Origin of the sequence: Solwaraspora sp. WMMA2065 (assembly GCF_030345075.1) — a bacterium.
Lineage (GTDB): Bacteria > Actinomycetota > Actinomycetes > Mycobacteriales > Micromonosporaceae > Micromonospora_E.
Map to the genome: position 1 here is coordinate 975836 of NZ_CP128361.1, position 56262 is coordinate 1032097.

Annotated in this window: 57 protein-coding genes (2 of these 57 only partly in view); 35 read left to right on the forward strand and 22 right to left on the reverse strand. The window is 71.5% G+C overall.

Features of this window, described 5'->3' with window-relative positions:
• Positions 1-525, forward strand: the 3' end of a protein-coding gene (locus tag O7610_RS04490) for a RelA/SpoT family protein (protein WP_281555548.1). Its footprint begins 1947 nt before the window's first position; only the last 525 of its 2472 coding nucleotides appear in the window; its start codon lies off the left edge, out of view; its stop codon occupies positions 523-525.
• Between the two features lie 91 nt (positions 526-616).
• Here the strand turns inward: O7610_RS04490 and O7610_RS04495 are convergent, their stop codons facing one another.
• Positions 617-1447 (reverse strand): peptidylprolyl isomerase, encoded by an 831-nt coding sequence (locus O7610_RS04495; protein ID WP_281554488.1) that lies wholly within the window; start codon positions 1445-1447, stop codon positions 617-619.
• A 36-nt stretch (positions 1448-1483) separates the two neighbouring features.
• Complete coding sequence (locus tag O7610_RS04500) at positions 1484-2434, reverse strand: peptidylprolyl isomerase (protein WP_289212707.1); 951 nt, start codon at positions 2432-2434, stop codon at positions 1484-1486.
• A 304-nt stretch (positions 2435-2738) separates the two neighbouring features.
• On the opposite strand from O7610_RS04500, the gene O7610_RS04505 reads away from it, so the two are divergent.
• The 8 genes from O7610_RS04505 (at position 2739) to urtE (ending at position 10871) form a co-directional block, all read left to right on the forward strand.
• Positions 2739-3455: an MBL fold metallo-hydrolase gene (locus tag O7610_RS04505; RefSeq protein WP_281554490.1), complete on the forward strand. Its 717-nt coding sequence runs from the start codon at positions 2739-2741 to the stop codon at positions 3453-3455.
• A gap of 16 nt (positions 3456-3471) precedes the next feature.
• On the forward strand, positions 3472-4803 hold the full coding sequence (hisS, locus tag O7610_RS04510) for a histidine--tRNA ligase (protein WP_281554491.1): 1332 nt from the start codon (positions 3472-3474) through the stop codon (positions 4801-4803).
• A 180-nt stretch (positions 4804-4983) separates the two neighbouring features.
• Entirely contained in the window at positions 4984-5901 is a 918-nt protein-coding gene (locus O7610_RS04515; protein WP_281555549.1) for an acyl-ACP desaturase, read from the forward strand.
• Between the two features lie 281 nt (positions 5902-6182).
• Entirely contained in the window at positions 6183-7358 is a 1176-nt protein-coding gene (urtA, locus tag O7610_RS04520; protein ID WP_281554492.1) for an urea ABC transporter substrate-binding protein, read from the forward strand.
• 33 nt (positions 7359-7391) lie between these two features.
• A complete protein-coding gene (gene urtB / locus O7610_RS04525) occupies positions 7392-8267 on the forward strand; it encodes an urea ABC transporter permease subunit UrtB (protein WP_281554493.1) in 876 nt (291 codons plus the stop codon).
• Entirely contained in the window at positions 8264-9355 is a 1092-nt protein-coding gene (gene urtC, locus O7610_RS04530) for an urea ABC transporter permease subunit UrtC (RefSeq protein WP_281554494.1), read from the forward strand. Before urtB ends, urtC begins: the two co-directional genes overlap by 4 nt.
• Complete coding sequence (gene urtD, locus O7610_RS04535) at positions 9352-10173, forward strand: urea ABC transporter ATP-binding protein UrtD (RefSeq protein ID WP_281554495.1); 822 nt, start codon at positions 9352-9354, stop codon at positions 10171-10173. Before urtC ends, urtD begins: the two co-directional genes overlap by 4 nt.
• 5 nt (positions 10174-10178) lie before the next feature.
• Entirely contained in the window at positions 10179-10871 is a 693-nt protein-coding gene (gene urtE / locus O7610_RS04540) for an urea ABC transporter ATP-binding subunit UrtE (protein WP_281555550.1), read from the forward strand.
• 31 nt (positions 10872-10902) lie between these two features.
• On the opposite strand, the gene O7610_RS04545 is transcribed toward urtE, so the two are convergent.
• The gene (locus O7610_RS04545) at positions 10903-11436 is read right to left on the reverse strand and encodes a PaaI family thioesterase (RefSeq protein WP_281554496.1); all 534 of its coding nucleotides are present in this window, start codon (positions 11434-11436) and stop codon (positions 10903-10905) included.
• A 56-nt stretch (positions 11437-11492) separates the two neighbouring features.
• Here O7610_RS04545 and O7610_RS04550 point away from each other — a divergent pair, with 56 nt between their 5' ends.
• Positions 11493-11975, forward strand: coding sequence for a winged helix-turn-helix transcriptional regulator (locus O7610_RS04550; protein WP_281554497.1), 483 nt, complete (start codon positions 11493-11495; stop codon positions 11973-11975).
• Between the two features lie 17 nt (positions 11976-11992).
• Positions 11993-12385 (forward strand): VOC family protein, encoded by a 393-nt coding sequence (locus tag O7610_RS04555; protein WP_281554498.1) that lies wholly within the window; start codon positions 11993-11995, stop codon positions 12383-12385.
• Between the two features lie 43 nt (positions 12386-12428).
• On the opposite strand, the gene O7610_RS04560 is transcribed toward O7610_RS04555, so the two are convergent.
• The 5 genes from O7610_RS04560 to O7610_RS04580 form a co-directional block, all read right to left on the reverse strand.
• Positions 12429-13289 (reverse strand): ABC transporter ATP-binding protein, encoded by an 861-nt coding sequence (locus O7610_RS04560; protein ID WP_281554499.1) that lies wholly within the window; start codon positions 13287-13289, stop codon positions 12429-12431.
• Complete coding sequence (locus O7610_RS04565) at positions 13286-14197, reverse strand: ABC transporter permease (RefSeq protein WP_281554500.1); 912 nt, start codon at positions 14195-14197, stop codon at positions 13286-13288. The genes O7610_RS04560 and O7610_RS04565 overlap by 4 nt, the downstream gene beginning before the upstream one ends.
• On the reverse strand, positions 14194-15231 hold the full coding sequence (locus O7610_RS04570; RefSeq protein WP_289212708.1) for an ABC transporter substrate-binding protein: 1038 nt from the start codon (positions 15229-15231) through the stop codon (positions 14194-14196). The genes O7610_RS04565 and O7610_RS04570 overlap by 4 nt, the downstream gene beginning before the upstream one ends.
• Positions 15232-15283: 52 nt before the next feature.
• Positions 15284-16465, reverse strand: coding sequence for an agmatinase family protein (locus tag O7610_RS04575; protein WP_289212709.1), 1182 nt, complete (start codon positions 16463-16465; stop codon positions 15284-15286).
• A 230-nt stretch (positions 16466-16695) separates the two neighbouring features.
• Positions 16696-17643 carry a helix-turn-helix domain-containing protein gene (locus tag O7610_RS04580; protein WP_289212710.1) on the reverse strand — a complete coding sequence of 316 codons (948 nt, stop codon included), beginning with the start codon at positions 17641-17643 and terminating at the stop codon, positions 16696-16698.
• A gap of 67 nt (positions 17644-17710) precedes the next feature.
• On the opposite strand from O7610_RS04580, the gene O7610_RS04585 reads away from it, so the two are divergent.
• The 4 genes from O7610_RS04585 to O7610_RS04600 all read left to right on the forward strand — a co-directional run bounded on the left by O7610_RS04585 (position 17711) and on the right by O7610_RS04600 (position 21232).
• The gene (locus O7610_RS04585) at positions 17711-17908 is read left to right on the forward strand and encodes a hypothetical protein (protein ID WP_289212711.1); all 198 of its coding nucleotides are present in this window, start codon (positions 17711-17713) and stop codon (positions 17906-17908) included.
• Positions 17909-17991: 83 nt separating this feature from the next.
• Positions 17992-18792 carry a class I SAM-dependent methyltransferase gene (locus O7610_RS04590; RefSeq protein WP_281554504.1) on the forward strand — a complete coding sequence of 267 codons (801 nt, stop codon included), beginning with the start codon at positions 17992-17994 and terminating at the stop codon, positions 18790-18792.
• Between the two features lie 38 nt (positions 18793-18830).
• Positions 18831-19937 (forward strand): mandelate racemase/muconate lactonizing enzyme family protein, encoded by a 1107-nt coding sequence (locus O7610_RS04595; RefSeq protein ID WP_289212712.1) that lies wholly within the window; start codon positions 18831-18833, stop codon positions 19935-19937.
• Positions 19937-21232 carry an MFS transporter gene (locus O7610_RS04600; RefSeq protein WP_289212713.1) on the forward strand — a complete coding sequence of 432 codons (1296 nt, stop codon included), beginning with the start codon at positions 19937-19939 and terminating at the stop codon, positions 21230-21232. The genes O7610_RS04595 and O7610_RS04600 overlap by 1 nt, the downstream gene beginning before the upstream one ends.
• Here the strand turns inward: O7610_RS04600 and O7610_RS04605 are convergent.
• The gene (locus tag O7610_RS04605) at positions 21174-22295 is read right to left on the reverse strand and encodes a pyridoxal-phosphate dependent enzyme (protein WP_281554507.1); all 1122 of its coding nucleotides are present in this window, start codon (positions 22293-22295) and stop codon (positions 21174-21176) included. The genes O7610_RS04600 and O7610_RS04605 overlap by 59 nt on opposite strands.
• A gap of 297 nt (positions 22296-22592) precedes the next feature.
• On the opposite strand from O7610_RS04605, the gene O7610_RS04610 reads away from it, so the two are divergent.
• Genes O7610_RS04610 through O7610_RS04620 form a run of 3 tightly spaced genes read left to right on the forward strand, consistent with a single transcriptional unit; the run spans position 22593 to position 25370 of the window.
• On the forward strand, positions 22593-23372 hold the full coding sequence (locus O7610_RS04610; RefSeq protein ID WP_281554508.1) for a class I SAM-dependent methyltransferase: 780 nt from the start codon (positions 22593-22595) through the stop codon (positions 23370-23372).
• Entirely contained in the window at positions 23369-24592 is a 1224-nt protein-coding gene (locus O7610_RS04615) for an ATP-grasp domain-containing protein (protein WP_289212714.1), read from the forward strand. The genes O7610_RS04610 and O7610_RS04615 overlap by 4 nt, the downstream gene beginning before the upstream one ends.
• A gap of 19 nt (positions 24593-24611) precedes the next feature.
• Positions 24612-25370 (forward strand): class I SAM-dependent DNA methyltransferase, encoded by a 759-nt coding sequence (locus tag O7610_RS04620; protein WP_282230407.1) that lies wholly within the window; start codon positions 24612-24614, stop codon positions 25368-25370.
• Here O7610_RS04620 and O7610_RS04625 read toward each other — a convergent pair.
• The 5 genes from O7610_RS04625 to O7610_RS04645 all read right to left on the reverse strand — a co-directional run bounded on the left by O7610_RS04625 (position 25340) and on the right by O7610_RS04645 (position 31387).
• Complete coding sequence (locus tag O7610_RS04625; protein WP_289212715.1) at positions 25340-26158, reverse strand: ABC transporter ATP-binding protein; 819 nt, start codon at positions 26156-26158, stop codon at positions 25340-25342. The genes O7610_RS04620 and O7610_RS04625 overlap by 31 nt on opposite strands.
• A gap of 3 nt (positions 26159-26161) precedes the next feature.
• Positions 26162-28120 carry a dipeptide/oligopeptide/nickel ABC transporter permease/ATP-binding protein gene (locus O7610_RS04630; protein WP_289212716.1) on the reverse strand — a complete coding sequence of 653 codons (1959 nt, stop codon included), beginning with the start codon at positions 28118-28120 and terminating at the stop codon, positions 26162-26164.
• A gap of 23 nt (positions 28121-28143) precedes the next feature.
• Positions 28144-29109 carry an ABC transporter permease gene (locus O7610_RS04635; protein WP_289212717.1) on the reverse strand — a complete coding sequence of 322 codons (966 nt, stop codon included), beginning with the start codon at positions 29107-29109 and terminating at the stop codon, positions 28144-28146.
• Positions 29106-30662, reverse strand: coding sequence for an ABC transporter substrate-binding protein (locus tag O7610_RS04640; RefSeq protein ID WP_281554514.1), 1557 nt, complete (start codon positions 30660-30662; stop codon positions 29106-29108). Before O7610_RS04640 ends, O7610_RS04635 begins: the two co-directional genes overlap by 4 nt.
• A gap of 170 nt (positions 30663-30832) precedes the next feature.
• Positions 30833-31387, reverse strand: a complete 555-nt coding sequence (locus tag O7610_RS04645; protein ID WP_281554515.1) for a TetR/AcrR family transcriptional regulator — start codon at positions 31385-31387, stop codon at positions 30833-30835.
• 93 nt (positions 31388-31480) lie between these two features.
• Between O7610_RS04645 and O7610_RS04650 the strand changes: the two genes are divergently transcribed.
• From O7610_RS04650 to O7610_RS04670, 5 genes are read left to right on the forward strand one after another with little or no spacing between them, the layout of a single operon-like run.
• Positions 31481-32359, forward strand: coding sequence for an oxidoreductase (locus tag O7610_RS04650; protein ID WP_281554516.1), 879 nt, complete (start codon positions 31481-31483; stop codon positions 32357-32359).
• Between the two features lie 52 nt (positions 32360-32411).
• Positions 32412-33290, forward strand: a complete 879-nt coding sequence (locus tag O7610_RS04655; RefSeq protein WP_281554517.1) for a maleylpyruvate isomerase N-terminal domain-containing protein — start codon at positions 32412-32414, stop codon at positions 33288-33290.
• A 52-nt stretch (positions 33291-33342) separates the two neighbouring features.
• The gene (locus O7610_RS04660) at positions 33343-33792 is read left to right on the forward strand and encodes a helix-turn-helix transcriptional regulator (RefSeq protein ID WP_289206573.1); all 450 of its coding nucleotides are present in this window, start codon (positions 33343-33345) and stop codon (positions 33790-33792) included.
• A gap of 5 nt (positions 33793-33797) precedes the next feature.
• A complete protein-coding gene (locus O7610_RS04665) occupies positions 33798-34208 on the forward strand; it encodes a VOC family protein (RefSeq protein WP_289206572.1) in 411 nt (136 codons plus the stop codon).
• Positions 34209-34221: 13 nt separating this feature from the next.
• On the forward strand, positions 34222-36609 hold the full coding sequence (locus tag O7610_RS04670; protein WP_289212718.1) for an ATP-binding cassette domain-containing protein: 2388 nt from the start codon (positions 34222-34224) through the stop codon (positions 36607-36609).
• Here O7610_RS04670 and O7610_RS04675 read toward each other — a convergent pair.
• Genes O7610_RS04675 through O7610_RS04700 form a run of 6 tightly spaced genes read right to left on the reverse strand, consistent with a single transcriptional unit; the run spans position 36594 to position 41330 of the window.
• On the reverse strand, positions 36594-37382 hold the full coding sequence (locus O7610_RS04675) for an urease accessory protein UreD (RefSeq protein ID WP_289212719.1): 789 nt from the start codon (positions 37380-37382) through the stop codon (positions 36594-36596). The genes O7610_RS04670 and O7610_RS04675 overlap by 16 nt on opposite strands.
• The gene (gene ureG / locus O7610_RS04680; RefSeq protein WP_289212720.1) at positions 37382-38140 is read right to left on the reverse strand and encodes an urease accessory protein UreG; all 759 of its coding nucleotides are present in this window, start codon (positions 38138-38140) and stop codon (positions 37382-37384) included. The genes O7610_RS04675 and ureG overlap by 1 nt, the downstream gene beginning before the upstream one ends.
• The gene (locus O7610_RS04685) at positions 38130-38837 is read right to left on the reverse strand and encodes an urease accessory protein UreF (protein WP_281554522.1); all 708 of its coding nucleotides are present in this window, start codon (positions 38835-38837) and stop codon (positions 38130-38132) included. Before O7610_RS04685 ends, ureG begins: the two co-directional genes overlap by 11 nt.
• A 20-nt stretch (positions 38838-38857) precedes the next feature.
• Complete coding sequence (locus tag O7610_RS04690; RefSeq protein ID WP_289212721.1) at positions 38858-40594, reverse strand: urease subunit alpha; 1737 nt, start codon at positions 40592-40594, stop codon at positions 38858-38860.
• Positions 40591-41019, reverse strand: a complete 429-nt coding sequence (locus O7610_RS04695; RefSeq protein ID WP_289212722.1) for an urease subunit beta — start codon at positions 41017-41019, stop codon at positions 40591-40593. The genes O7610_RS04690 and O7610_RS04695 overlap by 4 nt, the downstream gene beginning before the upstream one ends.
• 8 nt (positions 41020-41027) lie before the next feature.
• Positions 41028-41330, reverse strand: a complete 303-nt coding sequence (locus O7610_RS04700) for an urease subunit gamma (protein WP_123601150.1) — start codon at positions 41328-41330, stop codon at positions 41028-41030.
• Between the two features lie 251 nt (positions 41331-41581).
• Between O7610_RS04700 and O7610_RS04705 the strand changes: the two genes are divergently transcribed.
• Positions 41582-42193, forward strand: a complete 612-nt coding sequence (locus O7610_RS04705) for a YdeI/OmpD-associated family protein (protein ID WP_281554525.1) — start codon at positions 41582-41584, stop codon at positions 42191-42193.
• A gap of 36 nt (positions 42194-42229) precedes the next feature.
• On the opposite strand, the gene O7610_RS04710 is transcribed toward O7610_RS04705, so the two are convergent.
• Positions 42230-43462 carry a cation:proton antiporter gene (locus tag O7610_RS04710; RefSeq protein WP_289212723.1) on the reverse strand — a complete coding sequence of 411 codons (1233 nt, stop codon included), beginning with the start codon at positions 43460-43462 and terminating at the stop codon, positions 42230-42232.
• Positions 43463-43612: 150 nt separating this feature from the next.
• Here O7610_RS04710 and aspS point away from each other — a divergent pair, with 150 nt between their 5' ends.
• The 5 genes from aspS (at position 43613) to O7610_RS04735 (ending at position 49284) form a co-directional block, all read left to right on the forward strand.
• On the forward strand, positions 43613-45433 hold the full coding sequence (gene aspS, locus O7610_RS04715) for an aspartate--tRNA ligase (protein WP_289212724.1): 1821 nt from the start codon (positions 43613-43615) through the stop codon (positions 45431-45433).
• Between the two features lie 147 nt (positions 45434-45580).
• Positions 45581-46201, forward strand: coding sequence for a winged helix-turn-helix domain-containing protein (locus O7610_RS04720; protein ID WP_281554528.1), 621 nt, complete (start codon positions 45581-45583; stop codon positions 46199-46201).
• Positions 46198-47490, forward strand: coding sequence for an MFS transporter (locus O7610_RS04725; protein ID WP_289212725.1), 1293 nt, complete (start codon positions 46198-46200; stop codon positions 47488-47490). Before O7610_RS04720 ends, O7610_RS04725 begins: the two co-directional genes overlap by 4 nt.
• A complete protein-coding gene (locus O7610_RS04730) occupies positions 47490-47684 on the forward strand; it encodes a hypothetical protein (protein ID WP_281554530.1) in 195 nt (64 codons plus the stop codon). Before O7610_RS04725 ends, O7610_RS04730 begins: the two co-directional genes overlap by 1 nt.
• 70 nt (positions 47685-47754) lie before the next feature.
• Positions 47755-49284 carry a replication-associated recombination protein A gene (locus O7610_RS04735; protein WP_281554531.1) on the forward strand — a complete coding sequence of 510 codons (1530 nt, stop codon included), beginning with the start codon at positions 47755-47757 and terminating at the stop codon, positions 49282-49284.
• Positions 49285-50167: 883 nt separating this feature from the next.
• Here the strand turns inward: O7610_RS04735 and O7610_RS04740 are convergent.
• Entirely contained in the window at positions 50168-50539 is a 372-nt protein-coding gene (locus tag O7610_RS04740) for a hypothetical protein (RefSeq protein WP_281554532.1), read from the reverse strand.
• 568 nt (positions 50540-51107) lie between these two features.
• Here O7610_RS04740 and O7610_RS04745 point away from each other — a divergent pair.
• The 6 genes from O7610_RS04745 to mltG form a co-directional block, all read left to right on the forward strand.
• A complete protein-coding gene (locus O7610_RS04745) occupies positions 51108-51761 on the forward strand; it encodes a hypothetical protein (protein ID WP_281555553.1) in 654 nt (217 codons plus the stop codon).
• 105 nt (positions 51762-51866) lie between these two features.
• Entirely contained in the window at positions 51867-52328 is a 462-nt protein-coding gene (locus O7610_RS04750; protein WP_281554533.1) for a DUF948 domain-containing protein, read from the forward strand.
• 16 nt (positions 52329-52344) lie between these two features.
• Positions 52345-52650, forward strand: coding sequence for a hypothetical protein (locus tag O7610_RS04755; RefSeq protein ID WP_281554534.1), 306 nt, complete (start codon positions 52345-52347; stop codon positions 52648-52650).
• A complete protein-coding gene (gene alaS / locus O7610_RS04760; RefSeq protein ID WP_281554535.1) occupies positions 52647-55331 on the forward strand; it encodes an alanine--tRNA ligase in 2685 nt (894 codons plus the stop codon). The genes O7610_RS04755 and alaS overlap by 4 nt, the downstream gene beginning before the upstream one ends.
• A gap of 15 nt (positions 55332-55346) precedes the next feature.
• A complete protein-coding gene (ruvX, locus tag O7610_RS04765) occupies positions 55347-55817 on the forward strand; it encodes a Holliday junction resolvase RuvX (RefSeq protein WP_281554536.1) in 471 nt (156 codons plus the stop codon).
• Positions 55817-56262: the start of an endolytic transglycosylase MltG gene (gene mltG / locus O7610_RS04770; protein WP_289212726.1), read on the forward strand. It continues 751 nt past the right edge of the window; the window shows 446 of its 1197 coding nt (coding positions 1-446); the start codon lies at positions 55817-55819; its stop codon lies off the right edge, out of view. Before ruvX ends, mltG begins: the two co-directional genes overlap by 1 nt.

Below are 56262 nucleotides of genomic sequence, written 5' to 3' on the forward strand. Positions count from 1 at the left end.
GAAGGGGCCGCCGAGGACCTGGCCGAGTCGGCCGTCGCAACCCGCCCGCCCCGGGCACGGCACAACGGCGCCGACCCCGGCGTGGTGGTACGCGGGGTCACCGACGTCTGGATCAAACTGGCCCGCTGCTGTACCCCGGTCCCGCCGGACACGGTGTTCGGCTTCGTCACCCGGTCCGGCGGCGTCAGCGTGCACCGCGACGACTGCTTCAATGCGGCCGAGCTCAAGGCGCAACAGGAACGGCTGGTCGAGGTCACCTGGAAGTTGACCTCGGCGTCGACGTTCCTCGTCGCCATCCAGGTTGAGGCGCTCGACCGGCACAAGCTGCTGGCTGACGTGACCAGGGTGCTCTCCGAGGAGCGGGTGAACATTCTCTCGGCGACCGTGACCACCACCCGGGACCGGGTGGCGGTCAGCCGCTTCTCGTTCGAGATGGCCGACCCGAAGCACCTTGGCCATCTGCTCAACGCGGTCCGCAAGGTCGACGGCGTCTTCGACGCCTACCGGGTCACCTCCGGCACCTGACAAGAAGGCGCCAGGGCATCGGGTAATGCCCTGGCGCACTGGTACCGGCTCAGCGGGCTCGGCGGCGTTGCCGGCCGCCGAGCCCGGTGGACTACTGCGGCTCGCTCACCGTCAACGAGTTGATCAGAATGTCGTTGTTGGGGTGGCCGCCGCCGGGGGACGGCTCGAACGCACCGTCGTGACCGGCCTCGGTGGCCTCCTGGATGACGTCGAGGCCCTCGACGACCCGGCCGAGCACGGTGTAGTCCGGGCTGAGCTCGACGTCCTGGTAGATGAAGAAGAACTGGCTGCCATTGGTGTCCGGGCCGCTGTTGGCCATCGCCACGACCCCGGCGGGGTAGGCGGGCCGGTCGTCGACCGGCAGGTTCTCGTTGGCGAACTGGTAGCTCGGCCCGCCGGTGCCGTCGGTGTCCCGGTAGCCTTCGCCGCTGGCGCTCGGGTCACCGCACTGCAGCATGCCGGGGAACATCCGGTGGCATTTGGTGTTGTCCCAGAATCCCTGGCCGGCCAGGTGACTGAAGCTGGCCGCCGTGCACGGCACCTCGGCCAGGTCCATCTCCACCTGGATCTCACCGAAGCTGGTGTCCAGGGTCATCACCTGGCTGCCGCTGTCCGGCGGCGTGGTGGTCGGCGGAACGCCGACGTCCACGGTCGTCTCACGGCGCTGCTCGACGGGGATCTCGTTCCACACGCAGGTCACGCCGGCGTCGCCGCCGTCGGCCTGGGGCGTGGTCTCGGTCTCGTCGTCCCCGAGGCTGGCGACCAGCCACACCGTGCCCGCGGCCACGAGCAGCAGGGCGACGCCGGCACCGATGCTGGCCTGCAACTGGCGGCGCTTGCGGGCCGCCTCGGCGCGCTGGGCCATCTCCTTTTCGAGGCGGGCCCGAGCCGCGGCACGCTGCCGCTCCCTGGTCGACGTCACGGTGGATCCTCCTGGATTCGGGTTGTCTGGGTCAGGTCAGGACTGGCCGGCGGTGCCGTCGGTGCCCTCCGCGTCCGGCTCGGTGGCCGACGGGTCGGTGGTGGCCGGTGCCGAGGCACTCGGGTCGGTCGACGGGGTCGCCTCGGTCTCGTCGGCCCCGATCGGCTCGCCGACGGTCAGGCTCTGGATGACCACGTCGGTCTCCGGCTTCACCGGTGCGCCGGCGGCGTTGTTCACCAGTGGGAGAGCGCCGATCGCCTCGACCGTGTCCATCCCCGAGGTCACCTTCCCGATGATCGGGTACGAGGGGAACTCGGTGGTGTAGTCCTCGAAGAAGATCTTGAACTGGCTCCCGTTGGTGCCCTGCGGCACGCCGACCGCAGCGACCGTGCCGGCCGGGTAGAGCGGCGGATGGTCGGCCAGCGCCTCCGTCGGGTCGGCCGACGGGTCCAGCTGCGGCGAGACCGGCACGTTCTCGCTGAAGTACGAGTACGTCGGCCCGCCCTGTCCGGTGCCGCTCGGGTCGCCGCACAGGATCGCGCCCTCGTCGGTGATCTCGTGGCAGGTCGTGTCGTCGAAGAAGTTGCGGCTGGCCAGGTGGGCGAAGTTGGCGGCGGCGCATGGCGCGGCGGCGAGGTCGAGCTCGACGGTGATCGGCTCGCCCTGGTTGGTGATGATCGTCATCGGCTGGACCCCCTGGTTCGGCGGGTCGGTGGTTTCCGGCATGCCGACGTCGGTGAGGTTGCTGTTGGCGGCCGGGTCCTGCGGGGTCCAGGTGCAGATGCCCGCAGCCTCCGGGGTCTCCGGCTCGCCGTCGAAGGCGCCGAGCGCCCAGGCCGAGCCGCCGGCGATGAGCAGCAGCGCGAGGCCGGCGCCCACGCCGGCGCGGATCCGCCGCTTGCGCCGGGCCGCGGCGGCACGCCGGGCCATCTGCCGGTCAAGCTTCGCCCGCGCCAACTTGCGCTGCCGGTCCCTACTGGAGGCCACCCGCGCTCCCCTTTCCTGATCATCCCTGCGCCGTGCGGCGGGTCGGTACGTGTCCTGCGGAGGGCGTGCCGGACCCGGGCGCCTTTGCGGTGCGCCACGCCACACGCCCGCAAGAGTGTACGGGTATCGGCTGGGAAATTGTTGTACGAGGTCCGCTCTGTATCCAATTGGAGATCATCGCTGCCGTCGCGGACTGGGTGGGGCCGGCAGGTGTGCCACGGCGGCCCCGCGTGTCGCGGCGGCTAGGCTCGACCCGGAGACGATTCCGGCGGCCCGCGCGGGCCGGCCGACGGAGAGGAGAGGCGTGCTCATCACCGGCTTCCCGGCGCAGGCGTTCGGCACCAACTGCTACGTGGTGGCCGCCGGGCCGGGCGAGCAGTGCGTCGTCGTCGACCCCGGCATCGGGGTGCTCGACGACCTGGACCAGGTGCTGGCCGAGCACCGGCTGCATCCGGCGGCGGTGCTGCTCACCCACGGCCATCTCGACCACACCTTCTCGGTCGCGCCGGTCTGCGGCACGCGTGGCATCACCGCGTACGTGCATCCGGGTGACCGGGAGATGCTGGCCGACCCGGCGAAAGGCCTGTCGACGGACCTGGCGGCGATGTTCGGCGGCCGGCTGCCGTACAGCGAACCGGACGACGTCGCCGAGCTGACCGACGGCGCCACGCTGACGCTGGCCGGGTTGGAGATCAGCGTCGACCATGCCCCTGGCCACACCGGCGGTTCGGTGCTGTTCCGGCTGCCCGGCGCAGACTCGCCCTGGGAGGCCGAGCAGGTCTGTCTCTCCGGCGACGTGCTGTTCGCCGGTTCGATCGGCCGCACCGACCTGCCCGGTGGCAGCATGGCGACGATGATGACCAGCCTGCGGGACAAGGTGCTGCCGTTGGCCGACGACACCGTGGTGCTGCCCGGCCACGGTCCGGCCACCACCATCGGCCGGGAGCGTGTGAGCAACCCCTATCTGCACGAGGCCGCCGGCAGCGGCAACGCCGTGCCGGCCCGCCGTACCGGACTGTGACGACGAGGATGTACCGATGAGCAAGCCCAGGCCGATCTCCGGCTTCCCGGAGTGGTCGCCCCCGCAGCGGATGATCGAGCAGTACGTCATCGACCGGCTGCGGCACACCTTCGAGCTGTACGGCTTCGCCCCGCTGGAGACCCGCGCGGTGGAGCCGCTGGACCAGCTGCTGCGCAAGGGGGAGACCTCCAAGGAGGTCTACCTGCTGCGCCGGTTGCAGGCCGAGCCGGGTGCCGAGGTCGGTGACGACGCCCTCGGGCTGCACTTCGATCTGACCGTGCCGTTCGCCCGCTACGTGCTGGAGAACGCCGGCAAGCTGCAGTTCCCGTTCCGCCGCTACCAGATCCAGAAGGTGTGGCGGGGGGAGCGGCCGCAGGAGGGCCGCTACCGGGAGTTCCTGCAGGCCGACATCGACATCGTTGACCGCGACGAGCTGGCCCCGCACCACGAGGCGGAGCTGCCGCTGGTCATCGGGGACGCGCTGGCGAGTCTGCCGATCCCGCCGGTGCGGATCCAGGTCAACAACCGCAAGGTCTGCGAAGGCTTCTACCGGGGGATCGGGTTGACCGATCCGGATGCGGCGCTGCGGGCGATCGACAAGCTGGACAAGGTCGGCCCGCAGCGGGTGGCCGAGCTGCTGGCCGAGACGGCCGGTGCCAGCGACAGCCAGGCCAAGGCCTGCCTGTCGCTGGCGGAGATCTCGGCGCCGGACGCCTCGGTCGCCGACGCGGTGCGTGGTCTCGGCGTTGAGCACCCGCTGCTCGACGAAGGGCTCACCGAGCTTGTGGCGGTGCTGGAGACGGCCGCCGCGCACTCGCCCGGCCTGTGCGTGGCAGACCTGCGGATCGCCCGGGGTCTGGACTACTACACCGGTACGGTCTACGAGACCCAGCTACAGGGGTACGAGCGGTTCGGCTCGATCTGCTCGGGTGGCCGCTACGACGATCTCGCCTCGGCCGGCGCGGACCGCTTCCCGGGCGTCGGGATCTCGATCGGGGTGTCCCGGCTGCTGGGGCTGCTGTTCGGCGCCGACGCGTTGGCGATCTCCCGGCCGGTGCCGACCTGCGTGCTGGTGGCGTTGCCGGCCGAGTCTGGCCGGCCGGCTGGCAACCGGGTGGCCGACGCGCTGCGTCGGCGGGGGATCGCCACCGAGGTGTCACCGTCGGCTGCCAAGTTCGGCAAGCAGATCCGGTACGCGCAGCGCCGCGACATCCCGTACGTCTGGTTCCTCGGGGTCGACGGTGAGTCGGACAGTGTCAAGGACATCCGCTCGGGGGATCAGGTGCCGGCGGCCGCGGACGCCTGGTCACCGCCGTCGGCGGACCTCCAGCCGACGGTGACCGGCTGACAGTGACGCGGCCGATGGCGACTTGCCTGGTCGACATAGCGGACATACGGCGGCGATTGCCGCAAAGATCATCCGGGAAAGTGGCGGTGCGGCCCGACATAACCTACGGTTGCGTAAGTTACGCTGTCGTAGGTTACCCCGGTAGGGAGAACGTCGTTGACCGTCGCCGCCACCACCCCGATGTCCCAGACCGCGCTGCTCGTCGAGCTCGAACCGGTGGTCGCCGAGAACCTTGACCGGCACCTCGGCCTGGCCAAGGAGTGGTTCCCGCACGAGTACGTGCCGTGGAGCGACGGGCGGACCTTCGACGGCCTGCTCGGCGGCGAACCGTGGTCGCCGGAGGACTCGCAGATCCCGGACGTCGCCCGTACCGCGCTGATCGTCAACCTGCTCACCGAGGACAACCTGCCCTCGTACCACCGCGAGATCGCCACCCTGTTCGGTCGCGACGGTGCCTGGGGCACCTGGGTGCACCGGTGGACCGCCGAGGAGGGCCGGCACGGCACCGCCATCCGGGACTACCTGACCGTCACCCGGGCGGTCGATCCGGTCGCGCTGGAGCGGGCCCGGATGGTGCACATGTCCAACGGGTACGCCAACCAGCACGACGACGAGGTGCTGCACTCGCTGGCGTACGTGTCGTTCCAGGAGCTGGCTACCCGGATCTCGCACCGCAACACCGGTCGGGCCACCGGTGACCCGCTCTGCGAGCGGTTGCTGGCCCGGGTCGCCGCTGACGAGAACCTGCACATGATGTTCTACCGAAACCTGCTCGGCGCGGCGTTCGAGCTGGCGCCGAGTCAGGCGATGCGGGCGGTGGCCGACGTGGTCGCCGACTTCCAGATGCCGGGCGTGGGCATCGAGGGCTTCGCCCGCAAGTCGGTGGCGATCGCCATGGCCGGCATCTACGACCTGCGTCAGCACCGCGACGAGGTGCTCGCGCCGGTGCTGCGCCAGTGGGACATCTGGAATGTCACCGGGCTGGACGCCGACGGCGAGTCGGCCCGTGACCAGATCGCCGCGCAGATGACTCAACTGGACACCGCCGCGTCCCGGTTCGAGGCCCGGCGGGAGGAGCGGCGCGCCCGCGGCCGGTAAGTGCCGTCGCGGCGCTTCAGGAACGATGAGTGCGGGTCCCGTGGCTGGTCGGCCACGGGACCTTCGTCGTATGTGGTCCGTCCACCGTGTCCGTCCGATCTAGCGACCGCACAGCCGTTCAGGTTCGTTGTGAGACGGGCTTAACGCGTTGGAAATCGATGGGTCGAGATTCGTGAAACCCGGCGTACCTACGTTTCGTGGCACCACGACTTCGGCTGAAGGGGAGTTGGATGCCACGACGCTTCCGGGGCGGCCTCGCCGCACTCTGTATACTGTCGACATTGGTTGCCGCGACCGCCTGTGCGGAGGACCCCACGTCCTCGGCCGGTGGCGGCGGTGACTCCGACACCATCAAGGTCGGTATCCTGCACTCGCTGAGCGGCACCATGGCGATCAGTGAGGTCACCGTACGCGACGCAGAGTTGCTCGCGATCGAGGAGATCAACGCCGCCGGTGGCGTGCTGGGCAAGCAGATCGAACCCGTCGTCGAGGACGGTGCCTCGGACTGGCCCACCTTCGCCGAGAAGGCGCAGAAGCTCATATCCCAGGACAAGGTCGCCACCGTCTTCGGTGGCTGGACGTCGGCCAGCCGCAAGGCGATGCTGCCGGTCTTCGAGCGCAACAAGGCGCTGTTGTGGTACCCGGTGCAGTACGAAGGGCTGGAGAGCTCGGAGTACATCTTCTACACCGGTGCCACCACCAACCAGCAGATCGTCCCGGCCCTGGACTACCTCGCCGAGCAGGGGCACAAGACGGTCTTCCTGGTCGGCAGCGACTACGTCTTCCCGCGTACCGCTAACAAGATCATCACCGCGTACGCCGAGGCCAACGGCATGCAGATCGTCGGCGAGGAGTACACGCCGCTGGGCCACACCGAGTACAGCACCGTGGTCAACAAGCTGCAGCAGGCCCAGCCCGACGCGGTGTTCAACACCCTCAACGGCGACAGCAACGTCGCCTTCTTCAAGCAGTTGACCAGCGTCGGAGTCACCGCCGAGACGATGCCGACCGTGTCGGTCAGCGTCGCCGAGGAGGAGGTCGTCGGCATCGGCCCGGACAACGTCGCCGGCCACCTGGTGGCCTGGAACTACTACCAGACCACCGAAGGCGAGCGGAACACCGCCTTCGTCGAGGCCTTCAAGGCCGAGTACGGGGCGGAGAAGGTCACCTCCGACCCGATGGAGGCCGGCTACAACGCGGTCTACCTGTGGGCGGCGGCGGTCGAAGCGGCCGGCAGCACCGACGTCGAGGCGGTCAAGGAGGCCGCCGGCGGGATCAGCATCGAGGCACCGGAGGGCACGGTCACCATCGACGGCGACAACCAGCACGTCTACAAGACGGCCCGGATCGGCGTGGTGCAGCCCGACGGCCAGATCCAGGAGGTGTGGAACTCCGGCGAACCGATCAAGCCGGACCCGTACCTGACCGGCTACGACTGGGCCGAAGGCCTGTCGTAACAGGCTAGTAACAAGCGGAGGGAGGTGCCCGCCATGGCGGTACTCAACCAACTGGTCATCGGCGCGAGCATCGGAGCGGTGCTGCTCCTGATCGCGCTGGGACTGACGTTCACCTTCGGACAGATGGGCGTCATCAACATGGCCCACGGGGAGTTCATCCTGGCGGGCGCCTACACCGCGTACATGATGCAGGGGCTGGTCGGGGCGCAGGCCGTCCCGGCCGCCCTGCCGGTCGCGTTCCTCATCGCCGGCACCATGGGTCTGATCCTGGAACGCCTGGTGATCCGGCGGTTCTACGGCCGGCCGCTGGACACCCTGCTGCTCACCTTCGGCGTCAGCCTGATCCTGCAGCAACTGGCCCGGGACATCTTCGGCGCGCCCAACGTGCAGGTCACCGCACCCGGCTGGCTCACCGGCGGGCTTGACGTGGCCGGCGTACAGCTGCCGTACAACCGGATCTTCATCATGGCACTCGCGGTCGGCTGCGTGGTGGCGATCTCGCTCTACCTCAGCAAACTGTCGTACGGCCGGCGGATGCGGGCGGTGATGCAGAACCGCGAGCTGGCCGCGGTGACCGGGGTGGCCACCCAGCGGGTCGACCAGCTCACCTTCTTCATCGGCTCCGGCCTGGCCGGTGTCGCCGGGGTGGCGCTGACCCTGATCGGCCCGGTCGGGCCGTCGCTGGGCACCTACTACATCGTGGACGCGTTCCTCGTCGTCGTCGCCGGGGGACTCGGACAGCTGCGCGGGGCGGTGATCGCGGCGGTCGCCCTCGGCGCGATCAACAGCTTCGTCGAATTCTGGACCGATGCGAGCCTGGCCAAGGTGGTGGTCTTCGCAGTGATCGTGGCCTTCCTCCAGTTCCGTCCGCAGGGCATGTTCGTCCTCCGTTCCCGGGCGCTGACATGAACGCCGCCCGGACGACCACCCCCGCCAACGGGGCCCGGCCGGCCACCCGCTGGCCCGGACCGGTCGGTTTCGTCGCCGTCGGAGTGCTGCTGCTGGTGGCACCGCTGGTGCTCAGCCCGTTCCGGCTCGACCTGCTCGCCAAGTACCTCTGCTACGCGATCGTCGCGGTCGGCATCTACCTGGCCTGGGGGCGCGGCGGCATGCTGACCCTCGGCCAGGGCGTGTTCTTCGGCCTCGGCGGCTACGCGATGGGCATGCACCTCAAACTCGCCGACGCCGGCGAGGGCAACCTGCCCGACTTCATGGTGTGGAGCGGGGTGGAGACCCTACCGGCCATCTGGGGGCCGTTCCGCAGCCCGGCGTTCGCCCTGGTCATGGTGGTCGTGCTGCCCACCGTGGTGGCGCTGATCCTGGGCACCCTGGTGTTTCGCCAACGGGTGCGCGGTGCCTACTTCGCCGTACTGTCCCAGGCCCTGGCCGCCGCGTTCGTGATCCTGCTGGTCGGCCAGCAGGGCCTCACCGGCGGCACCAACGGCCTGACCAACGTGCAGTTCTTCTTCGGCCTCGACCTGTACGACCCGACGCAGAAACGGATCGTCTACTACGTCGCGGTCGGCGCGCTCGCCCTGGTCTTCCTCGCCGCCTGGCAGCTCACCCACAGCCGGTTCGGCAAGCTGCTGGTCGCCATCCGCGACGGTGAGGACCGGGTCCGCTTCCTCGGCTACGACCCGGCCGTGGTGAAGACCATCGTGTACGCGCTGTCGGCGGCCATGGCCGGGATCGCCGGCGCGCTGTTCGTGCCGGTGGTCGGCATCCTCGGCCCGGCCGACCTCGGCGTCGTACCGTCCATCGAGATGCTGGTCGCGGTCGCCATCGGCGGGCGGTTCTCGCTGGTCGGTGCGGTCGGCGGGGCGATCCTGTTCAACTACGGCAGTACGGTGCTCAGCGAACAGTGGCCGTCCGGCTGGCTCTACCTGCTCGGCGGCCTGTTCATCGCGGTGATGATGTGGGCGCCGCGCGGCCTCGCCGGGCTGCTCGCCGACGGCTGGGCGGCGGTGCGGCACCGGGTCGGGGGTGCGAAACCATGAGCGGCAAGCTGGAGGTACGCGGCCTCGACGTCGTCTTCGACGGCTTCCGGGCGATCAGCGGCCTCGACCTGACCGTCGAGCCGGGGGAGCTGCGCTTCCTGATCGGCCCCAACGGTGCCGGCAAGACCACCCTGATCGACGTGGTCACCGGCCGGACCCGGCCGGCGTCCGGCTCGGTGCGGTTCAACGGCCAGGAGCTGGTCGGCCGCCGTGAGCACCGGATCGTCCGGCTCGGCATCGGCCGGACCTTCCAGACGTCGGTGGTGTTCGAGCAACTCACCGTGCTGGAGAACCTCGACCTGGCGGCCAGCTTCCGCCGGCGGATGGTCGGCCTGCTGCGCCGCCGGCGCGGTGTCTCCGACCAGGTATCCCGGGCGCTGGACACCACCGGTCTTGCCGACCTGGCGTACCGGCCGGCCGGGGTGCTCTCCCACGGGCAGCGGCAGTGGCTCGAGATCGGCATGCTGATCGTGCAGCAGCCCAGTCTGCTGCTGCTCGACGAGCCGGTGGCCGGGATGAGCCGCAGCGAGCGGGACCGCACCGGTGAGCTGCTGCGCGAGGTCGCCAAGGACCACACGGTGATGGTGATCGAACACGACATGGAGTTCCTGCGCCGGTTCGCCAGCACCGTCACCGTGCTGCACGAGGGCCGACTGCTCTGCGAGGGCACCGTTGCTCAGGTGCAGGCCGACCCGCGCGTGCAGCAGGTCTACCTGGGGCGCTCCGGTGAGGAGGGTGCCGAACCCGCCGTACCGTCGGCTGTTTCCGTCCCGTCGACCGCTGCCGGACCGTCAGCCGCTGAGGAGGCGTCGTCGTGAGTGCCATGTTGACCGTCGAGTCGCTCGACGTCGCGTACGGCCGGGCCCAGGTGCTGTTCGGGGTCGACCTGCAGGCCCCGGCCGGGTCGCTGGTCTGCGTGATGGGCCGCAACGGGGTCGGCAAGACCACCCTGCTGAAGGCGATCACCGGGGTGCTGCCGGTGCGGTCCGGCCGGGTGACCTTCGACGGCCGCGACATCACCAGGCTGCGTACCCACGAACGGGTGCGGCTCGGGCTCGGCTACGTCCCGCAGGGCCACGAGACGTTCCCACAGCTGACCGTCGCCGAGAACCTGCAGGTGGCGGTCGAGGCGGCCCGGACCGACAAGGTCGCGGTCGACGAGGCGCTGGACCTGTTCCCGGCGCTGCGCGGGCTGCTGCGCCGCCGGGCCGGGTTCCTCTCCGGTGGCCAGCAGCAGCAGTTGGCGATCGCCCGTGCCCTGGTCACCCGGCCGAAGATGCTGCTGCTCGACGAACCGACCGAAGGCATCCAGCCGTCGATCATCATCGAGATCGAGGAGGCGATCGAACGGCTGCACACCGAGGCCGGGCTGGCGATCCTACTGGTCGAGCAGTACCTCGAACTGGCGCTGCGGCTGGCCGACCGGTTCGTCATCCTCGACGCCGGCGAGGTGGTCCGGGCCGGCGACAAGGCGGACCTGCGCGACGAGTCGGTCCGCCAACTGCTGTCGGTGTGACCCGGCCGGCACCGGTCGGCCGGACCTGTCGTCAGCTGGTCGGTGGCAGCTCGAACAGCAGGCAGGACGAGGTGGCGTGGGCGGTCAGCCGGCCGGCGGCGTCGGTCAGCTTCGCCTCGGCGTACGCGGTGCGCCGACCGCGCTGCACCACGGTGCCCTCGCAGCGCAGCGTGCCCGAGGCGAGCGTCACCGGGCGCAGGAACTTCACGTTCAGGTCGATCGAGGTGTAGCTCGTCCCGGCCGGCAGCACCGAGTGCACCGCGCAGCCGGCCGCGGTGTCCAGCAACGTCGAGATGATGCCACCGTGCACCGTGCCCAGGGCGTTGTAGTGGAACTCCTGCGGGGTCAGCACGGTGACCACCCGGCCGTGCTCGGGCTCCAAGCCTTCGAGGCCCAGCATCACCATCACCGGCGGGGCGGGAATCTCACCGGAGGCCATCGCCTGCAGTTGGCCCAGCCCGTCGAGGCCGTTCAACGCCGCCAACCGCACCGTGGCGGGGTCGGTCCACGAGAAGGTGCGGCTGCGCTGCGCCGCGTCCGGCGCCGGCTGCTGAGTCTGTGTCATGGACGCAGCCTGGCAGTCGGTTGCTAGGTCTGTCAACAAGACCTAGCCTGGTCGGGGTGAGACCTACCGCGCTCGACTGGTCCATCGACAACTGCACCATCGCCCGCACCATGGAGATCATCGGCGAGCGGTGGACCGTCGTCGTGCTCCGCGAGGTCTTCAACGGCGTACGCCGGTTCGACCAGATGCGCGAGCGCACCGGCGTGCCCCGCCAGGTGCTGACCAACCGGCTCACCATGCTGGTCGACCAGGGCCTGCTGCGCCGGCACCCGTACCAGGAACCGGGGGAGCGGCAACGCTACGAGTACCGGCTCACCGGTAAGGGCCTCGACCTGTGGCCGGTGCTGGTCGCCCTGCTGCAGTGGGGCGACCGGTACTGCGTCGACCCGGACGGCTCCCCGCTCGCCGTCGCGCACCGCGACTGCGGGGCCGAGGTCGGCGTCACGATGCGCTGCGCCGCCGGCCACGACGTCGCCGACACCCGCGACGTACTTCCCCGCCCCGGCCCCGGTGCCCGCCGCCGCGAACCGACCGGCTGAAGTCCTACGCTGCGGGCGTGCACATTTCGCTCACCGCCATCGTCGTCGACGACTACGACCCGGCCATCGACTTCTTCACCACCGTCCTCGGCTTCGATCTGGTCGAGGACTCCCCGTCGCCGACCAACGACGGTCGCCCCAAGCGGTGGGTGGTGGTGCGGCCGCCCGGTGCCGAGACCGGCATCCTGCTGGCCCGCGCCGACGGCGACGCCCAGCGGGCGGCGGTTGGCAACCAGACGGCCGGTCGGGTCGGCTTCTTCCTCCGGGTGGACGACTTCGAGGCCGCGTACCAGCGGATGGTGGACCACGATGTGCGGTTCGTAACCGCGCCGCGCACCGAACCGTACGGCCGGGTGGTGGTCTTCGTCGACATCGCCGGCAACCGGTGGGACCTGATCGGCCCTGCCTGAGCCCGAGCCGTCGAACCCGGCCGACGTCAGTCGGCGGTCACCGTCAGCCGCCGGACCCGGTGGCGGCGTGCCGCTGGTGGTAGGCGCGGACCCGGTCCTCCACCTCGGCCCGCAGCGTCAGGAACTCCGGCAGCCGTTTCACGGCCAGGTCCCGGGGCACGCCGTCGCGGTCCGGCGGCAGCTGCACCGGCAGGTCGGCGGCGACCCGGCCCGGGTCGCTGGCCAGCACCACCACCCGTTGGCCGAGGAAGACCGCCTCCTCGACGTCGTGGGTCACCATCACCACCGTGGTGCCGGTGTCGGCCCACACCCGGCGGACCAACAACTGCATGTCCTCCTTGGTCTGCACATCGAGGGCACCGAACGGCTCGTCGAGCAGCAGCACTCGCGGTTCGCAGGCCAGCGCCCGGGCGATCGCCACCCGCTGACGCTGCCCGCCGGAGAGCTGCTTCGGCAGCGCGTGCCGCAGCCCGGTCAACCCGGTCTCGGCCAGGTACCAGGCGACCCGCCGGGCCCGTTCGGCCCGACTGACCGGCAGCAGCTCCAGCCCGAACGCGACGTTGCGTTCCACCGTCCGCCACGGATACACGGCACCGCTCTGCAGCACCAGCCCCCGGTCCGGACCCGGCCCGGTGACCGGCGCACCGTCGAGCAGCACGGTGCCCCGGCTCGGCGTGGACAGCCCGGCGATCAGCGACAGCAGGGTGGACTTGCCCGACCCGGATGCGCCGACCAGGCAGACGAACTCGCCTCGGCGTACCGCCAGATCCACGCCGTCGAGCGCGCGCAGCGACCCGCCCCCGGCGGTCCGGAAGTCCTTGCCGACGCCGTCGAGCCGCACCAGCGGTGCGTCGGCGGCCGGCACCGCGCCCGCGTCTGTGCCGGCGGCTTCGGTCGCGGTCATACCGCCCACCTCCCGACCCGGTCGCGGGTGGTCCGCAACGCCAGATCGATCGCCACCCCGATCAGGGCGATCACGATCAGTACGGCGAAGATGTTGTCGAGCTGGTTGAACCGCTGCGACCGGACGATCCGGTAGCCCAGCCCGGACTGGGCGTTGATCAGCTCGGCGACCACTACGAAGTTCCAGGCGGCCGCCGCGTTCACCCGGATAGAGTCGATCATGCCGGGCAGCGAATGCGGCACGATCACCTTGCGCAGCACCTCGAACCGTCGGGCACCGAGGGTGTACGACACGTCGATCAGCCCGGCCGGCACGGTCCGAACAACGTTGGCGGTCATCAGCGTGTTGAAGAAGACCGTCGCGATGAAGATCAACGCCACCTTGGACGGCTCACCCAACCCCAACCAGATGATCAGCAACGGGATGAACGCGCTGGCCGGCAGGTAGCGCAGCAGGCCGATCATCGGTTCCAACGCCGCCCGGCCGGCCTGGAAGCTGCCCATCAGCAGGCCGAGCGGCACCGACACCGCCACCGCCAGGCCGAAACCGCGCAACACCCGGCCGACGGTCGCGGCGGTGTCGGTCCACAGTTGACCTGTCCGGGCCATCTCCACCCCGGCCGCCACCGACTCCAGCGGCGACGGCAGGAAGTCCGGCCGCCCGTCGACCAGCACGCTGCCGATCTGCCAGGCGGCCAGCGGCACCACGATCGAGGCGACCGTCAACGTCCACCGGCCGGCCGCCGGGATCGGCGTACGGATGGCCAGCAGCGCCGGCACCGGGCGGGCCGGACGCCGCCGCGGCAGCGGCCCCCACGACGCCCGGTCCGCGTCCGCATCGCTGGTCGCGGTCCCGTGGGTGTCGTCCGGGCCGCCGTTCGCGGTCGCCTGGGCCGGGGCGACGGTCACGGCGACACCGCCCCCACGAACTGTCCGTCGAGCAGCCCGTCCAGCGGCGGTGCCTCGTCGACCAGACCGGTCTCCACCAGGAACTCGGCGATCGAGCGGGCCTGGAAGTCCAGGTTGGCCGGGGTGTCGCCCGGCTCGAACGCCGCCTGGTTGTCGGCCAGGTCGAAGATCGTCGTCCCGGCGTCGTACGTGCGGTAGTCCTCGACGCTGACCCCGGCCTGCGCCGCCATGATCTCGACCGCCTCGTCCGGGTTGTCGGCGATCCAGTCCAGGGTGTCGAACCAGGTGTCCACCACCGCCTGGACCTGCTCCGGATGGTCGGCCACGAACTCCGAGTCGAACACCAGATGGTCCGGGATCGCCCCGGGGAAGTCCGCCGATGTGACGATCGCGGTGCTGCCCTCGCGGCCCAGCGCGGTCGTGGTGAACGGGGCGAACGCCCCGACCGCGTCGACCTGCCCGGCCAGGAACGCGGCGGCGGCCGCGTCGGTCAGCAACGGACTGATCTCGACGTCGTCGGCGCTCAGCCTGGCCTCGGCCAACGCCAACAACAGCAGGTAGTGGTCGACCGTACCCTCCTCGATCGCGATCCGCTTACCGGCCAGGTCGGCCACCGAGTCGATCCCCGGCGCGGCGATGATCTGGTCGTTGCCGGTCGAGTTGTCGTTGACCAGCACCACGGTCTGCGCCGCGCCGCCGCTGACCGACGACAGCGTGTCGTTGAGGGTCTGGCTGTTGGCGTCCAGGTTGCCGGTGGCCAGCGCGGTCAGGCTGTCGGTGTAACTGTCGAAGTAGGTCAACTCGACGTCGACCCCGTTCTCCTCGAACAGACCCTGTTCCTCGGCGACCTGCCAGGGGAACCAGCCCGGCCAGGCGCTGAACCCCAGCCGTACGGTGGTCGAGCCGTCGCCGTCGTCGGCGGAACCGTCATCACCGCCGCAGCCGGCGGCGCTCACCAGCAGCGTCGTCGCGCAGGCGGCGGCGATCAGCCTCCGGGTGGTGGAACGGCGGGAAAATTTGGGGGTACGTCGCATCTCTATGTCCTCCTGCGGAAGGGAAACTACGGGGGATCGGCGCCGCGTCGGCTCAGCGCTCAGTGGCTCGATGGCGCGGCAGGTGCCCGGCGCGGACCAGACAGCCGAGGGTGTCGCAGATGACCCGGGTGGCGATCAGCGAGGTGATCTCGGCGTTGTCGTACGGCGGCGAGCACTCCACCACCTCGATGCCCGCCAACGGCCGTTCGGCGATCAGCTGGATGAACTTGAGGACTTCGCGGGGCAGGAAGCCGCCCGGTTCGGGCCAGCCGGTGCCGGGCACGAACGCGGCGTCCAGGCAGTCCACGTCGAACGACAGCCAGACCGCCTCGGCGCCGTCCCAGGCGACTTCGAGGGCCTTCTCGGCGGCGGCCTCGATGCCCATCTCGACGCAGTCGGTGACCGTCATGATCGTGGTGCCGCGTTCCCGGCCGACCTTGACCCCGGGGCGGGGCGCCTGCCAGCCGCCGATGCCGATCTGCACCAGGTTCTTCGGCGGCACGTTCGGGATGTCGGTGGCGTGGAACCACGGGGTGGTGTGCATCCGCTCGTCGAGGTCGGTCTCCTGGGTGTCGACGTGCCGGTCGAAGTGGATGATGCCCAGGTTGCCGTCGAGGTGTTCGGCGACCCCGCGCACCGTCGGGTAGCCGATCGAGTGGTCCCCGCCGAGCACCACCGGGAAGGCCCCGGAGGAGTAGACGTGGCTGACCGCCTTGGAGATCTGGTCGAAGGTCTTCTCGATGTTCGCCGGGATGGTGAAGACGTCACCGAGGTCGGCGATCGTGATCGACTCGCGCAGGTCGACGCCGAGTTCGAACGAGTACGGCCCGTACAGCGCGGAGATCTTGCGGATACCCTGCGGCCCGAACCGGGTTCCCGAGCGGTACGTCGTGCCACCGTCGAACGGCGCGCCGAGCACCGCCACGTCGTACTCGCCGCAGCGGCGCACGTCCTCGACGTACGGTGCCTTCAGGAAGGTGTTGATCCCGGCGAAGTGCGGCAGCTCGCCACGGGAGAACGTCGGGATCCGCTTGTCGACGATCGAATCGGCACCGGGCAGGCCGTACTCCAGGCCCCGGGCGATCTCCTCTTCCCACTTGGTGGTGGGCAGTTCGGCCTCGCGGGCGACCGCGTACGCTGCCTCCGGGCCGTAGTTGCCGTGCAGCTCGGGTTGGTCGCTGGGCTGCTGGTCGCGGTGCTGGTGATAGTGGTGATGATGGTGGTGCAAGCCCACGGGGCACCTCCGAATGAGGGCCTGGCTGAGGCACAGCCAGACATCCGGCTGCCTCCCGGGCTTTTGTCCCGCCGTGGAACGCCGCCCGCCACGCTGGCGGCCCGACGCCTGCACCTCTCGGACCTGTCCCGTCCCCGGCTGCCCGTGCCTGGCTGCCCGGCGGCGGCGGAACCCTAGGTGCGCCTCACCGTTGGTGAGTCACCCCGGAGTAGACGCCGCTGTGGTTTCGGTCACTTTGCCGACCCGTTGCCGTCGGGTATCGGCTGCGCCCGGGCGGCCAGGTCGGACCAGACCCGCTCGTACGCAACGACGTGCGCCGGCTGGTCGAGGTGCATCGTCCCGGTCAGGGTGTCGAGCCGGACCAGCCCCGACCCGGCCGGCCGCCGTCCGGGGACCGTCGTGGCGGCGGCGAAGCGCAGCAGGGTGAACGGGTTGGTCATGCCGGCGTGCGCGCCGCCGGACAGCGGCAGGACCCGTACCGAGATCCCCGGCCTGATCGCGAGCGCCCGCAGGTGGTCGAGTTGCGCCCGCGCCGTCGCGTCGTTGCCGACGGTACGCCGCAGCGCCCCCTCGCCGACGATCGCCTGCACCGCCGGCGGATGCGGGTGGGTCAGCAGGTGCCGCTGCCGCGCCGCCAGCTGGTCGAGGCGGGCGGCGATGTCGTCGTCGCTGCGCAGACCGGCCGGGCAGCGCAGCAGCGCCTCGGCGTACCCCGGGGTCTGCAGCAGGTCCGGCAGCGTCGCCTGGCCGTAGCAGCGGATGAGCGTCGCGGACTGTTCGAACACCGGGTACGGGTCGGCGTCGATCGGCAGTCCGGCCAGCCCGTCGTGCCACCAGCGCCCGCCGCTGGGGCGGTCGATCTCCGCCGCGAGGGCGAGCAGCCGTTCCCGGGTCTCGTCGTCGGCCCGGTACAGCCGGCACATCGCTGACATGTCCGCTTCGGTCCAGCGCACCCGCGGGTCGCCGGCCTCGATTCGCCAGAGCGTGCTGTTGCCGCGTCGCAGCTTGTCGGCGGCGACGTCCTGGGACAGCCCGGCCTCGTACCGCAACGCCGCCAGGCACCGTCCCACCTGCCGCCGCAGCAGGGCCGTCCCGCCGGCCTGCGCGTTGATGCCCGCCGTCCGGGCAGCTCTCCCGTTGTACGTCTTCGCCCGTCGGCCGTCACCCCTGCCAGTCATACCCGATAGCGTGAAGCATTAGTTGCTCAAAGGCAATGCCTTAGGGCAACTCCTTAGCGTCTGTTGAGTGGACCTGGTCGGCACCTCGGAGTTGCGCGCGATGCTGGGTACGCCCGAGAAGCCGGTGAGCAAGCAGCGGGCGTACGTGGTCAGCCGGTCCAAGGGATTTCCCGATCCGGTAGCGCGGCTGGCGCAAGGCCCGGTGTGGTTGAAGGCCGATGTCGAGCGGTGGATTCAGGAGAACCGGCCGCCCCGGGTCAGCTGAGCCGCGTACCGTCGTGATCCCGCGGTGGCCATAATGTGGGAAGCTGCTCCCGAATTGCGAGACAGCCGGTCTATCGTCGGAGCATGTCAGCTGTATACACGCACGGTCATCACGAGTCGGTGCTGCGCTCCCACCGCTGGCGTACCGCCGAGAACTCGGCCGCGTACCTGCTGCCGCACCTGCGGCCCGGCCAGGCGTTGCTCGACATCGGCGCCGGTCCCGGCACCATCACCATGGACCTCGCCGCGCTCGTCGCTCCCGGCCGGGTCACCGCCACCGAGGTCACCGACGAAGCGCTCGCCCTGTCCCGCGCCGAGGCGCAGGCCCGGGGCGTCACGACTGTCGACTTCACCACGGCCGACGTACACGATCTGCCCTTCCCCGACGACGCGTTCGACGTGGTCCACGCCCACCAGGTCCTCCAGCACGTCGGCGACCCGGTCCGCGCGCTCGCCGAGATGCGCCGCGTCTGCCGGCCCGGGGGAGTGGTCGCGGCCCGCGACAGTGACTACGACCGTTTCGCCTGGCACCCCGCCGTACCCGAGCTCGACGAATGGCTCGCGCTCTACCAGGCGACCGCCCGCGCCAACGGCGGCGAACCGGACGCCGGTCGCCGCCTGCTCTCCTGGGCGCGGGCCGCCGGGTTCGGTGACGTCACGCCCGGCGCCTCCGCCTGGTGCTACGCCACCGACGAGGACCGCCGCTGGTGGGGGACCATGTGGTCGGAGCGCATCGTCGCCTCCGAGATGGCCCGGCAGATCCTCGCCGCCGGCACCGCCACCCCCGCCGACCTGCAGCGCCTCTCCGCCGGCTGGCTCCGCTGGGCCGACGCGCCCGACGGCTGGTTCGCCATCCTGCACGGCGAGATCCTCTGCCGTCCCTGACCCGGACGCCAGATCGATCACCGTGGATTATCGGCGTGGTGCGTGACAAGCTGATCCGCATGGAGCTCGACGTCCGTCGGATGACCCTGCGCCTGTTGACGGTGTTCCGGAGTTCACAGCACTCCTACGACTCGACGGACACCTGCCTCGTCGCCGTCGTCCACGACGGCGTCACCGGCCTGGGTGAGGGCACACCGGCCTGGGCGCACGGCGAAACCGTCGAGCAGGTCGTCGCGGCGGTCGCCGAACACGGCAGAGACGTCCTCGGCCCGGACCTGTCCGATCCGGACCGGGTCCTGGACCGGGTGGCCGACTGGGACGGACCGGTCGGCGCGCGGATGGCACTCGACGGCGCGGTGCACGACTGGGTGGGCCGGTCCGCCGGCGTGCCGACATGGCAGTTGTACGGCGTACCGCGCATCCTGCCCGAGCCGACCGGGTACACGATCGGGCTCGGCAGCGTCGCGCAGACCCTGGAGCTGGTCGCGAACGCCCCTGCGGTCGGCGCGTTCAAGATGAAGGTACGCGGCGCCGAGGACCTCGACCGGCTGGCCGCCGTCCGCGCGGTCACCGACCTGCCGGTGCGGATCGACCCCAACGAGGCGTGGGACCTGCGGACCGCGCAGGAACTGACCCCGGCCCTGCGCGCCCTCGACATCCAGCTCGTCGAGCAGCCGTTCCCGAGAGACGCGGTCGAGGCGTACCGCCGCTACCGTGACGTGCCCGACCGGCTGCCGGTCTTCCTGGACGAGGGCTGCACCGACGTGGACAGTGTCCGGGCGGCCGCCGGCCTGGCCGACGGGGTGGTGGTCAAGCTGGCCAAGTCCGGCGGGGTCCGGGCCACCCGACGGGTGATGGAGGCCGCCCGCCAGGCGGGCCTGTCGGTGATGCTCAGCTGCAACTGCGAGTCGGAGCTAGCGCTGAGCCAGGCCGCCCTACTGGCCCCGCTGGCCGAGCGCATCGACATCGACAGCCAGTTCCTCCTGCGCGACCCCCCGTTCCGGGGGCTGGGCCTCGACCAGGGGCGGATCGTTCTCGGCGACGCCCCAGGGCTGGGCGTGCTGCCGTCCGACCAGCATGCCTTCGGCGGCGTCGACCCGTCGACCGGGGTCGGTGTCCGATCCGACGGCGGGCCGGCCGACTGATGGCCGCACCGGCCACCCCCCGCGCGGCTGCGGGCAACCGCCCCTGGTCGGCGTTGCGCAGGGGTTCCTTCACCCGTGCCCAGTGGGCCGTGCTGATCGGCGGATTCCTGGTCAACGTCGGCTCGTTCTCGATCTATCCGTACCTGGCCGTGCTGCTGCGGGAACGCATGGGCGTGGGCATGGCGCAGGTCGGGGTGGTGCTCGGGGCGGCGACCCTGGTGCAGTTCGCCAGCGCCCCGGCGACCGCTGCGGTGGCCGAGCGGGTCGGTCTCAAGCGGGCCCTGGTGGCGGCCCTCACGCTGTACAGCCTCGGCGGGGCGGCGTTCCTCGCGGGACAGCGGTTCCCGGTGCTGACCGTCGCCGGCCTGTTGCTCATCTCCGGCGGCGGATCACTGTACTCGCCGGCGTACCGCAGCTATCTGGTGCACGAGGTGGGCGACGAGCAGCGGCCCCGGCTGGTGTCGGCAGGCAACGCCGCAGGCAACCTCGGTATAGCGGTGGGGCCGGTGGTGGGGGCGTTGTTCGTGCACCGGCCGACCGTGATGTTCGCGGCCGTGACGACGGTGTACGCCGGTGTGGCGCTCGGTCACGTCTTTCTCCGCCGGGAGCGGCAGGTCGCCGACGCGCCACCGGTGGAGCCGTTCCGGCGGATGCTGCACGGGGTGGCGGTGCTGCCGTTCGTCGTCACCGCCGTGTCGTTCTACGTGCACATGCAGTTCTACCAGTACCTCTCCAGTTACGCCCAGGGCCGGATGGCGACCCTGTTGTTCGGGGCGGCGAATGATGGGCTATTCGCTCGGCCTGGTGGTGGTGCAGCCCCTGGTCGCCGAGCGGGTGGGGAGGATGAGCTACCCGGCGGCGATGGCCATCGGATTCGGTGCCCTGGCGACCGGGATGGCCGCGTTCGCGGTTGGCAACGGTCCGGCGGTGGTCTGCGGGGTCGCCGCGATCAGCGCCGGCAGCGCCGTGTTGTTCCTCAAGAACGACCTCGAAGCGTTGGCGGGGTCGAGAAGGTCGGCGACGGTGGCCTTCGGCCAGCAACGGCTCGCGGTGGGGGTCGGTTCGTTCCTCAGTGGCGTCGCCGGGGGCAGCGTGTACGGGGCGTTCGAACAAGTCGGGTTCCTACCCGGCTTCTGGCTGGTCGTCGCCGCCCAGTGTGTCATCCTTCCGGTGCTGGTGCTCACTGTCGGGCGATGGCTGGGACGCCGCGTACCGCAGCAGGGTTCCTAGCTGCGCTCATCCGGCCGTCGCGGGCCGGTCTGTTGCGGGCCGGTCTGTTCCTGGGCCGCCGGTGACGGCGGCGGGGTGCAGGTCCTGGCCGGCTGACGGCGGATGGGCGCGTCGCGCCCACGGCAAGGTCGACCAGGGCGGGGCCAGCTCGTCGAGAGAGGCAATCTCCACCGGCTCCAACGTCTCCATGTCGAGGGCTTCGCGGTGGCGGGCGAAGACCTTGTCGACGTACCGATGGCCGGTGTCGGCTCCGATCAGCAGATGCACCCGTTCCGGGTGACGGCGGGCCTCCCACCGCGCTGCGAGGTACGCCGCACCGGTGGAGAGGCCGGCGAAGACCGCATGAGACCGCATCAGCGCGATGGTGCCGGCCATGGCGTGGCGAAAGCCGATCCAGTGCACCTGGTCGTACAGTTCGTGGTGGACGTTGTCGAAAGGGATGGCGCTGCCGATCCCGGCGATGATCGCGTCCGGATCCGGAAACCGTTCACTGCCGAAGCTGACGCTGCCGAACGGTTGGACACCTACGAGCCGGGTCGACGGGTCGTGGGCGCGGATCGGCAGAATCAGTCCGGCGCTGGACGCACCGGTGCCGACGCTGGCGACGAGGGTCAGCGGGACCTGCGGTACGGCGGCCCGGACGAGTGTCGCCAGTTCGGCATAGCCGAGTCGGTGCACCGGGTCGTGGTACTGGCGCATCCAGTGCATGCCGGGGTTGGCGCGCAGGAGCTCCCGTATCCGCGCCACGCGTCGGTGCTGGTCCAGTCGCAGATCGCTCTCGACGGGCATCTGGTGCACGGTGGCGCCGAGGATCTCCAACTGCGACCGGATGGTCGGGGTCACCGTGGTCGAGGCGACGATGTGGCAGCGCAGTCCGTACCGGTGACAGGCCATGGCCAGCGCGAGGGCGTAAATTCCGCTGGAGCTGTCGACGAGGGTGTCGCCGGGGCGGACGGTCCCCGCCGCCAGCAGGGCCCGTACCGCGCCGAGGGCGGCGTAGACCTTCAGGGTCTCGAACCGGGCCAGGATCATGGTGTCCGACAGGCGGATGAGGCTCGGTGTCTTGATGGCGTCTGTGACGTGCAGGTGTACCGGCGGCGGGGGCGTCGACGGGCCCGTGGACGGCATGGGCTGATCGCTCCTCTGATGTTCATCACATTGTCGTTGGAGAATGTGCCTGCTCGGTGTCGAGGCGTTCCGTTGACATGTTGGTCGCTCCGAGTGGTGGATTGGTTCCTGTTGTCGTGCGAATCAGGACGCTGGTAGTCGAGCGCTGGACAATGTCCGACATCGATATAATGATCCAGGATTCATTTGCTTCACCCTGATGTGGAGGTAATCAGTTTTCTTCGGTCGGCGGGGAACTTCCGCACGTCGTTGAGCGACCTGCAAGGCGTCAGTCGTCGCATGAGTTCGGAGCTGCCGATGGAGTGGTTTGCAGACGACGGGTTCTGGGTGGACTTCGCCGGCGCGTTGTTCGCCCCGCACCGTCAGCAGGAGGCCCGGAACTGGGTGGCGACCTCGCCGCTGCTGGAGGTCGCAGCCGGGACCAGAGTGCTGGACCTCGGCTGCGGTCCAGGTACCTACGCCGTGCCGCTCGCCGCACGCGGTGCCCTGGTCACCGGGGTGGACCTGAGCGCGACCATGCTGGACCGAGCCGACCTCGCCGGCGAGCAGGCCGGAGTGACGCTACGTCTGGTCCGCGCCGACATGCGGGAGTTCGTCGAGCGGGACAGCTACGACCTGATCATCAGCATGTACACCTCGTTCGGGTATTTCACCGACCCGGCCCAGAACCAGCTCGTACTGCGCAACGCCTGGCAGAGCCTGGTGCCAGGCGGGCGACTTTTGCTGGATCTGTTCAGCAAGGAGATCTTCGCCCGGTGGGCGGGCACCCCGAAGGTCGTCGAGGTGAGCGGCGGACATCTGGTCATGCGGGACACCATCCTGGACGACTGGACCCGGTTTCGTAGCGACTGGACCCTGATCCGGGGCGACACCGCCCGGCACGCGTACTTCGAACAGTTCGTCTACAGCGCCGCCGAGATCCGCACCATGCTGGACACCGCCGGATTCACCGGCATCACCTGCTTCGGCGGCTTCGCCGGTGAACCGTACGACAATCACGCGCAGCGGCTGATCGTGCAGGCGAGCCGTCCTGCGCAGGCGAGCCGTCCCCGGCAGGCCGAGGAGGCGGGGGCGTGACCATCGTGTCGCTGGAGGCGTTGACGTTCGGCCTCGCCCGGCTGCGCGACGCCGCCGCCGAGTCCGGGCACCGGCTGTGCCTGCTCACCGGGGACCGGTCGATCTACGCGTACGAACTCGACCGGCTCGGACCCGACGACGTGACGGTGATCGACGTCGACACCACCGATGTGGCCGCCTGCGCCGCCGTGCTCGACCGGCTGCCCGACCTCGCCGGGCTGGTCAACTCCACCGACACGTGGATGCTGCCCGGTGCGACGCTGGCGGCCCGGTACGGCCTGGCCACGCTCGGCCCGCAGGTAGCCCACACTCTGCGGGACAAGGCACAGGTCCGTACCCTGCTGCACCGGGCCGGACTCAGCCGCGCCGACGCGCTCCGCGTGGAGCCCACCGGCGAGGCGGTCGCCGGGGCGGTCGCGGCGATCGGCTACCCGGTGATAGTGAAGGACTCGGCGGGCACATCGTCCCGGTCGGTGTGGCTGATCCGCGACGACGCCGAACGCGACCGGACCGCCCGCGAGGTCGCCGAAGCCACCCTGCTGGGTCGACACCTGGTGGTCGAACCGTACTTCCCGGGCCCGGTGTACAGCGCCGAGACCGTCAGCTGGCGTGGGCACACCAGACTGCTCGGGATCGCTGTGCACATTCACACCCCCGAGCCGGTCCGCCGGGAGGAGGCCGTCGCTTTTCCAGTCGCGCTCCCGCCAGCCGAGTCGGAGCGGCTGGCGACCTGGATCGGGGAGGTCCTCGCCGCCGTCGGGTTCACCGACGGCGTGGCACACACCGAGTTCGCCCACACCCCGGCCGGCCCCGAGGTCGTGGAGATCAACGGCCGGATCGCCGGGGCGGTCATCGGGGAGATGATGTGCCGGTCGCTCGGGGTGAACGTGTACGCGGCGGTGACCGACACCGCGCTCGGCCGACGGCCCCGGCTGCTCGACGCACCACTGAGTGCCGACCGTGGCTACGGCATGACGTTCCTGCATCCACCGGCGGCCGGCCGACTCGCCGGCTGGCGCGGACCCGAACGGCTACCGATGTTCCCCGGCGGCCCGGAGTTCTTCCCGACCGCCCAGCCCGGTGACCGGATCGTCCACCTCGCCGACCAACGCGGCTGCACCGCCCTGGTGATGGCCGAAGGGCCCACCGCCGAGATCGGGCTCTACCACTCGCTGGCCGCCGCCGGCACCGTCACCCACGACATGCGACCGCTGCACTGAAGCCTCGGACAGGAGCCTCATGACCACGTACGGACCGGAGACCTACGGTGAGCGCAACGCCGACGTCTACGACGAGTGGCACGCCGACCTCGACCCGACCGATGCCGTCGACTGCCTGGCCGACCTGATCGGGCACGGGCCGGCCGGGCCGGTCCTCGAACTGGCGGTCGGCACCGGCCGGGTCACCGTTCCGTTGGCGGGTCGCGGGATCGATCTGCGGGGCATCGACGCCTCCGAGGCGATGGTGGCCCGGATGCGGGCCAAGCCAGGCGGCGACCGGATTCCCGTCACCATCGGCGACATGGCCGACGTCGATCCCGGCACCGACGACCGGTTCGCCATGGTCTTCGTCGTCTTCACCACCTTCTTCTTCCTGATGACCCAGGAGGAGCAGGTACGGTGCTTCGCCAACGTCGCCCGACGACTGTTGCCGGGCGGGCTGTTCGTGCTGGAGTGCCTGGTGCCCGACCTCGCCCGCTACCAGCGGCAGCAGAGCGTCGACGCCCACCGTGTCGACCACGACCACGTCCGCCTGGTCGCGGTCCGCCACGACCCCGTAGACCAGCGTTTCGACGGCCAGCACATCCTGATCAGCAACGACGGGATGCGGCTGGCCCCGGTGTCGATGCGCTACGCCTGGCCGTCCGAGCTCGACCTGATGGCCCGCCTCGCCGGTCTGCGCCGTCGGCACCGCTGGGGTGGCTGGCGCCGGGAGCCCTACCTCGGCACCGGCACCCACGTCACCGTCTACGACAACCCGGCCGGCTCGGACGCGTGACGTCGTGGCCGGTCGGTGGCGCCGAGGTCGATGGTGGGGGTCGCCGCGAGCAGCGCCCGGGTGTACGGATGGCGCGGGCCGCCGGTGACCTGCCCGGTCGGTCCCTGCTCGACGATGCGGCCGCGCCGCATGACCGCGACGCGGTTGGCGAGTTGCCGGACGACGGCGAGATCGTGGGAGATGAACAGGCAGGCCAGGCCGAGCCGGTCGCGCAGATCGCACAGCAGGTTGAGGATCTTCGCCTGCACCGAGACGTCGAGCGCGGTGACGGGTTCGTCGCACACCAGCAGGCGTGGTCCCAGCGCCAGCGCGCGGGCGATCGCCACCCGTTGCTGCTGACCGCCGGACAGCTGCCGGGGCCGGTGTCCGCCGACCCCGGGGCCGAGCCCGACGAGGTCGAGCAGCTCGTCCACCCGTGCGGCGCGGGACCGGCCGTTGCCGATCCGGTGGATGTGCAGTGGCTCGGCGACGGCCTGGCGCACCGTCTGGACAGGGCTGAGGGTCAGGTACGGGTCCTGAAACACCATCTGGACCTGTCGTCGGTGTGCCCGCAGCGCGCGACCGCGCAGGGCGTGGATGTCGACACCCTCGAACCGCACCGATCCGACCCGGGGCCGGTGCAGTCCGGTGGCCACGCGGGCGAGAGTTGTCTTGCCGCAGCCCGATTCGCCGACGAGCCCGACGATCTCGCTGGCGGCGACCCGGAGCGTGACGTCCTCGACCACACTGAGCCGGCCCCGGCCGTGCCGCCGGGGGTGGTCGGCGGTGAGCTGTTCGATCTCCAGCATCGGTCAGTCTCCGTCCAGGTCGCCGAGTGCCACGCGCCGCAGCGACGCGTCGGCCGTCCGGGTCGGCGGGCACGCCGACCGGTGCGCCGGGTCCGCTCCCACCGCCAACAGCACGGGCTGCTCGTGCCCGCATCCGGCTACGGCGATCGGACACCGGGGAGCGAACGCGCAACCTGACGTGTCGTCCGGCCCGGCACCGGAGCGTCCCGGCATGGTGCGGAACCGGGTGCCCGGTGCCGCACCGGGACGCGGCACGGCGTCGAGCAGACCCCGGGTGTACGGATGGTCGGGATGACGGACCACGGTGTCGAGCGGCCCGTACTCCACGATCCGGCCGGCGTACATCACGGCCACGGCGTCGGCCAGCCGGGTGACCACCGCCAGATCGTGGCTGACGACGACCATGGCCATACGCAGCTCGTCGCGGAGCTGCCCGAGCAGGTCGAGTAGGCGCGCCTGGACGGTGACGTCGAGCGCGGAGGTTGGTTCGTCGGCGACGAGCAGCTCCGGCTCACCGGCGATTGCGACGGCGATCTGGACCCGTTGCCGCATCCCGCCGGAGAGCTGGTGGGGATACTGGCCGGCGACCGCCGTCGGGTCGGGCAGACCGGCGAGGCGCAGCAGGTCCTCACTGACCCGGCGGACCGCCGCCCGCCGGCCCCGGCCGCCCGCGTTGCGGACCGCCTCGTCGACGTGCGCGCCGATGCTGCGCAGCGGATCGAACACGGCGAGACTGTCCTGGAACACCACCCCGACCCGGCGGCCGTTGACCCGGCGGCGTTGCAGGAGGGCGAGTCCGACGAGCTCACGTGCCGTTGGCCCGGTCCGCAGCTGCGCAGAACCGGAGACTAGCGCGCTCGGGTCCAGCAGCCCGAAGGGCGCCAACGCGGAGGTGGTCTTGCCGCTGCCGGACTCGCCGACGATCGCCAGCGTCTCGCCACGGCGTACCGCGTAGGAGACGTCGGCGACGGCGCGCCGGAAGCCACCGGCACGTGGATAGGCTACGGACAGGTCGCGCACCCGCAGCAGTACGTCGTCGTCGGCAGCGGCCCTCGACGTGACGGTGGCCGTGGTCTCCGTGCTGCCGGTTGCGGGCACCCCGGGCCCCGGCCGCCTGGGTCGCGGCACCCGCAGCCGGGCCGGAAGTATCCAACGCAGCACCGACGGGCGCTTGTCGCCGACCGCCAGCCGTTCGCCGAGCAGGTTGCTCGCGAACACGACGGCGGTGATCGCGATTCCGGGCGGGTAGGCCAGCCACCAGGCGGAGGCAAGGTAGGGCCGGCCTTCGATGAGCATCTGGCCCCACTCCGCCTGCGGTGGTGGGATGCCGAGGCCGAGGAAGCTCAGCGTGGCGACGCCGAGGACGATGGAGCCGACGTCGGTGCTGGCATAGACCAGGCACGGGGCGAGGGCGCTCGGAAGCAGATGACGGCCGATGACGCGCACCGGGCCGGCGCCGAGCAGCCGCAGCGCGTCCAGGTGCGGACTGGCCCGCAGACCCGCGACGCGGGCGCGGGCGATCCGCGCGTACGGGGCCCACGTCCACAGCGACATCGCGACGACGAGATTCTCCACACCGGGGCCACGTATGCCGATGACCGCCAGCGCCACCAGCATTCCCGGTAGCGAGACCGCCATGTCGATGACCCGGGCGACGATTCGGTCGACCCAGCCACCCAGGTATCCGGCGACAGCGCCGGCGAGCACCCCGATGGTCACCGAGACCAGCAGGACCGCCGCCGTGACGGCGAGTGAGATTCGCGCACCGTGCAGGAGCCGGCTGAGCTGGTCACGGCCCAGCTGGTCGGTGCCGAGCAGATGGGCCGCCGACGGCGGCAGCAGACTGGCCGACAGATCGTTGGCCGCCGGGTCGGCCGGCGCCAGCACCGGTGCGAGCAGCCCCACGATCGCGAACCCGGCCAACGGCAGGCCGACCAGCGCCGTCCGTACCGGGGCGGGCATCGTCCACTTTCCATGTCCGGCCGTCATCCGATGCCCGACCGGGCCCGGGGATCGACGAGGACCTGCACGACGTCGGCGAGCCGATTGGCCAGGATGAAACCTCCGCCGAGCACGAGCGCGCTGGCCTGCAGGGCCGGCACGTCACGGGCGGCGGCGGCGTGGACGAAGTACGCCCCGAGACCGGGCCAGCCGAAGATTTGTTCCACCACGACCGTGCCAACCAGCAGACCGCCGATGATCACCCCGGTTACGGACAGGATCGGCCCGGCCGCGTTCGGCAGACCGTCCCGGAGCACGATAGACATCGGCCCGCTGCCCCGGGCCAGCGCCGCCAGGACGTAGGGCCGGTCGATCGCTTCCCGTAACGTGACAGCCACCACCCGGCTGAGCACTCCGGCCGCCGGCAGCCCGAGCACCGCCATCGGCATCACCCAGGTGGCGGGACCGGCCATGCCTGACGTCGGCACCAGTTGCCACCGTAGAGCCAGCAGCAGAACCAGGAGGTAGCTCAGCCAGAACGCCGGCACCGACGTCGCCAGCAGCGCCCCGATCCGCAGTACCCCACGCAGCGGCCCCCGCCCGGCCACCGCCCCGGCGACGCCGACGGTCATCCCCACCACCACGGCCACCACGACCGATCCCGCCACCAGCCCCGCCGTCACGGCCAGCCGGTCGGCGACCTCGGGGCCGATCGGCAGGTTCGTCCGCAGTGACAGTCCGAAGTCGCCGGTGGCGGCGTCGGCCAGCCACCGCACGTACCGCACCGGGGCGGGAGCGTTCAGCCCAAGTTCGGAGCGGACGGCCTCGACCTGCTCCGGAGTCGCCGGCCGGCCGGCCCGGGTGGCCGCCAGCACCGCGGCGGGATCGCCGCGGGCCAGCAGCACCAGCGCGAACGTTCCGGCCGACAGCGCGAGCAGCACGCCGACGGTGTCGACGGTCCACCGTACGAGGTGGCCGCCGACGGACCGTGGCCGCAGGGACACGCTCACCCGACGGTGACCCCGGTCAGTTCGAGATCTACGTCGGTGGGCGGCACCGCGAAGCCGTTCACCCCGTCGCGCACCGCCCACAGTCGGGGCCGGTACACCAACGGGACGAACCCGGTATCAGCGGCCACCGCCTCGTAGAGGTCCTGGTAGGCCTCGGAACGTTCAGCGGGGTCGGTGGCGAACAACGCCTTGTCGACCAGGTCCTCGGTGGTCGGCGTCACCCACAGCGGCGCCCGGGCCCCGTCGGTGAACAGGGACACGATCGAGCTGGACGGGTCGTACGGGGCGCCGAGGGTTTCGAAGAAGGTCAGGTCGTACCTGCCCTCGGCCCGCTCGTCGTAGTAGGCGGCGGCGTCGACCGGGACCAGTTCCACGCCGATCCCCACCTCCTGCAGAGCGGAGGCGATCGCGGCGGCCATGGTGCGCGGATCGAGCTGCCCCTCGGCCGGTGCGGCCGGGATGAGCAGCCGCAACGACAGCGGCTCGCCGTCGCGGGTCCGGATCTCCCCTTCGCGGAGGTAGCCTGCGGTGTCTAGCACCCGCCCTGCGGCGGCCCGGTCGAAGCCGACCGGCAGATCGGTACCGGAGTCCGGCACGCTCGGCGGGAACACCCGACGGGCCGGTTCCGCTTGGCCCAGGAACAACGCCGTCGCTAGCGCCTCGGTGTCGATCGCCCGGCCGACGGCCTCTCGGACCGCCCGGTCGCCGGCGGGGCCGTCGGGGTTGAACCCGAGCAGGATCGAGACGTCCGCCGCGCCGGTGATCAGCCGTACGCCGGCGCGATCGCGCAAGGACTGCGCCTCCACCGGCGTGATCGGGGCCAGGTAGGCGCCGCCGATCAGATCGATCTCGCCGTTGGTGAGTGCGTCGACGCGGGCCTGCGAATCCGGGATCACCTTGAACTCGAGCCGTTCCAGACTGGGCTTCGGCCCCCAGTAGTCGTCGTTGCGCTCCAGCACGGTGCCGGTGGCGCCGTTGGACACCAGCTTCCACGCCCCGGTGCCCACCGGGTCCTGGAAGGTGCCGTCGGCGCCGGCGGACTCCGGGCTGAGCAGCCGGACAGGACGGACGATCGACAACTCCTGCAGCAGCGGTTCGTACGGTTCGGACAGGGTGAGCACGACTGTGTCCGGATCCGGGGCGTCCACAGCGGAGACGACCTGCGAGGCCCGGAAGAACGAGAAGCGTTCGTTGCCCACCCACCGGTCGAAGTTCCACTTGACGGCCATGGCGTCGACCGGCGTCCCGTCGGTGAAGTGCACGTCGTCGCGTAGGTCGAAACTCACTTGCCGTCCGTCCGGTGCCACCGTCCAGGACTCGGCCAGGCCCGGCTCCAGTTGCCCGTCCTCGCCGTAGCTGACCAGTGGCTCGTAGATGGCGTCGAGGAGCAGGAAGTTGCCGGTGAACGCGTGCGGGTCCAGTGCGCCCGACTCGGTGCCCAACCCGATCCGCAATGTCGTCGAGGTGGCGCCACCACCGGAGTCAGCGCTGCAGGCTGTGGTGAGTCCGATCGACGCGGCGAGGACGGCGGCAAGCATGCGGGGTCGCGGCACGGAGCGCTCCAGATAGACGTCAGTCAATAATGTGTCCCGGGGTTCGATAGGAGTAGTCGGTGCAACGGCGTCGCTGGTTCCCGGCACAACCGTTTCGATGTCGCGGACCGGCGGCGCGCCGGACCCGGGTCGCCGGGTTCTACGGTCGCGGGCGGAGTGACGAGCTGGCTCTACGGGCGCGGGCCGGGGGTGACGAGCCGGCGTACGGCGGTGGTCACGCTGGCCCGGCGCGCGGCCACCGACGTCGGCGCCGGATCGTCGTAGGCCCGGGCGACGGCGAGAACGACGGCGAGCAGTTCGGCGGGCGGGAGCGTGTCGTCGACCAGGCCGGCGGCCTGGGCCTCGGCCAGGGCGGCCAGTTTCCGTCGGGTCGTGTGGTGGTTCTGCTCCATCCGGGCGAGCTCGCCGGGCCGTTCGAGGGTGTGCCACTGCAGCAGTCGGAGCAGGTCCGGGTGCGTGACGCCGAAGTCGAACATCGCGGTGGCGTAGCCGGGTATGTCGTCTGCGTCGAAGGGCACCGCTTCCATGAAGCGCTCCAGGTGGGTGGCGAGGGTGGTGTCGAAGAGCCGTTCCTTGCTGCCGAAGTACGCGTAGATCAGCTGCTTGTTGGCGCCGGCGCGCTCGGCTACCCGGTCGACCCGGGCGCCGGCCAGGCCGTGGGCGGCGAACTCGACGGTGGCGGCGTCGAGGATCCGGTGCTTGGTGGCGGTGGAGTCGCGGACCATGCCGCCAGCCTACCCAAAACCAACTGGTTGGTTGACAACTGCGCGGGTAGCGCCGATGATGTAACTATCTAGTTGGTTACCAAGGGAGAGATCATGAGCGACAAGGTCGCCGTCGTCACCGGCGCCTCCTCCGGCATCGGCGAGGCCACCGCCCGCAAGCTGCGCGCCATGGGCTACCACGTCTACGCCGTCGCCCGCCGGCTCGACCGGATCACCCCGTTGGCCGACGTCGGCATCCGGCCCGTGCGGGCCGACATCACCGACGACGCCGCGCTGGTCGACCTCGTCAAACAGGTACTGGCCGAATCCGGGCGGGTCGACGTGCTGGTCAACAACGCCGGGTATGGTTCGTTCGGCGCGGTCGAGGACGTGCCCTTGGACGAGGCCCGCCGCCAGTTCGACGTCAACGTGTTCGGCCTGGCCCGGCTGACGCAACTCGTGCTGCCGCAGATGCGCCGGCAGGGCAGTGGACGCATCGTCAACATCTCGTCAATCGGTGGGAAGATCCACGAGCCGCTCGGCGGCTGGTACCACGCCACCAAGTTCGCCGTCGAAGGACTCAGCGACTCGATGCGGATGGAGCTCGCCCCACTCGGCATCGACGTGGTCGTCATCCAGCCCGGTGCGATCGCCACCGAGTGGCCCGCCATCGCCGGCCAGCATCTCCTCGACACCTCGGGTCGCGGCCCGTACGCCGACCAGGCGGCACTTGGCGCGGCCATCCTCGCGGTCGAGGACGGCCCGGCGTCGCCGCCCTCGGTGGTCGCCGACGCCGTCGCCAGAGCGGTGCGCGCCCGCCGGCCACGGACCCGCTACCCCGTCGGCCGGGCCGCCAGGGTGATCCTGGCGGCCCGGCGGATTCTGCCCGACCGTGTCTTCGACCGCTTCGTCCGTACCATGCTGCGCACCCTCGCCCGTGTCGTCGCCAGGCGCGACCCCGGCCAGGGTCGGCTCATCGGAAATCGCGCATGAAACGCGCAACGTCAAGGAACACTGTCGACGCAGCCGGTGCCACGATCACCGGATGAGTTTCGTTGTGCCCGTTGACCGCTGGACCCTGGCCCGTACGGCGTTGAGTGTCCTCACCGACCGATTCCAATCACTGCTGACAGTCGACAGTCAGCCGAAGGCGATGGCGACCCGCGACTGGACGGTGTCGGACACCGCCGCGCACGTGGTGAGCATCGCGATGCTGTACGTCACCCTCGTCGAGGGTGACGAGCCGCCGCTGCAGATCCCCGACATCCGCGCGGCCCTGTCCGCCGCGAACGTCGACACCGTCGCCGACGTCAACGACCATGTGCTGCGGCACTTCACCGAACGCGACCCGGCTCGCCTCGCCGAACTGCTCGGCGAGGCGACCGACGCGATTCTCGCGGCGACCGCCCAGCTGCCGCCGGAAAGGACCGTCCAGTGGCTGGGCGACGCGCGGGTGCCGATCGCCGGCATGGTGGCACACCTGGTCAACGAGCTGCTGGTGCACGGCTGGGACATCGCCCGGGTGTTGCGCCGCCCCTGGTCGATGCCCGACGACTACGCGTCGCTGTACTTCGACCAGTTCTTTCTCGGGATGCTGCACCACGACTACGGCGTCCTGCTGGACACCTCGCGGGCAATGCCGAAACGGCCGATCGCGGTGCAGTTCCGTTCTGCGTACACCCCGACCGCGACCGTCGTGCTCGGTGACGGACGGATCCGGCTCGCCCCACCGGACGACCCGGTCGACGTCCGGCTGCGGTTCCGTCCGGCCCGGTTCAACCTGATGCTGTTCGGTCGGACCGGCACCGCCGTCGCCGCTCTGCGTCGCGACGTCGTCGTCGGAGGGCCGCGGCCGTGGCGCCTGCCCGCCTTCCTACGTGTCGTTCACATGCCGAACGCACGCTACGCTCCCGCCGCACCGTAGGTTGGGCCGCGCCGGGCGGGAAGTGCCGACGGGGTGTGGCAGCATCGCCCGGGTGACCGGCAGTGCGAGGCAGGAGCAGCACCTGGGCGACCTGGCGCGGCTGCGCCGGGTGCGCGACCGGATCGACCGGGAGTACGCCCGGCCACTCGACGTCGAGGCCCTGGCCCGTGGCGTGCACATGTCGGCCGGGCACCTCAGCCGCGAGTTTCGGCGCGCCTACGGCGAGTCGCCGTACGCGTACCTGATGACCCGGCGCATCGAACGCGCGATGGCGCTGCTGCGCCGGGGTGACCTGAGCATCACCGACGTCTGTTTCGCGGTCGGCTGCGCGTCGCTGGGCACCTTCAGCACCCGGTTCACCGAACTGGTCGGCGTCCCGCCCAGCGTCTACCGGCGCCGGGCCGGCTCCGCACGCCCGGAGATGCCCGCCTGCCTGGCAAAACAGGTCACCAGACCGATCAGGAATCGAGAAGCACGGGCCCCGGCGGCGCAACTAGCGTGACCGCCATGGACATCACGATTCACTCCAGCTTCCTGCCGCATGACGACGCCGACGCCGCGTTGGCCTTCTGGCGTGACCTGCTCGGCTTCGAACTGCGCCTGGACGTCGGCTACGACGGGATGCGCTGGCTCACCGTCGGCCCGGTCGACCAGCCCGGCACCGCGATCGTGCTGCACCCGCCGGGTGTCGACCCCGGCATCACCGACGACGAGCGCCGTACCATCACCGAGATGATGGCCAAGGGCACCTACGCCGGCATCCTGTTGGCCACCAGCGACCTCGACGGGGTCTTCGAGCGGCTGCAGGCCGGCGACGCGGACATCGTCCAGGAGCCGACCGAGCAGCCGTACGGGGTCCGCGACTGCGCCGTGCGGGATCCCGCCGGCAACCTGATCCGCATCCAGCAGACTCGATAGGTAGGGGATTTCGATGAGCAGGGCCACCGCGTCGGGGGAGCGGCCGTCCACCCCGCACGCCGCCGACAGTCACGACCTGATCCGGGTGCACGGCGCGCGGGTGAACAACCTCAAGGACGTCAGCGTCGAGATCCCGAAACGCCGGCTGACGGTGTTCACCGGGGTCTCCGGTTCGGGCAAGAGCTCGCTGGTGTTCGGCACGGTCGCGGCCGAGTCGCAGCGCCTGATCAACGAGACGTACAGCGCCTTCGTGCAGGGGTTCATGCCGACGCTGGCCCGGCCCGAGGTCGACGTGCTCGATGGGCTGACCACGGCGATCATCGTCGACCAGGAGCGGATGGGCGGCGATCCGCGGTCCACGGTCGGCACCGCCACCGACGCCAACGCGATGCTGCGGATCCTGTTCAGCCGGCTCGGGCAGCCGTACGTCGGCCCGCCCAACGCGTTCTCCTTCAACCTGGCGTCGGTGCGGGCCAGCGGGGCGATAACCGTCGAACGCGGCGCCAGCAAGACCACGAAGCAGACCTTCACCCGGCTGGGCGGCATGTGCCCGCGCTGCGAGGGTCGGGGGTCGGTCACCGACTTCGACCTGACCGCGCTGTACGACGACAGCAAGTCGCTCAACGAGGGCGCGCTGACCATCCCCGGCTACAGCGTCGACGGCTGGTACGGGCGAATCTTCAGCGGCTGCGGATTCTTCGACCCGGACAAGCCGATCCGCAGGTTCACCAAGTCGCAGCTGCACGACCTGCTGTACAAGGAGCCGACCCGGATCAAGGTCGACAACGTCAACGTGACGTACGAGGGTCTGATCCCGCGGATCCAGAAGTCGTTCCTGGCCAAGGACGTCGACGCGATGCAGCCGCACATCCGGGCGTTCGTGCAGCGGGCGATCACCTTCACCACCTGCCCGGACTGCGCCGGCACCCGGCTGAACGAGGCGGCCCGGTCGTCGAAGATCAACGGGATCAACATCGCCGACGCGTGCGCGATGCAGATCAGTGACCTCGCCGAGTGGGTCCAGGCGCTGGCCGAGCCGTCGGTCGCACCGCTGCTGACCGCGCTGCGGCACACCCTCGACTCGTTCGTGGAGATCGGCCTCGGCTACCTCTCGCTGGACCGCCCGGCGGGCACCCTGTCCGGCGGTGAGGCGCAGCGCACCAAGATGATCCGGCATCTCGGGTCGTCGTTGACCGACGTCACCTACGTCTTCGACGAGCCGACCATCGGGCTGCACCCGCACGACATCGCCCGGATGAACAACCTGCTGCTGCGGCTGCGGGACAAGGGCAATACGGTGCTGGTCGTCGAGCACAAGCCGGAGACGATCGCGATCGCCGACCACGTCGTCGACCTCGGCCCCGGTGCCGGCACCGCCGGCGGCGAGGTGATGTTCGAAGGCACCGTGGACGGGCTGCGGGCCAGCGTCACCGTCACCGGCCGCCACCTCGACGACCGGGCCAACCTGAAGAAGTCGGTCCGCGAGCCCACCGGCGCGCTGGAGATCCGTGGCGCGAACGCCAACAATCTGCGCGACGTCGACGTCGACATCCCGCTCGGTGTGCTGGTCGTGGTGACCGGGGTCGCCGGCTCCGGCAAGAGTTCGCTGCTGCACGGGTCGATCCCGGCCGACGCGGGGGCGGTGTCGATCGACCAGACCGGTATCCGAGGCTCTCGGCGCAGCAACCCGGCGACGTACACCGGGCTGCTCGACCCGATCCGCAAGGCGTTCGCGAAGGCCAACGGGGTCAAGCCGGCGCTGTTCAGCGCCAACTCCGAGGGCGCCTGCCCGACCTGCAACGGTGCCGGGGTCATCTACACCGACCTGGCGATGATGGCCGGCGTCGCCACCGTCTGCGAGGACTGCCAGGGCCGGCGGTTCCAGGCGGCGGTGCTGGAGTACCAGCTCGGCGGCCGGGACATCAGCGAGGTGCTGGCGATGTCGGTGGCCGAGGCCGAGGAGTTCTTCGCGTCCGGCGACGCCCGCACCCCGGCCGCGCACGCCGTCCTGCGTCGGCTCGCCGACGTCGGGCTCGGCTACCTCACCCTCGGCCAGCCGCTCACCACCCTGTCCGGCGGCGAGCGGCAGCGGCTGAAACTGGCCACCCACATGGCGGAGAAGGGCGGCGTCTACGTTCTCGACGAGCCGACCACCGGCCTGCACCTGGCCGACGTCGAGCAGTTGCTCGGCCTGCTCGACCGGCTGGTCGACGCCGGCAAGTCGGTGATCGTCATCGAGCACCACCAGGCGGTCATGGCACACGCCGACTGGATCATCGATCTGGGGCCGGGTGCCGGTCACGACGGTGGTCGGATCGTCTTCGAGGGCACACCGGCCGACCTGGTCGCGGCCCGTTCGACGCTGACCGGTGAGCACCTCGCGGCCTACGTCGGCGGCTGAGCCCCGGCCCGGTCGGGTTCGGCCCGGTCGGGTTCGGCCCGGTCGAGTTCGGTGCGGACGCCGCGGGCGGTCGGGCCGGTCGTGGTGACCAGCACCGCCGGCCCGCCGGCCAGCGGCAGCCGGGCCGCGCCGGGGCCGAGCGGGCCGGCCGCCGGGGGCCCGCCGGCTGCCCACTCCGGCCGGACCACCAGCACCGAACCGGTCGCCTTCGCCCCGGCGAGCACCGCCGGCCCGGCCCAGCCGTCGGCGCGCGGCCCCACCGCCAGGTCGGTACGCAGCACCGTGCGGCCCGCGTACCGGACGGTGGTGTCGATCCGGGCGTCGCCGGACGGCTCACCGTCGCGCCCGCAGACCAGCTCCTCCCGCCACACCACGGCCGCGCCGTCGGCCAGCTCCACCACCGACCGGGACAGGTGGTGGCAGCCGGCGGCGGCGATCAACGGCTCCGGCAGCCAGCGCAGCTCGCCGCCGGTCGCAACCCGGACCAGCATCTGCAGCCTCGACCGGCGGCCGTCGGGTCCGGGCAACGCCAGCGACGCTGCGACAGTACGCAGACACACCCGCGCCCCCGGCCCGACGTCGACGTCCAGCCGCAGGTCGTCGCCGCCGAGCGGGCCGGCCGCCGCGCCGACCAGATGCACCTGGACCTCGTCGCCGGCGGCCGCTGCCGGGCCGGTACGGCGCAGCACCAGCGGCGGCTCGCCGCGCAGGCAGACCAGCCGGGTCCGCCCGGCGGCGTCGACCTCGGCGACCAGCCGGGCGTGGGCCCGCATCAGCCGGCGACCTCCGCCGGGGTCTGGGCGCGGGCCCGCAGCAGCCCCCGGATCCATTCGGCCACCGGCGTCGCCGTCCGGTCCTGCACCAGCGACAGGAACACCGTCGGCAGCTCGCCCCGGCGGGCGGCGGCGTCGCGTTGCATCACCGACAGGTCGGCGTTGACCAGCGGCGCCAGGTCCGTCTTGTTGATCACCAGCAGGTCGGCGGTGCTCACCCCGGGCCCGCCCTTACGCGGCACCTTGTCACCGCCGGCCACGTCGACCACGAAGATCTGCTGGTCGACCAGGCCCCGGCTGAACGTGGCGGTCAGGTTGTCCCCGCCACTTTCCACCAGCACCAGATCGAGGGTGCCCAACTGGTCGGACAGGTCCTCGATGGCGTCAAGGTTGGCGGAGATGTCGTCGCGGATCGCGGTGTGCGGGCAGCAGCCGGTCTCCACCGCCCGGACCCGCTCCGCCGGCAGGACGCCGTTGCGCAGCAGGAAGTCGGCGTCCTCGGTGGTGTAGATGTCGTTGGTGACCACGGCCAGCCGCAACTCGTCGGCGAGCGCCCGGCACAGCGCGGCGACCAGCGCGGTCTTGCCGGAGCCGACCGGCCCGCCGATGCCGATCCGCAGCGCGGGGGAGCCGTCCGGCAGCCGGGGCGGGTGCGGGTCGACCCCCGGATCGGGGTGGGTGTGCGGTACCTCCCCGTCGGTGTGCGCGTGCGGTTCGGCGGACCCGCCGTGGACGTGGGTGTGTGGTTCAGGACGCAAAGAGACGCACCTCCCAGGTGGCGTGGTGTTCGGCGTCGACCTCCGGGATCGGGGCCGAGCCGGCGGGCAGGTCGTCGACCGGCCGGTCGGCCAGGGCGGCCGCCCCGGCGGCGACCGCGTCGATGTCCGGCGCGAGCCGGGCCAGCAGGCCGTGCACCGCGTACGGGTCGAGGCCGAGCAGCCGCACGGCGGCGCTGGCCGGTCCGGTGACGGCGGTGTATGCGGCGGCCAGCGCCGCATCGGCCGGGCCGAGGCCGGCGGCGGCGGCGACCACGCCGAGCGCGACCGGCTGGTGGCGGTCCCGGGGGCCGCCCGCCGGCAGCGCCCAGATGCCCCGTCCGGCGCGCAGCAACGCCCGGCCCTGTGCCCGCGACGCGCGGCGCAGCGCGGGCGACGGGGTGCGGGCGTCGATACCGTCGTCGAGCGCGTCCAGCCGGCCGGCGGCTCCGGTCGCGGTGGCACCGTGGGCTGCCGCTGCGCTGGCCGTGGCAGCCGCAGCGAACGCGGCGGCGGTACGCCCACCGGTGGTGAGCCGGCCGGTCAGGTACGCCGCCACGCCGGCCAGGTCACGGACCCGGCCGGCGACGACGGCCGCCTCCAGCCCGCTGGAGTGGGCATGCCCGCCGGCCGGCAACCGGCCATCGGCCAGCACCAGCAGCGTGGCGAGCCCGCTCATCGGCGGGTCCGGGCGTGACACATCGTCATCATCGCCGGCGGTCAGAACAGGAAGTAGCGCTGCGCCATCGGCAGCTCCACCGCCGGAGCCGGCTCGATCGTCTCCCCGTCGATGCGTACCGTGAACGTGTCCGCGTCGATCTCGATCCGGGGGGTGGCGTCGTTCAGCGGCATGTCGGCCTTGCCCCGCCGCCGGGTGTCGGCGACCGGGGCGAGCCGGCGACGGATCCCGAGCCGGTCACCGAGCAGCGCGTCGATCGCAGCCGGCGCGACGAACGCCAGGCTGGTGGCGGCCGGCACGGTGCCGTACGCGCCGAACATGGGCCTCGGCAGCATCGGCTGCGGGGTCGGGATGGACGCGTTCGCGTCGCCCATCTGCGCCCAGGCGATCATGCCGCCCTTGATCACCAGATGCGGCCGTACGCCGAAGAACGCCGGATCCCACAGCACCAGGTCGGCCAGCTTGCCCGGCTCGACCGAGCCGACCTCGCCCTCGACGCCGTGCGCCACCGCCGGGCAGATCGTGTACTTAGCCACGTACCGTCGGGCCCGCATGTTGTCGGCCGGCCCGTCGCCGGGCAGCGCGCCACGGCGCGCCTTCATCACGTGCGCGGTCTGCCAGGTCCGCATGACCACCTCGCCGACGCGCCCCATCGCCTGCGAGTCGGAGCCGATCATCGAGATGGCGCCGAGGTCGTGCAGGATGTCCTCCCCGGCCATCGTGCTGGGCCGGATCCGGCTCTCGGCGAACGCCAGGTCCTCCGGCACGCTCGGGTTCAGATGGTGGCAGACCATCAGCATGTCGAGGTGCTCGTCGAGGGTGTTGACGGTGTGCGGGCGGGTCGGGTTGGTCGACGACGGCAGCACGTTCGGCTCGGCGGCGACCCGCATGATGTCCGGCGCGTGCCCGCCGCCGGCCCCTTCGGTGTGGTACGCGTGGATCGACCGGCCGGCGATCGCGCCCAGGGTGGACTCCACGTACCCGGCTTCGTTGAGGGTGTCGGTGTGGATCGCCACCTGCACACCGGAGGCGTCGGCCACCCGCAGGCAGGCGTCGATCGCCGCCGGGGTGGTGCCCCAGTCCTCGTGCAGCTTGAACCCGCCGGCGCCGCCGCGCAGCTGCTCCCACATGGATTCTTCGCTGACCGTGTTGCCCTTGCCGAGCAGCAGCACGTTGACCGGCCACGGGTCGAGCGCGGCGAGCATCATGCCCAGGTGCCACGGGCCGGGGGTGACCGTGGTCGCCTTGCTGCCCTCGGCCGGCCCGGTGCCGCCGCCCATGATGGTGGTGACGCCGCTGGCCAGCGCTGTCTCCAGGATCTGCGGGCAGATCAGGTGTACGTGGCTGTCGATCGCCCCGGCGGTGAGGATCTTGCCGTTGCCGGCGATTATCTCGGTGCCCGGCCCGATCACCAGGTCGGGGTGCACCCCGTCCATCGTGTCCGGGTTGCCGGCCTTGCCGAGCGCGACGATCCGGCCGTCTCGGATGCCGACGTCGGCCTTGACGACGCCCCAGTGGTCGAGCACCACCGCGCCGGTGATCACCGTGTCGGGTGCCCCTTCGGCCCGGGTGGCCAGGGACTGGCCCATCGACTCGCGGATCACCTTCCCGCCGCCGAAGACCACCTCGTCGCCGTACGCCGGGGTTCCGTCGGCGCCGGGCGGCGCGCAGCGGTCCTCCTCGACCTCGATCAGCAGGTTGGTGTCCGCCAGCCGGATCCGGTCACCGGTGGTCGGGCCGAGCAGTGCGGCGTACCGCCGCCGGTCCAGGGTGCTCACGCCGTGCCTCCCGTCTCACCGGTGCCCGCCTGGTCGGCCGGGCGCCCGGCGCCCGTACCGCCGGCCGGGCCGCGCCCGTCCAGCTCGCCGCCGCATTCGCCGCGCAGCCCGGCGACGATCCGCCGACCGCCGAACGGCACCAGGGTGACCTCCCGGTCGACGCCGGGCTCGAAGCGCACCGAGGTGCCGGCCGGCACCGCCAGCCGGTGACCCCACGCGGCGGACCGGTCGAAGTCCAGCGCCGGGTTGGCCTCGGCGAAGTGGTAGTGCGAGCCGACCTGCACCGGCCGGTCGCCAGTGTTGACGACCGGCAGGGTCAGCACCGGACGGCCGGGATGGAGGGTGACCGGCCCGTCGCCGGGGATCAGTTCACCGGGAACGACTGTGCCGCCGTCGGTGCCCGACGGCGTGGATGGTGCGCTCAATCTCGCTCCTAGGAGATCGGCTCGTGTACGGTGACCAGCTTCGTCCCGTCGGGGAAGGTGGCTTCCACCTGCACCTCGGGGAGCATCTCCGGCACTCCGTCGAGCACGTCCTCGCGGCCGAGCACGGTGCGCCCGGCCTCCATCAGCTCCGCCACGCTGCGGCCGTCCCGGGCACCTTCCAGCAGGAAGGCGGTGATCACCGCGGTCGCCTCCGGGTGGTTGAGCCGGATGCCCCTCTCACGGCGCTTCCAGGCCACGTCGGCTGCGACGTGGATGAGCAGTCGCTCCTGCTCGTGCCGGGTGAGAAACAAGCCGGACCTCCATGAGCGATCGAGACCTGGGTCGTGCCAGATGCTGGCATTCTGACATTTCAATCACGTTACGTACGCGTATCCGCTGTCTGGGTGTCACCTGCTGTCCGGCCTGGTACGCACGGGTCGGCTCACCTGCGGCGACTTCGCAGGGCAGCCCGTCCGAAGTCCGGGTGCGATGCAACCAGGCAGGGTCGAGCCGGCCGAACGGGCGGAAGCTGCGGCCACGGCGTACCGGCTAGCCTGCCGTTATGGCAAGCGCCGAGTTGGACGAGTTGATCGTCGCGGACGCCGAGGCGTTGCGCGGGTGGTTGTCGGCCAACCACGGCACATCGCCCGGAGTGTGGCTCGCCCTGACCAGGAAGGGCGGCACAGTCACCACCCTGACCTGGCAGCAGGCGGTCGACGAGGCGCTGTGCTTCGGCTGGATCGATGGGCAGGCTCGGAAGCGGGATGAGCAGACTTCCTGGATCCGGTTCACCCCGCGCCGGACCCGCAGCTCCTGGTCACAGCGCAACGTCGCCCACGTGGCCCGGTTGGAGGCACAGGGGCGGATGATGCCGTCCGGCCGTGCTGCGGTGGACGCGGCGAAGGGAGACGGACGGTGGGCGGCCGCCTATGCGCCGCCTTCGGAAGCCGTGGTGCCGGCCGATCTGCTCGCTGCGATCGCCGCTGACCCCGCCGCCCAGGCAATGTTCGACGTACTCACCAGGACCAACCGTTTTGCCCTCATCAACCGGGTGATTGGCGTCAAACGGGCGCAGACCCGCGAGCGGAAGATCGGCGAGATCGTCGCCATGCTGGCCCGGCACGAAACGATCTACCCGCAGAGAGCCAGGCCGCCGCAGTCGGCCACGTCGTGATGGCCGTACGCGGTCCGGCGTGCCGCGACCCTGTCGTCAGTCTTCCGACGACTGATCCGGGCCGTGGCTGGTGTCGGCCCTTGGGCGCCGGAAGCGGTCGTGCCAGGCCGGTGTCTCCCGTTCGTCGTCGAACGCGTTGGCGATCACCACGTCGGTCGACGAGTGCAGCAGGATCGAGATCACGATGGTCAGGGCGACCAGGTGGAACACCTCGTCGGCGGCGTCGATGCCGGACTTGAGCACGATCAGGCCGTACACCACCGACGCGAAGCCCTTCGGCCCGAACCACATGGCCGCCGCCTGCTCCCGGGGTGCCAGGCCGGAGCGGACGAACGCGATCGCCAGCGCCACCGGCCGGGCGACGAAGATGGCCAGCACCGCGAAGACCCAGCCCGGCCAGGAGATCTCGCCGAGGAACTCGATCGAGATGAGCGCGCCGAAGACCAACAGCGCGGCGAGTTTGAGCAACTCGGAGACGCTCTCGCCGAAATGCTCGAACGCGGCCCGCTGACGCGGGCCGAAGGTGGCGATGGTGCTGCCGGCGGCGAACGCGGCCAGGAACAGGTTGCCGTGGGTGGCCTGCCCGAGCGCCAGTACCAGCAGGCCGATCGCCACCCCGTTGAGCGGCGCGTACAGGGCCGACGCGGAGAACCACCGGGTCCGTTCCAGGGCGATCGCCAGTGCGGGGACGGCGACTCCGATGGCCAGGCCGACGGCGAGTTCGGTGGCCAGTTCGTCGAGGTGCAGGTCGCCGGAGCCGGTGGCGATCGCCAGGAACAGGATCACGAACGGCAATGCGAGGCCGTCGTTGATCCCGGACTCGACGTTGAGCAGATGCCGCAGCCGGTACGGCACCTTCTCGTTGCCGACCAGCGCGGCGGCGAACACCGGGTCGGTCGGGGCCAGCACCGCGCCGATCAGCAGCGATTCCGCCCAGCCCAGCCCAGCCACGTAGTGGGCCAGCACCGCGGTGATCAACAGGGTGAGTGGCAGCCCCCAGCCCAGCGCCCGACCGGGCAGCCGCCAGGCGGAGCGCAGGTCCTGCCAGCCGACCCGCATCCCGTCGGTGAACAGCACGGCGAACAGCGCCAGCTCGGCGAGGGTGTTGACGATCGACGAGTCGGCCTGCACGTCCAGCACGCCGGTGGTCTGCGGCCCGAGTAGGAAGCCGGCCACCAGGAACAACGCCGCCGTGGACAGGATGGTGCGGTGGGCCAGCGCCGACACCAGCACGGCGAGTAGCAGTACGGCGGCGAAACTCAGCAGCATGTGAACTCCGGGACCGGCGGCGAGCGGTGGTGATGGTGTCGGGCCCGGTGATGGTACGTGCCGGCGGGGTCGGGATCGGCGCGGACCGGTACCGGACGGGCTGACACAATGCGGAAGCAGTCCCGTACCCGCGATGAGGAGTTCCGTGCCGTGATTCGTACCCATGACGCCGGCGGCCTGCGCGCCACGCACGCCGGCACGACGGTGACGCTTGCCGGGTGGGTGGCCCGCCGGCGCGACCACGGCGGGGTCATCTTCGTCGACCTGCGCGACGCCTCCGGCGTGGCGCAGGTGGTGTTCCGCGAGGAGATGCAGCTGGCCCACGCACTGCGTAACGAGTTCTGCGTACGGGTGACCGGCGTCGTGGACCGTCGCCCGGAGGGCAACGACAACCCGGAGCTGGCCACCGGCGAGGTCGAGGTCACCGCGACCGAGCTGACCGTGCTGTCCGAGGCCGCGCCGCTGCCGCTGCCGATCGACGACCAGGTCGACGCCGGCGACGACGTGCGGCTGCGGTACCGCTACCTGGACCTGCGGCGTAGCGGTCCGGCCGGGGCGCTGCGGCTGCGGTCGCGGGCCAACCAGATCGCCCGTACGGTGCTGCACGACCGTGACTTCGTGGAGATCGAGACCCCGACGCTGACCCGGTCCACCCCGGAGGGGGCCCGCGACTTCCTGGTGCCGGTGCGGCTGCAGCCCGGCACCTGGTACGCCCTGCCGCAGTCGCCGCAGCTGTTCAAGCAGCTGCTGATGGTCGCCGGGATGGAGCGGTACTACCAGATCGCCCGCTGCTACCGCGACGAGGACTTCCGGGCCGACCGGCAGCCGGAGTTCACCCAGCTTGACATCGAGATGTCGTTCGTCACCCAGGACGACGTGATCGAGCTGGGCGAGTCGATCGTCGGCGCGCTGTGGCGCGAGCTGGCCGGGCACGAGATCACCGGGCCGGTGCCGCGGATCACCTGGCACGAGGCGATGGACCGGTACGGTTCCGACAAGCCGGACCTGCGCTACGGCGTGGAGCTGACCGAGCTGACTGGCTACCTGCGCGGCACGGCGTTCCGGGTGTTCGCCGGGGCGATCGACGCGGGCGGCTACGTCGGTGCGGTGGTGATGCCCGGCGGTGCCGCGCAGACCCGCAAGGAGCTCGACGGCTGGCAGGACTGGGCCAAGGCGCGCGGCGCGCGGGGCCTCGCGTACGTGGTGCTGGACGCCGAGACCGGCGAACCGCGCGGCCCGGTGGCGAAGAACCTGTCGGCCGAGCACCTGGGTGGGCTGGCCGACGCGGTCGGCGCCAAGCCCGGCGACGCGATTTTCTTCGCCGCCTCGACCAACCGGCGGGAGGCGCAGGAACTGCTCGGCGCCGCCCGGATCGAGATCGCCCGGCGGGCCAACCTGGTCGACGAGAGCGCGTGGGCGTTCTGCTGGGTGGTGGACGCGCCGATGTTCGAGCCGACGGAGGAGGGCGGCTGGACGGCGGTGCACCACCCGTTCACCTCGCCGACCGACGAGTGGCTGGACCGCTTCGACGGCGCGCCCGGCGAGGCCCTGGCGTACGCGTACGACATCGTCTGCAACGGCAACGAGATCGGCGGCGGCTCGGTCCGCATCCACCGCGCCGACGTGCAGCGGCGGGTGTTCGACCTGCTGGGCATCGGCGAGCAGGAGGCGGCCGACAAGTTCGGCTTCCTGCTGGAGGCGTTCAAGTACGGCCCGCCGCCGCACGGCGGCATCGCGTTCGGCTGGGACCGGATCTGCATGCTGCTGGCCGGCGTGGACTCGATCCGTGAGGTGATCGCGTTCCCGAAGACGCGCGGCGGGTTCGACCCGCTGACCCAGGCACCGACGCCGATCACCGCGCAGCAGCGCGCGGAGGCCGGGGTGGACGCCAAGCCGAAGCCGCCGGCCGGTGTCGCGCCGACCCCGGCCGCCGGTACGGCAGGGGTGGCCGCCCCGGTCGAACCCTCCTGATCCGACGACCCTGACCCTCGCGGGCCGGGTCCACGGGCGTTTCGCACGCCCGTGGACCCGGCCCGCTTCTGTCCGACCGGAGCGAACCGCAGAGAAAGCTTGCAAAGAAGTTGTGCACACAATCTCTGCAAAGCTATCGTGCATGGCATGGACGAACAGTTGTCGACGGTCTGGCTCAGCGCGGAGCAGGTCCGCACCCTGGCCCACCCGCTGCGGTTGCGCCTGCTCGGCGCGCTGCGGCTGGACGGACCCGCCACCGCCACCGCACTCGCCCACGAGCTGGGCACCAACACCGGAGCGACCAGCTACCACCTGCGCAAGCTCGCCGATGTCGGGCTGGTCCGCGAGGAGCCGGCCCGGGGCACCGGCCGTGAGCGCTGGTGGCGCTCGGTGCACCAGGTCTCCTCGTGGCGCGGCACCTCGTTCGACGACGACCCGGACGCCCGGGCCGCCGCCGACTGGCTCACCAGCTACTTCGTCCAGCAGTTCGTCCGGCTGGCCGAGGACTGGCACATGGCCCGTGACGGCTACCCGATCGAGTGGCGGGACGCCGCCGAGTACTCCGACTACATCCTGACCCTCACCTCGGACCAGCTGCGGCGGCTCAACGCCGACCTGCACGCGGTCGTCGAGCGCTACCGCGCCGACCCCGGCCCCGGCGACGGCGTGGCCGAGCAGGTGATGCTCTACACCTACGGCTTCCCCCGCGTCGTCAACGGCGACCGGGGCGGGTCTGCCGGGGACGGGTCGGTCGGAGGCGAGCCGTGACCGGGCTGACCGCCCGGCAGGTGCATCGGCGCTACCTGATCCTGCACGGCCTGCGCTGGGCACCCGTCGGGCTGCTGATCCCCGTCTGGGTGCTGCTGATGCTGGAGCGCGGGCTGGCGCTGCCGCAGATCGGCCTGGTCGTCGCCGCGCAGGGGCTGGCCGTGCTGCTGCTGGAGCTGCCCACCGGCGGCCTGGCCGACGCGATCGGTCGCAAGCCGGTGCTGATCGGCGCGGCGGCGGCGAACCTGGCGTCACTGTCGCTGCTCGCCGTCGCGGACTCCTTCGCCTTGTTCGTCGCTGTGATGCTGCTGCAGGGTCTCTACCGGGCGTTGGAGAGCGGGCCACTGGAGTCCTGGTACGTCGACGCCACGCTCGCCGCCGACCCCGACGCGCGGTACGAGCATGGTCTCAGCCATGGGGCGGTGGTGGGCGGTCTGGCGATCGCCGCCGGTGCCCTGGCCTGCGGTGCGTTGGTGGCGATCGGGCCGGTCAGTCCGGTGAGCGCGTTGACCGGACCGGTCGTGGTCGCCGGGGTGCTGCAGGTCGTCGGCCTGGTCGGCCTGGCGCTACTGCTGGTCGAGGTGCGGCCGCCGGGCGGGGCACCGACACTCACCGCTTCGGTTCGGCAGGTGCCGTCCGTGGTGCTCGGCGCGCTGGGGCTACTGCGGCGTTCCCGGGTGCTGGTCGCACTGGTCGCCGTCGAGTTGTTCTGGGGGTTCGGCATGATCTCCTTCGAGACGCTGATGCCGGTGCGGCTGGCGGAGGTGGCTGGCGATGCCGACCGGGCGGCGGCACTGCTCGGCCCGGTCGGCGCGGTCGCCTGGTTGGCGTCGGCCGGTGGCGCGGCCCTGGTGCCGGCGCTCAGCCGGCGGCTCGGCGCACCGGTGACCGCTGCGGCGTTTCGGATTCTGCAAGGGGCGACCGTGGTCGCGATGGCGCTGCTCGCCGGGCCGGTCGGGGTGATCGTGGCCTATCTGGCCTGCTACGCCATCCACGGTGCGTCGAACCCGGTGCACATGGGCCTGCTGCACCGGCAGGTGGACGGCCCGCACCGGACCAGCGTCGTCTCGCTCAACTCGATGGTCGCTCAACCGGCTGGTGCCCTCGGCGGGGTGGTGCTGATGGCGATCGCCGGTGCCGCCTCGGTCAGCCTGGCGATGCTGGTCGGCGCGGCCGTGCTGGCCGCGGCCGCACCGCTGTACCTGGTCTCGCCTGGTCCAAGCTGGATTGGCCGGCGCGGCCGTTGGGTATGGAACGGCCGACCGACTGAACCCCCCAGGAGGATCTGATGTTCGCCATCGCTGCGGCTGTCGTTTTCGGCTTCGCCCTGCTGCTCGACCTGCTCGACACCGATCTCGGTGCGCCCGACCTGTTCAACTGGAACACCATGGTGCTGATCGGCCTGCTCTGCCTGGCCCTGTTCTTCGCCGGGGTCGGTCGTGGCACCGGCGGCGGTTGGGCCCGACGCCGTCGGCGCAGCTGACCCCGGCTGTTCACTGGCCCGATCTCGGTGCATTTCCGGCGTCCGAGATCGGGCCGGTACTGTCTTGCTGATGGAGTCCGACGTCCTCTTCTCCTACCCCTCCGCCGAGCAGCGCCGCGACGCGCCGCCGGTCGGTGGCGGCGTGGCGGCGGGCGACTCCGGCTCCGGCCCGCCCGCGTCGGCGCCGTTGCCGGTACGGATGCGTCCGGCGAGCCTCGACGAGCTGGTCGGCCAGGAGCATCTACTGGCCCCGGGCGCGCCGCTGCGGCAGTTGGTGACCGGCACCGCGCCGATGTCGGTCATCCTCTGGGGGCCGCCGGGCTGCGGCAAGACGACGATCGCCCACCTGGTGGCCCGGGCCACCGACCGTCGTTTCGTGGCGATGTCGGCGCTGTCCGCCGGAGTCAAGGACGTCCGCGCGGTGATCGACGAGGCCCGACGGCAGCGGCGTACCGGTGGGTTGCCGACGGTGCTGTTCATCGACGAGGTGCACCGTTTCAGTAAGACCCAGCAGGACTCGCTGCTCGCGGCGGTCGAGGACCGTACCGTGACGTTGCTGGCGGCAACCACCGAAAACCCCCATTTTTCGGTCATCTCGCCGTTACTGTCGCGGTGTGTCCTGCTCACCCTGCGGCCGCTCGGCGACGAGGCGGTCCGTGACCTGCTCCGGCGCGCGGTGACCGACGAACGTGGACTCGGCGGCGCGCTGCGGCTGTCCCCGCCGGCCGAGGACCACCTGGTCCGGTTGGCCGGTGGCGACGTGCGCAAGGCACTCACCGCCCTGGAGGCGGCGGCCTCGGCGGCCACCGCGACCGACACCGGGGAGATCGACCTGCGTACCGCCGAGCAGGCAATCGACGTCGCTGCGGTGCGCTACGACCGCGACGGCGACGCCCACTATGACGTGACCAGCGCGTTCATCAAGAGCATGCGTGGCTCGGACGTCGACGCCGCGCTGCACTGGCTGGCCCGGATGCTGGTCGCCGGGGAGGACGCCAGGTTCATCGCCCGCCGGATCGTGATCTTCGCCAGCGAGGACGTCGGGATGGCCGATCCGGGTGCGCTGTCGGTGGCAACCGCGGCCGCCCACGCCGTGGAGTACGTGGGGCTGCCGGAGGCACAACTCAACCTCGCCCAGGCGGTGATCCACCTGGCCACCGCCCCGAAATCCAACTCGACCACGGCAGCGCTGGCGGCGGCCGTCGCCGACGTACGGGCCGGCCGGGGTGGGACAGTGCCGGCACATCTACGGGACAGCCACTACTCGGGGGCGCGGCGGATCGGCCACGGAGGCGGCTACCGTTACCCTCACGACGACCACCGGGGGGTGGTCACTCAGCAGTACCCGCCCGACGAACTCGCCGGTGTCGACTACTACCGGCCGACTGAGCACGGCGCCGAGCGGACGGTCTCCGCGCGGTTGCCGGTGCTCCGCCGGATCGTGCGTGGCCTGCCGCCCGACATCCGGGCGTTCGCTGGACGCACCGCCTCCGGCGCGTCCGCTGGTGCCGCCGAACCTGATCCATCCGTCCCAGCGTCCGAGGCTGGTCCGGTGCCCGATGACAGCGGCAGCGTTGCTGCCGGGGAGGTACAGCAGTGAGAGCGCGCGGTTCTGACCGCCCCGATCACCCCGACGAGCGTCGTGAGGGCAAGCCGAAGGGCCGTCGGTGGGGCCGGGCACAGGTCGAGGAAGAGGTCAGCGGCGAGGAGACCGGCTGGCTGGACGATCTGCGGACCGCCAAGGAACAGCGGATCGACATCGGACCCGGTGGTGCCCGAGTATCCGGAGACTCCTCGACGGACGGCCCGCCGTCCCGCTCGGCAGTTTCCCGGTCCGCTGCCCCGTCCCGTCCGCAGCCGCAGCCGCAGCCGTCAGCGGGTCCGGGTCCGCAGCCGACTGCCGGATCGCAGCCGCCTCCGGGTCCGCGGCCAGGTCCGGCCGCGCGGCCGCGCACCGGGCCGGGGCCGGCTGAGCCCGTCTTCCCGGCTGGCGCGAAACCGTCCGAACCCCCACCCGTCAGCCCCGCACCCGGTGGGCCGGCCCCGGTCTCCGGTGGGCCGGCCCCGACCCCGGGTGGGCCGAGCCCGGCACCGGGCCGGTACCAGCGACCGCCCCAACGCCTGCCAGCGGCGGACACGGTCGTGCCGCGGTCCGGCAACGCACCGCCGTTGCCGCCGTCCGCGCCGCAGCGGCCATCCGGCGACCCCTTCGGCGGGCCCCGTTCAGCGCCGGGCACCCCGACCCGACCAACGTCCGGCCCCAGCGCCGATGGGCGCGACGAGACCCGGATCATTGCGCCGGTCAGGCCGTCCGGCGGGCGTCGACGCGCCCCGGAACCGGCGGACGAGACCGACGGCCGGGAGCGCCGTCCGGAGATGCCGCAACGTGGCCCGGCCGCCGGGGCGGACCGGGCGGGTCAGACCCGGCAGGGGGACGGCCCGGCACCATCGCGGCCGTCGGCCGGCCGGCATGCCTCGGCCGGTCAGCCGTTCGAGTCGGCCCGGCCGACCTCGGGCGGGCCCCGCCCGGCGCGGTCCGCGCCGATCCCCGGCCAGCCGTCCCGGGGCGGCTCCGGCGGCCCGTTGGCCGCTCCCGTGGTACCCGGGCCGGGCGGTGCCGTGCCACCGGCCCGTGGTCCGCAGCCTGACCCGGGCACCGACCAGCCGCCCCGGCCGGGGACCCGCCCGGCCGGCCCGCCGCCCGGCCACCCGGCCGGCCCGCCGCCCGCCACCCGCCCCGGCCCCGGCCGGGCGACGGTCCCGGCAGCCGGGCCGGCGTCGGCCGGCGTCGGCGGCGGGCCGCGGCCACCCGTGACCGGGCCGCCGGCCATCGACCGACGGGATCCGTACGCCACCGGTCCGATCCGCCCCGGCCAGCCGGGCCGATCCGATCCGCCGGGCCGTCCCAACGAGGCCGGCACCTTCGGTCATCCCGGTCATCCCGGTCATCCCGGTCATCCCGGCCGACCCGGCCAACCCGGCCGACCAGCTCAACCCGGGCCCGGCGGCATCGCGACAATGCCCGGCGCGCCCGCCCCGGCATCTGGCCGGCCGGTGTCCGGTGGGCCTGCCGGTGCCGTCGCGCCGCCGCACCACGATCGGCCGGTGCCTGCTCCGGCCCGCCCCGTTTCCGGTGCCGGCGGTGGGGCGACGGTGGCGCGGTCGGCGTCGGTACCGGTGCGGCCGGGTGGACCGGTGCGGCCGGGTGGTGTCGCCCCGGTGTCCGGCGGCGCCGCGCCGGTGCCGGGAGCCCCGCCGGTGCCGGGAGCCGCGCCGGTCTCTGGAGGGGGCGCCCCGGCCTCCGGTGGGGGTGGCACACCGGTCCGGTCCGGGCCGTACCGCCCCGACCGGTCGGGACCCGAGCCCTCCGACCCCGAGTCCTCCGGTGCCGGCCAGTCGGGTTCCGAGCAGGGTGGCCCGAACCTGCAGCAGCGTCGGCTGCGGGCGATGGCCCTGATCCTGGTCGCCGTCGTGGTGCTGGCCGCGCTTCCGCTCTACTTCGGCATCCGGGCGGCGACCCGCGACCCGGTCTTCAACTCCCTGGACGGGCTCGACGTGCCCGAGTGGGCGGCGCAGGAGCGTACCGACGCGGTCAGCGGGAGCCGTTGGTGCCTCATCGACTGCCGTTTCCGCGAGCGGACGATGACCTCCGAACGCGGTACGGAGGAGACCGCTCAGGTGTACACCGCGGCGCTGACCGACGCCGGATGGCTGCCGTGGGACGCCGAGTTGTGCCCGTCCCAGCCGGTCGACGGCCAGTACAACTGCTGGACCCGCGACGAACTCACTCTCGACCTGTGGGTCCGGCCGCCGGCCTGCTCGGACGACCTGCTGCTGCAACGGCCGACGGTGGAGCCGCCGTCCGGGGAGTCGACCGACGGCGAGTCGGCCGACTCGCCGCCGGTCACCGAGGCCGAGACCTGCACCGGTTCGGTCGTGTCGATCAAGGTACGCAACGCCATCGGCGACGACCGGATGAAGCCACAGCCGAGCATCGATCCGTCGCTCACCGGTGAGGATCCGGATCCGGTCTTCACCGACGACCCGCTGCTGGATCTGGAGGTCGAACCGTCGTGAGCGGACGACCATCACTGACGGTAGGGTCTGCACGGTGGTGCGGCGCGAGCTGACCGCCGTCAGGTGAGCAGCGGCGGCGAGGCGTCGTGACAGAGGAGGACAGGCATGGACGGTGGACAGATCGCGGCGCTGGTGGCGGCCGGAGCGTTCCTGATGCTCGTGCTGGTGCTCGCGGTGCCGATCCTGCGGCTGCGGCACACGGTCGACGCGGCGACGAGAGCGATCAACGACCTGAACGACCGCACCGGTCCGCTGCTCGGGCAGGTCAACACCTCGGTGGAGAACGTGAACACCGCGCTGGGGCAGGTGCACACCACGCTGGACGGCGTGAACGTCCAGCTCGCCAAGATCGACACGATGACCGGCCACGCGCAGAACGTCACCGCCAACGTGGCGAACCTCGCCACCGTCGTCTCGGCAGCGGCGGCCAACCCACTGGTCAAGGTCGCCGCCTTCGGGTACGGCGTACGCCGGGCCGCGTCCGCCCGCCGGCATGCCGAGCAGGAGCGCGACGTACGGGCGGAACTCAAGCAGCGGCGCCGGGCAGCCCGGCGCAACGCCGGATGACCGGGAGGACGCCGTCATGAAACGCCTGCTCTGGCTCGGTGTCGGCATCGCCGTCGGCGCGGTCGTGGTCCGCAAGCTGGCCCGGACCGCCCAGTCCTACACCCCGTCCGGGATCGCCTCCTCGGTGTCGGAATCCGCTGGTGGCCTCGTCGAGTCGGTCCGTACCTTCGTGGAGGACGTCCGCGAGGGCATGGCAGAGCGCGAGCAGCAGATCCAGGCCGCGTTCGCTGAGGGCGTGGCGTTCGACGACCAGTTCGCCGACCTGCGGGGTGACCCGAGCGTCGGTGACGTGGAGATATTCCCCCAGGAGGACGTTCGGTGAAAACGGCGGAGATCAAGCGGCGGTTCCTCGCGCACTTCGAGGCCAACGGCCATGCCGTGGTGCCGTCAGCTCCGCTGCCCGCGATCGATGACCCGAACCTGCTGTTCATCAACGCGGGCATGGTGCAGTTCGTGCCGTACTTCCTCGGCCAGCGGACCCCGCCGTACCAGCGGGCGACGAGCGTGCAGAAGTGCATCCGTACCCCGGACATCGACGAGGTCGGCAAGACGTCGCGGCACGGCACCTTCTTCCAGATGAACGGCAACTTCTCGTTCGGCGACTACTTCAAGGAGGGCGCGATCCCGCTGGCCTGGGACCTGGCCACCGGGCCGGTCGACGCGGGCGGGTTCGGCATGGACCCGGAACGGATCTGGGTCACCGTCTACCTCGACGACGACGAGGCGGCCGACATCTGGCGGCGCACCGGCGTACCGGCGGCGCGGATCGTGCGCCGGGGCAACAAGGACAACTTCTGGTCGATGGGCATCCCCGGGCCGGCCGGGCCGTGCTCGGAGCTGTACTACGACCGGGGCCCGGCGTACGGCCCGGACGGCGGCCCGGAGGTCGACGAGGACCGCTTCCTGGAGTTCTGGAATCTCGTCTTCATGCAGTACGAGATCACCGACGTGCGGAGCAAAGAGGTCTTCGACATCGTCGGCGACCTGCCGAAGAAGAACATCGACACCGGCATGGGCCTGGAGCGGATCGCGTCGATCCTGCAGGGGGTGGACAACCTCTACGAGATCGACGAGGTGCGTCCGATCCTGGACCGGGCGGCCGAGCTGACCGGCAAGCGGTACGGCGCGGGCTCCGGGCAGGCGGCGAGCGAGTCGCACCCCGACGACGTACGGCTGCGGGTGATCGCCGACCACGTGCGGACCGCGCTGATGCTGATCGGTGACGGGGTGACCCCGTCCAACGAGGGCCGTGGCTACGTGCTGCGCCGGATCATGCGCCGGGCGATCCGCTCGGTGCGGCTGCTCGGCTGGCAGGACCGTGCTCTGCCGGAGCTGCTGCCGGTGGCCCGGGACTGCATGGCGCCGTCGTACCCCGAGCTGGCCGCCGACTTCGAGCGGATCTCCTCGTACGCGTACGCCGAGGAGGACGCCTTCCTGTCCACGCTGCGCGCCGGTACCACGATCCTGGACACGGCGATCGCCCAGACCAGGTCGGCCGGCGGCGGCAAACTCTCCGGCGACCAGGCCTTCCAGCTGCACGACACCTACGGGTTCCCGATCGACCTCACCCTGGAGATCGCCGCCGAGCAGGGGCTCTCGGTCGACCAGGACGGCTTCCGCCGGCTGATGTCCGAGCAGCGGGCCCGGGCCAAGGCGGACGCGCAGGCCCGCAAGACCGGGCACGTGGACATGTCCGCGTACCGCGGGGTGCTGGACAGCGGTGGGCCGGTGGAGTTCACCGGCTACGCCGAGGTGTCCCGTGAGTCGCGGGTCCGGGCGCTGCTCGGCGCCGGCGGCGCCGCACTGCCCGCGGCCGGCGAGGGCGACGTGGTGGAGCTGGTACTGGACAGCACCCCGTTCTACGCCGAGGGCGGCGGCCAGCAGCCGGACACCGGCCTGCTCACCGTCGGCGCCGGCCGGGTGGAGATCTTCGACGTGCAGCAGCCGGTGCCGGGCCTGATTGTGCACCGGGCGCGGGTGGTCAGCGGCGAGCTGCGCGCCGGGGAGTCCGGCTACGCCGAGATCGACATCCCGCGGCGGCGGGCGATCTCCCGGTCGCATACCGCGACGCATCTGGTGCACCAGACGATGCGCAACGTTCTCGGCGAGTCGGCGACCCAGGCGGGGTCGCTGAACGCGCCGGGCCGGCTGCGGTTCGACTTCAACACCCCCGGCTCGGTCGCGCCGTCGGTGCTGCACGACATCGAGCAGCAGGTCAACGAGGTGCTGCTGCGTGACCTGGAGGTGAACGCGTTCATCACCTCCCAGGAGGAGGCGCGCCGGCTGGGCGCGATGGCGCTGTTCGGGGAGAAGTACGGCGACGAGGTCCGGGTGGTCGAGGTCGGTGACTACGCCCGGGAGCTGTGCGGTGGCACGCATGTGACCCGCTCCGGTCAGCTCGGTGTGGTGAAGATCCTCTCCGAGTCGTCGATCGGCTCCGGTGTGCGTCGGGTGGAGGCACTGGTCGGCATCGACGCGTTCAACTTCCTGGCCCGCGAGCACCTGCTGGTGGCGCGGCTCGCTGAGCTGTACCGGGTGCCGGCAGACCAGGTCGCGGACCGGGTCCAGCAGACTGTCACCCAGCTACGCGACGCCGAGAAGGAGCTGGAGAAACTGCGCGCCCAGCTGGTGCTCGGCGGCGCGGCGGCGATCGCCGGCCAGGCGCGTGACGTGCGCGGGGTTGCCTTCGTCGGCACCGAGGCGCCCGAAGGCGCGGCCGGCAACGACGTACGGACCCTGGCGCAGGAGATCCGAGGCAAGATCGACCCGGCCCGGCCGGCGGTGGTCGCGGTGGCGGTCCGGGCCAACGGCAAGGCGGCGCTGGTGGTGGCGGTGAACGCGGCCGGCAGGTCACGCGGAGTGTCCGCCGCAGAGCTGGTCAAGGGGGCGCTGCACGGCCGGGGTGGCGGCAACGCTGACCTGGCGCAGGGCGGCGGGCTGCCGGCGGCCGAGGCGGCGAACCTGCTGGTCGCGGTCGAAAAGGCGATCGCCGAAACGGCCTGAGATGAGCGATACGAGGTGAGCGGATTCGTCCGTGGACGCCGGCTGGGCGTCGACGTGGGGCAGGTCCGGGTCGGTCTGGCGATCAGCGACCCGGACGGCATTCTCGCCACCCCGTTGCTGACGGTGCGTCGGGACCTGTCGACCGGCGGCGCGACGGCACCGGCCGACCTGCCTACGGACATCGCGAAAATTGTCCAGATAGTCCATGAGTACGAGGTCATTGCGGTTATTGTCGGTCTGCCGGTGAACCTCGCCGGCCGCCACGGACCGGCCGCCGACGCTGTCAGCGCATACGTACGGTTACTCGAAGTGGCGGTGTCGCCGATTTCAGTCCTGACGACCGACGAAAGGATGTCGACGGTGGTCGCTAGCCGTAGGCTGTCCGAGCGGGGCGTCCGAGGACGGCGTCAACGTACGGTGGTCGACCAGGCGGCCGCCGTGGAGATCCTGCAGAGCTGGCTGGACGCGCAGCGGAGGCAGAAGTGATGATCGACGAACTGGACCTCGCCTTCGAGGACCGGGCAGACAAGGGCCGGCACCGTCGGGGCGCGCGGCGCAAGAAGGTGTCCGGCAGCGGCGGCCGGGGCAAGACCTTTGCCGCGCTGCTGGTCACCATGCTGCTGCTCGGAGTGCTCGGCGGCGGTGTCTGGTACGGCTTCGACCGGGTACAGGGCTACTTCGCGACCCCGGACTACGACGGCGGCGGCACCGGTGAGGTGGTGGTCCAGGTCCGGGCCGGCGACACCGCCACCGACATCGGCAACACCCTCGTCGAGGCCGGCGTGGTCAAGAGCACCAAGGCGTTCGTCAACGAGGCCCGGGACAACTCCCGCAGCCAGAACATCCAGCCGGGCTTCTACACGCTGCGTCTGGAGATGAGCGCGGCGACCGCGCTCGGCCTGCTGCTGGACCTGGAGAACAAGGTCTCCAA

Bases quoted from the DNA above. Each gene is read 5' to 3' on its own strand.
- urtC (WP_281554494.1), top strand. From the start codon at position 8,264: ATGAACGCCGCCCGGACGACCACCCCCGCCAACGGGGCCCGGCCGGCC.
- O7610_RS04750 (WP_281554533.1), top strand. From the start codon at position 51,867: ATGGACGGTGGACAGATCGCGGCGCTGGTGGCGGCCGGAGCGTTCCTG.
- O7610_RS04650 (WP_281554516.1), top strand. From the start codon at position 31,481: ATGAGCGACAAGGTCGCCGTCGTCACCGGCGCCTCCTCCGGCATCGGC.
- O7610_RS04670 (WP_289212718.1), top strand. From the start codon at position 34,222: ATGAGCAGGGCCACCGCGTCGGGGGAGCGGCCGTCCACCCCGCACGCC.
- O7610_RS04570 (WP_289212708.1), bottom strand. From the start codon at position 15,231: ATGCGACGTACCCCCAAATTTTCCCGCCGTTCCACCACCCGGAGGCTG.
- O7610_RS04590 (WP_281554504.1), top strand. From the start codon at position 17,992: ATGTCAGCTGTATACACGCACGGTCATCACGAGTCGGTGCTGCGCTCC.
- urtB (WP_281554493.1), top strand. From the start codon at position 7,392: ATGGCGGTACTCAACCAACTGGTCATCGGCGCGAGCATCGGAGCGGTG.
- O7610_RS04675 (WP_289212719.1), bottom strand. From the start codon at position 37,382: ATGCGGGCCCACGCCCGGCTGGTCGCCGAGGTCGACGCCGCCGGGCGG.
- O7610_RS04720 (WP_281554528.1), top strand. From the start codon at position 45,581: ATGGACGAACAGTTGTCGACGGTCTGGCTCAGCGCGGAGCAGGTCCGC.
- O7610_RS04545 (WP_281554496.1), bottom strand. From the start codon at position 11,436: ATGACACAGACTCAGCAGCCGGCGCCGGACGCGGCGCAGCGCAGCCGC.
- O7610_RS04755 (WP_281554534.1), top strand. From the start codon at position 52,345: ATGAAACGCCTGCTCTGGCTCGGTGTCGGCATCGCCGTCGGCGCGGTC.
- O7610_RS04560 (WP_281554499.1), bottom strand. From the start codon at position 13,289: ATGACCGCGACCGAAGCCGCCGGCACAGACGCGGGCGCGGTGCCGGCC.
- O7610_RS04610 (WP_281554508.1), top strand. From the start codon at position 22,593: ATGGAGTGGTTTGCAGACGACGGGTTCTGGGTGGACTTCGCCGGCGCG.
- O7610_RS04730 (WP_281554530.1), top strand. From the start codon at position 47,490: ATGTTCGCCATCGCTGCGGCTGTCGTTTTCGGCTTCGCCCTGCTGCTC.
- O7610_RS04515 (WP_281555549.1), top strand. From the start codon at position 4,984: ATGTCCCAGACCGCGCTGCTCGTCGAGCTCGAACCGGTGGTCGCCGAG.
- O7610_RS04735 (WP_281554531.1), top strand. From the start codon at position 47,755: ATGGAGTCCGACGTCCTCTTCTCCTACCCCTCCGCCGAGCAGCGCCGC.
- O7610_RS04625 (WP_289212715.1), bottom strand. From the start codon at position 26,158: ATGCTGGAGATCGAACAGCTCACCGCCGACCACCCCCGGCGGCACGGC.
- O7610_RS04620 (WP_282230407.1), top strand. From the start codon at position 24,612: ATGACCACGTACGGACCGGAGACCTACGGTGAGCGCAACGCCGACGTC.
- O7610_RS04645 (WP_281554515.1), bottom strand. From the start codon at position 31,387: ATGGTCCGCGACTCCACCGCCACCAAGCACCGGATCCTCGACGCCGCC.
- O7610_RS04705 (WP_281554525.1), top strand. From the start codon at position 41,582: ATGGCAAGCGCCGAGTTGGACGAGTTGATCGTCGCGGACGCCGAGGCG.
- urtE (WP_281555550.1), top strand. From the start codon at position 10,179: ATGTTGACCGTCGAGTCGCTCGACGTCGCGTACGGCCGGGCCCAGGTG.
- O7610_RS04630 (WP_289212716.1), bottom strand. From the start codon at position 28,120: ATGCCCGCCCCGGTACGGACGGCGCTGGTCGGCCTGCCGTTGGCCGGG.
- O7610_RS04710 (WP_289212723.1), bottom strand. From the start codon at position 43,462: ATGCTGCTGAGTTTCGCCGCCGTACTGCTACTCGCCGTGCTGGTGTCG.
- hisS (WP_281554491.1), top strand. From the start codon at position 3,472: ATGAGCAAGCCCAGGCCGATCTCCGGCTTCCCGGAGTGGTCGCCCCCG.
- urtD (WP_281554495.1), top strand. From the start codon at position 9,352: ATGAGCGGCAAGCTGGAGGTACGCGGCCTCGACGTCGTCTTCGACGGC.
- O7610_RS04665 (WP_289206572.1), top strand. From the start codon at position 33,798: ATGGACATCACGATTCACTCCAGCTTCCTGCCGCATGACGACGCCGAC.
- O7610_RS04600 (WP_289212713.1), top strand. From the start codon at position 19,937: ATGGCCGCACCGGCCACCCCCCGCGCGGCTGCGGGCAACCGCCCCTGG.
- O7610_RS04605 (WP_281554507.1), bottom strand. From the start codon at position 22,295: ATGCCGTCCACGGGCCCGTCGACGCCCCCGCCGCCGGTACACCTGCAC.
- O7610_RS04580 (WP_289212710.1), bottom strand. From the start codon at position 17,643: ATGACTGGCAGGGGTGACGGCCGACGGGCGAAGACGTACAACGGGAGA.
- O7610_RS04655 (WP_281554517.1), top strand. From the start codon at position 32,412: ATGAGTTTCGTTGTGCCCGTTGACCGCTGGACCCTGGCCCGTACGGCG.